Genomic DNA, 57671 nt, shown 5'->3' with positions numbered 1-57671 from the left:
GACTGCTTCGGACGGCACCGCCCTGTTCGATCTGGCGGGTGCGTCGGGGCATGCGGCGGTGCTGCCCGTACGGCTCGATCTGGCCGCCCTGCGGCAGACCGCCGACCGGCTGCCGCCGGTGTTCCGCTCCCTGGTGCCGGCTCCCCGGCGGCGGGCGGCCCGCGCCGACACCGCGGCGGCTGCCTCGCTCGTCGACGAGCTGCTGCCGTTGTCGCCCGAGGACCGGCTGGCCGCCCTGCGCTCTCTCGTGCAGGCGCAGGCCGCGACCGTGCTCGGCCATGACACGCCGGACGACGTGGGGGTGGACCAGCCGTTCCGTGAGCTCGGCTTCGACTCGCTCACCGCCGTCGAACTGCGCAACCATCTGGGCGCGGTGACCGGCCTGCGGCTGTCCGCGACCCTGGTCTTCGACCATCCGACCGCCGAAGCCGTGGCACGCCACCTGCGGGATGGGCTGCTCGGGGACGAACGGCCGCGGCAGGCCACCAGCCGGCCGGTGCGGCGGACGGCGGCTGCCGACGATCCGGTCGTCATCGTCGGCATGGCCTGCCGGTACCCCGGCGGGGTCCGGACCCCGGACGATCTGTGGAACATGGTGGTCTCCGGCGGCGACGGCATCACGCCGTTCCCCACCGACCGCGGCTGGGACCTGGAGCGGCTGTACGACGCGGACCCGGACGCCGGTGGGGCGAGCTATGTGTGGGAAGGCGGCTTCCTGCACGACGCGGCCGAGTTCGACGCGGCGTTCTTCGGCATCTCGCCGCGTGAGGCGATGGTCATGGACCCGCAGCAGCGGCTGCTGCTGGAGACGTCCTGGGAGGCGGTCGAGTCCGCCGGTGTCGACCCGGCCGAGCTGCGGGGACAGAGCACCGGCGTGTTCGCCGGCGTCATGTACCACGACTACCTTGCGCGGTTGCCGACCGTCCCCGAGGGCGCCGAAGGGTTCCTCGGCACCGGTTCGGCGGGCAGCGTGGTCACCGGTCGGGTCGCCTACCTCCTCGGTCTGCAAGGGCCGGCGGTGACCGTGGACACCGCGTGCTCCTCCTCGCTGGTGGCGATGCACCTGGCCGCGCAGGCGCTGCGGGAGGGCGAGTGCGACACGGCGCTGGCCGGCGGCGTGACCGTGATGGCCACCCCGGGCACCTTCGTCGACTTCAGCCGCCAGCGCGGGCTGGCCCCCGACGGCCGGTGCAAGTCCTTCGCGTCCGCGGCCGACGGCACCGGGTGGGCGGAGGGCGTGGGCATGCTGCTGCTTGAGCGGCTGTCCGACGCGCGCCGCAACGGGCACCGGGTGCTCGCCGTGCTGCGCGGCTCGGCCGTCAACCAGGACGGTGCCTCCAACGGGCTCACCGCGCCCAACGGGCCTTCCCAGGAACGCGTCATCCGCCAGGCGCTGACCCGCGCGGGGCTGCGGCCGGCGGAGGTGGACGCCGTCGAGGGGCACGGCACCGGCACCGTGCTCGGTGACCCGATCGAGGCGCAGGCGCTCCTTGAGACCTACGGCCAGGACCGGCCCGCTGACCGGCCGCTGTGGCTCGGCTCGATCAAGTCGAACATCGGCCACGCCCAGGCCGCGGCCGGTGTCGGCGGCGTCATCAAGATGGTGCAGGCGATGCGGCACGGTGTGCTGCCGCCGACGCTGCACGTGGACGAGCCGACCGAGCAGGTCGACTGGTCGGCCGGGCACATCGAACTGCTCACCGAGGCGGTGCCGTGGCCGGTGGCCGGCCGGCCACGGCGCGCGGGCGTCTCCTCCTTCGGCATCAGCGGCACGAACGCGCACGTCATCCTGGAGGCCCCGGCATCCGGCCCGGCGGACACCCCGGAGCCCGCGGCCAGGCCGGCGCCGCCGGTGCTGCCGCTGCTGGTGTCCGGGCGCACCCGGACCGCGGTCCGCGCCCAGGCCGCCGCCCTGCGCGAGCACCTGGTGCGGCATCCCGGACTCGCCCCGCTCGACGTCGGCTTCTCCCTCGCCACCACGCGTACCGTCTTCGACCACCGCGCGGTCGCGGCCGGCACCGACCGCGAGGAACTGCTGGCCGGCCTCGACGCGATCGCATCCGACAGCGCCGCGCCGGGCGTGGCGTACGGCCGGGCCGCACCGCGCCGCGTGGCGTACCTGTTCACCGGGCAGGGCAGCCAGCGGCTCGGCATGGGCAGGGAACTGTACGGGGCGTCACCGGTGTTCGCCGCGGCCCTGGATACCGTGTGCGCTCGCCTCGACGCGGAAGGGGCCGCTCCCGGCAGGCCGCTGCGCGAGGTGATGTTCGCCGACGAGCAGGCGCTGGCCCGGACGGGCTGGGCGCAGCCGGCGCTGTTCGCACTGGAGGTCGCCCTCTACCGGCTGCTGGAGTCCTACGGCGCCACACCCGACTGTCTGGTGGGGCACTCGGTCGGCGAGCTGGCCGCGGCGCACGTGGCCGGGGTATTGACACTGGACGACGCCTGCCGGCTGGTGGCGGCCCGCGGCCGGCTGATGCAGGCGCTTCCCCAGGGCGGCGCGATGCTCGCGCTGCGGGCCTCGGCGGCCGATGTCGCTCCGCTGCTGGGGCCCGGAGTGGACCTCGCCGCCGTCAACGGCCCCTCGTCGGTGGTGCTCTCGGGCGACGAGGAGGCCGTGCTCGCGGTGGCCGAACGGTTCCCCGGCCGTCCCGGCAAGCGGCTGCGGGTGAGCCACGCCTTCCACTCGGCGCGTATGGAGCCGATGCTGGACCGGCTGCGCGCCGTCGCCGAATCGGTGACGTACCACCCCGCGCGCATCCCCGTCGTGCCGACCTGCGGCCGGGAGCAGGACGCCGGCCGCTTCGGGGACCCCGGGTACTGGGTGCGGCAGGCCCGCGAGACCGTGCGCTTCCACGACGCGGTCACCCGGCTGCGCGACGAGGGCGTGCGGACCTTCGTCGAACTCGGCCCGGACCCCGTCCTGGTGGCCGCGGTCGACGAGTGCCTGGCGGAGGAGGACGCCGCACAGAACGGGCAACCGGGCGCGGAGGAAGGGATGTTCACCGGGGCGGTGCTGCGCCGCGGCCGGTCCGAGACCGGGACCCTCGCCGGGGTGCTCGGCCCGCTGCTGGCGCACGGCACCCGGGTCCCGGCGCGGGCGTGTTACGAGGGGACCGGCGCGCGCCGCGTCGAGCTGCCGACGTACGCCTTCCAGCGGCAGCGGTACTGGGCCGAGGCCGGCGCGGCTCCGGCCGACCTGGCAGCCGCCGGACTGACCGGCGCCGCACACCCGCTGCTGGGCGCCTGCGTACCGCTGTCCGGTGGGGGAGACCCGGAAGTCTCCTCGGGTGGCGGGGGCGGATTCGTGTGCACCGGCAGGCTCGGCGCCGGCGGCACATGGCTGGCCGACCATCGCGTCGGCGGCACCCCGGTGCTGCCGGGCACCGCGCTGGTCGAGCTGGCGGTGCACGCCGGTGACCACGTCGGCTGCGACCGGGTGGCCGAACTGGTCCTGTCCGCCCCGCTGCGCCTCGACGCTGGCGAGCGGCAGCTCCAGGTCGTCGTCGAGCCCTCCGAGGAGATCGCGGGAGCCGGCGGCCACACCGTGCGGATCTCCTCACGCCCTGCCGACGCGCCCGCCGGGGAGCCCTGGACCCTGCACGCCAGCGGCACGCTGGCCACAGGTGTGGAGGAGCCCGAGCCGTTCGCGTTCGGCGTCTGGCCCCCGCACGGCGCGCAGGAGGTGCCGCTCGACGGGCTCTACGAGGAGCGTCAGGAGGACGGTGCCGCAGGCGGGTCGGAAGAGGACGCGGCGGACGGCATCCACTACGGCCCGGCCTTCCGGGGCCTGCGCGCGCTGTGGCGGCGTGACGACGAGCTGTACGCCGAGGTGACGCTGCCCGAGCCGGTCAGTGCCGAGGCCGGGCGCTACGGCCTGCATCCGGCGCTCCTCGACGCCGCCTTGCACTCGCTGGCGTATCTGCTGCCCGACGCCGCCGGCCGCCTCGTGCCGTTCTCGTTCGGCGATGTCGCGCTGCACCGGCACGGTGCCACGACGCTGCGGGTCTCACTGGTCGCGACGGGGCCCGAGCAGGTGACGGTCAGCGCCGCCGACCCCGCGGGGCAGGCCGTCGCCACGGTCGGAGCGCTGGCCCTGCGTCCGCTCACCGCCGGCCACGCCCAGCCCGGCCGGCGGGGGGACGCGCTGTTCCGGGTGGACTGGACGCCGCTGCCCGCGCGTGAGCCGGGGCCCGAGTCCCGGCGCTGTGTGCTGGTCGGCCCGGACGCCCTCGGCATCGGCGACGTACTGACCGGGGCGGGGGTGTGGGTCGAGTCCTTCGCGGACCTCGACGCGCTGTCGGCCGCGGCGCGCGACGGAATGACCCTCCCGGAGCTGGTCCTGGTCCCCTTCGGCTCCCCGGCCGGGGCCGAACTCACGCGCTCGGTGCGGGACATCACCGGGGCAGCGCTGCGGACGGCGCAGGACTGGCTCGCGGAGGAGCGGTTCGCCGGCGCCCGGCTCGCTTTCGTCACGCGCGGCGCGCTCGGCGACGGCACGGCCCGTCCCGGCGACCTGGCCTGCGCACCCTTGTGGGGACTGATACGCACGGCCCAGTCGGAGAACCCGGGCCGCTTCCTGCTCGTCGACCTCGACGGGCAGGACGCCTCCGCACTGGCGCTGCCCGCCGCCTTCGACGCCGGGGAACCCCAACTCGCCGCCCGCGAAGGACAGCTGTACGCCGCCCGGCTCGGCCGGGTGCCGGGCCCGCCGCCCCGGGGGGAGGCCGCACCGCAGGCGCCCGGGACCAGCCCGCAGGACGTCCCAGGGGAGGTGCCCGGGGACGGGCCCGAGGGCTGGGACCCGGACGGCACCGTGCTCGTCACCGGTGCCACCGGCGCCCTCGGCGGACTGGTCGCCCGGCACCTGGCCGGCCGGTGGGGAGTGCGCCGGCTGCATCTACTCAGCCGCAGCGGACCGGACGCTCCCGGGGCAGAGGAACTGCGGGCGGAACTCGCCGGGCTCGGCGCCGAGGCCACGATCGTCGGCTGTGACGCCGCCGACCGGACGGCGCTGGCCGAGGCCCTGGCGGCCATCGGCCCGGAGCATCCGCTCACCGCCGTGGTCCATCTCGCCGGAGTCCTCGACGACGGTGTGCTCACCTCGCTCACCCCGGACCGCTTCGAGGCGGTGCTGCGTGCCAAGGCGGACGCCGCCTGGCACCTGCACGAACTCACCCGGGACCGGCAGCTCGCCGGCTTCGTGCTGTTCGGCTCCTCGGCCGCCACGTTCGGCACCCCGGGGCAGGCCAACTACGCCGCCGCCAACGCCTTCCTCGACGCGCTGGCCGAACAGCGGCGGGCCGACGGGCTGCCCGCCCGGTCGCTGGCGTGGGGAGCGTGGCAGCGCGGCATGGCCGGCCGCCTCGACGAGGCGGACCGCGGCCGGATGGCCCGCGGCGGCGTGCTCGCCCTCGACGACGCCGAAGGTCTCGGCCTGCTCGACGCCGCGCTGCGCACCGACGCCGCCTCGCTCGTGCCCGTCCGGCTCGACACCGCGGCGCTGGGCCCCGACCCCGCACCGCTGCTGCGCGGCCTGGCCCGGCCCGCCGCCCGGCGGGCCACGGCCGGCGCGGGCACCGACCGGGCGACGGCCCGACGGCTGCGGGCCCTGGACGAGCCGGCCCGCCGCGGGGCGCTGCTCGATCTGGTGCGCGGCACCACCGCCACCGTGCTCGGGCATCCCTCCGCCGAGGAGGTCGAGCCGGACCGGCTCTTCCTGGAACTCGGCCTCGACTCGCTGACCTCGGTCGAGCTGCGCAACGCCCTGGCCACCGCCACCGGTCTGGCACTGCCCGCCACCGTCGTCTTCGACCACGCCTCACCGGCCGAACTGGCCGAGCACCTGCACACCCGGCTCGGCACCGACCCGGCGGAAACGTCCGGTCCGTCCGGCCCGGCCGGTCCCACCGCAGGCCCGGTTCCCGCACCCGGCCCCGGGACCGACGAGACCATCGGCCGGCTGTTCCGCCGGGCCGGCACCGAGGGCCGGCTGTACGAGGGCTTCGAGCTGCTGCAGAGCGTCGCCCGGCTCCGCGACACCTTCGCCGACGCCTCCGAGGTGCACCCCGCGCCCACCGCCGTCCGGCTGGCCAAGGGCCCGCGGCCGGTGCGGCTGATCTGCCTCAGCTCCTACGTGGCGCTCGCCGGCGTGCACCAGTACGCGCGGTTCGCCTCGTCGTTCCGCGACGTGCGGGACGTGACCGCCCTGGCGGTCGCCGGGTTCGCGGCCGGAGAACCGCTGCCGGCCACGGAGGACGCTCTCGTCGGACTGCTGGCGCGTATGGTCCGCGAACAGGCCGGCGACGAGCCGTACGCGCTGCTGGGCATGTCCTCCGGCGGGGTCCTGGCGTATGCGACGGCCGCGCGTCTGGAGCAGGAGGGCGGCGGACCGGCGGGAGTCGTGCTGCTGGACACCTATGTGCCCGGTGACGAGTCGCTCGACCAGTTCGGGGACCAGTTGCTCGGCGGCATGTTCGAACGGGAGGCCGACTTCGCTCTCATGGATGCCGCCCGGCTGTCCGCGATGAGCTGGTACTTCAACCTGCTGGGCCGGTGGCGGCCCGGCAAGCTCGCCGCTCCCGTGCTCCTGGTGCGCTCCAGCCAACCGCTGAACGGGAAGGAGCTGGCGCCCGAGGAGTGGCAGACCGGCTGGACCGAGGCCGACCACACCGTGGACGTGCCCGGCAACCACTTCACCATGATGGAGGACCTCTCGGACAGCACGGCCCGCGTCGTCGACGCCTGGCTGGACGAACTGCGCTGACGTGCGCGCTGACTGACGCCCCCTGTGCACGGGTGGCACAGAGGCCGTGACCCTGCCGGGGGATGCAGGAGTCACGGCCTCTGCCGCTGCGGGGCGCGGTACGGGGGAACCACGTCGGCCCGCAGTCCGGGGAGTGGTCATTCGGGCCGCGGGTCCCAGCGGAACCGGCGGACGGCCACCACCGCGCCGAGCACGCCCCACACCAGCAGGACGCCGCAGTCCCGCCAGGCGAAGCCGGCGTCCGCGTCGGTGAAGGCCGCGAGCAGGGCGTCGTTGAACGGTTTCACCGGCAGCGCACCCGTGACGACGCTCAGCACGTCGGAGTGGATCGGCATGTAGGTACCGGAGATGAACACCATCGGGAACAGGATGAACTGCACGACGGACGGCGCGGCCTCCGCGTTGCGGATCAGCGAGCCCACCGCGACGCCCAGCGCGCAGAACGCCGCGGCGCCGAGCAGCACCGTCACGACGAGCACCGGCCACTGGGACGCGGACGGCAGCGGGACGCCGTAGGCGCGGCCGATCGCGGTGATGAGCACGGTGTCGACGGTGCTCACCAGGGCGCAGTGCGCCAGCAGGCCCGTGAAGTACATGGAGGCGGGCAGGGGAGTGGCCCGGACGCGTTTGAGGATCCCGTTCTGCCGCCGCGCCGCGAGTACGATCGCCAACTGGCTGTAGCAGGCGCCCAGGATGGACAGCGCCGTGATGGTGGCGATGTAGTACTGCAACGCCGACCGCCCGTAGAAGAACGAGCTCTTCCCGACGTCGCCGAACAGCAGGCCGAACGCCCCGATCACCACGATCGGCAGGATGAAGGTGAAGAACGCGCTCTGCGGATTGCGCCAGAACGTCAGCTGCTCGTAGCGGATCTGATGCCACAGCATGGCGAGGCCGCGGCCGGGGCCCGGACGGGCCGCGGTGTGCGGGACGGCGGTGCTCACGGTGTGCTCCCTTCGGAGGTCTTCCCCGGGGCGCCTTTGCGGGCTCTTCCCCGCTTCTTGTGCGGGGTGTCCGCCGGCACCCCCCGGCCGGAGCCGGTCAGCCGCAGATAGATGTCCTCCAGGGTCGGCCGGTCCACCGTCAGCTGGGCGAGTTCCGTGTCCCGGGCCAGCGCCCAGCCGGTGAGCTGGTGCAGCGTCCCGGTCGGCTCCGCGGACTCCACGGTGACCAGCCCGTCCTCGCTGGGCAGGGCCGCCACCGGAAGGTCCTCGGGGGAGCAGCCGGGCGGCAGCGCGAAACGGATCCGGGCCCGCTCGGTGTTGCGGCCCCCGAGGGTGGCCGGGGTGCCCTCGTCCACGATCCGCCCGTCGGCGATGACCGCCACCCGGTCGGCCAGCTCCTGGGCCTCTTCCATGTAGTGCGTGGTCAGCAGGATGGTGGTCCCGGCGTCCCGCAGGGCTCGCACGAGCTGCCAGGCGCTCCGGCGCGCGTTGGGGTCGAACCCGGTCGTCGGCTCGTCGAGGAACAGCAGCGCCGGGTCACCGATCATCCCCAGGGCGAGGTCCAGGCGGCGCTTCTGCCCGCCGGAGAGCGAGCGGACCTTCTTCTTCTCCATCCCGGCGAGGCCGACCAGCTCGATCACCTCGTCGATGTCGCGCGGAGCCGGGTAGTAGCCCGCGTTGCGGGCGACCGTCTCGCGCACCGTGAGATAGGGCTCGACGGCGATGTCCTGGAGCACCAGTCCGATCCGCTCGCGCAGGGTCCGCGCGGTGGCCCGCTCGCCCGGGTCGAGGCCGAGCACATCGACCCGCCCGGAGTCCGCGTCCCGGGTGCGGAACCCTTCGAGGATCTCCATGGTGGTGGTCTTGCCGGCGCCGTTGGGGCCGAGCAGCGCGAAGATCTCGCCGTGCCGCACGGTGAAGCTCACCCCGCGCACCGCCTGCACCGGCCCGTAGCTCTTCTTCAGGTCCTCCACCACGACCGCGTCCGCGGTGCGGGTCTGCTCCGCGTCGCGGGCCGCGGCCGTCGGTGTCACCGGCGCACGCATGTGGCCTCCAGCGTCAGGTCGAGCACACGCCCCGCCATGGCGCGGGCCGCCGTGATCCCGAAGTCCGTACGGTCGATCCTGGCCGTGGCCCGGACGGTGAACGTCTCCTCGGCCACCTCCGAGTGCACGACCGACAGGCTCACGGGCCGCTCGACGCCGCACGCGGTGAGCGTGCCGGAGACGGTCGTGGTGTCCACCCGCTCCGAGACGAACGTGAACAGGGGACGGCGGTCGGTGTCGAGGAACTTCGCCGACCGCACCGCGGCGTCCCGCTGTTCGTTCCCGCTGCTGATGCTCCCGGCGTCTACTTCCACCCGCACACTCGACTCGGACAGGGGCTCGGCCACCTCGACCGTGCCCGCCCGGATCCCGAACGTGCCGTGCACCGGCAGGAGATTGAAGAAGTGCCGCGAGGTGAACGCGATCGACGAGCGGGACGTGTCGATCGTGTAGTGCCCGAGCCGGGGGATCGCCGTGGCGTTGCTGCCCGTCGTATTCATGCCACCCAGTGCACCGCACCGGCACCGCCCCGCGGCAGGGCCGCCGGTCGTTTCCGGATACGACGAACGGCGGGTCGTCGCGGGCGGCATACGACTTTCGTAGGGTCCGCACGGAACGGAGGTAGGTTCTTCCCGCACCGGCCGCCCGGCAGCCGCCCCCCGGCTTACCCGTGAAACGCCCGTCACCCGCCCGGAACCGTGGGCCGCCGCCCCGGAATGCCTCGCTCGGCGAAGAACGGCCAAGCACCCCGCCGTTGATCCGGAGCGGGCCGAACGGCAGTGCGTGTGCCCTACAGTGAGGGCATGACAGAGGGGGGTCCCTGGCACCGCCGGCACTGGGTCGCCGTGGATGTGGCGATCGCGGTCGCCTTCGTGCTGCTCGACACCGTGACGACGCTGGCCGGCACCACGTGGTGGCCGCGGGACCCGGGCACCGGGGCCTGGGTCCTGCTGGGTGCGCAGATACTCGCCGGCGGCACGCTGGCCGTCCGCCGCGTCGCGCCGCTCACCGTCGTCGGGGTGCTCGCCGCGTTCACCCTCACGGTGACCTTGCTCGTCTCACCTGCGGGGATGCTGGAGCCGGCGCACCCCGACGGCCTCTGGGCCCCCTACTCCACCCTGCCGGCCGCCTACGGCCCGCTGTTCTACCTGCAAAACCGCCGGATCGCCTTCGCCGTGCTCGCCGCCTTCACCGTCGTCGTCATGCGGCCGTGGGACTCCTCGTTCACCACCATGACGATCGGGCTGCTGCGCACCGCGGTCGGTCCGCTGCTCGCGCTGTACCTCGATGCCCGGAAACGGATGGTGCAGGCCCTGGTCGAACGGGCCGAACGTGCCGAGCGGGAGCAGCACCTGCTGGCCGAACAGGCGCGCGCCGAGGAGCGGGTGCGGCTGGCCGGCGAGATGCACGACGTCGTCACGCACCGGGTGAGTCTGATGGTGCTCCAGGCCGGAGCGCTGCGGGTGACCGCCGAGGACGAGAACACCCGGCAGGCCGCCGAGGAGCTGCGGGCCGCGGGCTGCCAGGCCCTCGACGAACTCCGGGACCTCGTCAGCATCCTGCGCACCCCATCCGACGGCGACCGCACCCCGTCGGTGGGCGGGTTCGACGATCTGGTCGCCGAATCGGCCGCGGTGGGCATACCCACCGAACTGGTCCAGGAAGGCGACCCGGCGCACGCCTCGCCCGTCGTCGGACGCGTCGCCTACCGGGTACTGCGTGAGGCGCTGACCAATGTGCGCAAGCATGCGCCGGGCGCCAGGGTGACCGTGCGGGTCGAATACGACGAGGCGCGGCTGCGGCTCACCGTGCACAACACGCCACCGACCGGCAGGCCGAGCAGCACCCTCGCCGGCTCCGGCTCGGGACTGGGCATCGCCCATCTGCGACAGCGCATCGACCTGGTGCACGGCAAGCTCCGCGCGGGCCCCAGCCCCGACGGCGGATTCAGCGTCGAGGCGACCCTGCCCGCGCACGTACCGACTGCGGAAACGACGGTGTGAGCATGCCCAGAGTGCTGGTGGTCGACGACGAGCCCATGGTGCGGGTGTTCCTGCGCACCATTCTCGGCTCGGCCGAGGACATCGAGGTCGTCGCCGACGAGGACGACGGCGCCGCCGGTCTCGCCGCCGTCGGACGCGACCGGCCGGACGTGGTGCTGATGGACCTGCGCATGCCGGGCATGGACGGGCTCACCGCGATCGAACGCATCAACGAGCTGCCGGAACCGCCGCACATCGTGGTGCTGACCACCTTCGACGCCGACCCGTACGTGCTGCGCGCCCTGCGGGCCGGCGCCACCGGCTTCCTGGTCAAGTCCACGCCGCCGGAGGAACTGATCGGGCTGGTGCGCTCGGCCGCGCAGGGCCACACCGTGCTGTCGCCCACCGTCGCCCGCCGGCTCATCGCCGCGTCGACGGACAGCCTCTCGGCCCGGGACCGCGCACGCGAGCTGATCGGCTCGCTGACCGAACGGGAGCTCCAGGTGCTGGCCGGTCTGGGTGAGGGACTGTCGAACGCGCAGATCGCGGCGCGGCTGTACCTCTCCGAGGCCACCATCAAGGGCTATGTGTCGCGCACCCTGGAGAAACTGGGCTGCGTCAACCGCACCCAGGCCGGGCTGCTCGCGCACGACGCCGGCATCGTCGACTCGTAACCGGGCGGCCCTCGCGCCTCTGGCAAAGTCCCTCGACTTCCTCCCCTAGCGTGACCGGCGTCATGGGAGGTGACACATGGCTCTGGCGTCCATATTCGGTACGAACCTCTTCCACTACGAGCCCAGCGGGGTCATCGAGTTCTACGACCGCTATCCGGCGGTGCGCGAGTCGTTCGCGCAGGCATCGGCGTGGACCGGCCTCGACGTGGAGACCCTGGTGCGGCAGAACGGGGACCACGACGACGAGGTGCGGCGGCGCGTGGTGTCCGTGGGGCTGGCCGCCGCCCAGCTCGGCATCCAGGACGTGCTCGCCGGGAAGGGGCTGCGCCCGCACATGACCGGCGGAATGAGCCTGGGCGGCATGGTCGCCTCGTGCGTCGCGGGGGCGTGCGAACGCCGGGAGCTGATGGATGTGCTGGTGCGCGGTGAACACCAGCCGCTGCACGCGACGACCGGGGAAGAGACGGGACAGGAGGAGCCCGGGCGGGCGGAGCCGGGCCGGGAGGAAGCCATCGCCTCCGCCTACCTGGGGCCGGACGACGACCCGGCCGGGCTGTACGCCGACCGTGACGGCATCTACCTGAGCTGCGACTTCGGCTGGGACGCGGACCGCAAGGTGCGGATCGTCATGCTCAGCGGCTACCGGGACGAGCTGGAGAAGCTCAGCGCCGAGACCGGCGGCATGGTCAACGTCACCGAGGGCGCCGACGTGGCGGTGCACAGCCCGCTGCGGGCCCGGGCCCGCGAGGCGACCCGCGAGCACGTCTCGGCCGTGTCGTTCACCGACCCGGAGCTGACGCTCTGCTCGTCCCTGGAACAGAAGACGCTGAAGCGTGCCGACGAGGTGCGCGCGATGTTCGTCGACAACGTCGTCGCGCCCATCAGCCTGGTGCATCTGACCCGCCAGCTGCACCGGCACGGCGCCGGACTGGGACTGGTCGTGGGCCCTTCGCCCATCCTGAACGCGCTGCGCTACCCGTTCCCCGTCGTCTTCGTCGACAGCCCGGACGCGGTGCCGCGGGCAGCGGCGGCGGTGTTCGAGCACGGGGTGCGGCTGCGCCGGTGACACGGCGGCCGGCGCCCTGCCACGGCGGACGGGGAGGCGGCGAGGAGGGGGCGGCGGGGGAGGGGCCCCGGCCGCCGCCCGGACTCAGTACAGGCCCTCGGGCCTCTCCGAGCTGACCTGGAGCGGCTGTACGTTGGCCACACCGTCGCAGGGCCACTCCTCCGAGGTCCGGAAGCGGATCGCCTGGTCGCGTTCGAGGATGTGGGGCAGGAACAGGTCCTCGTGCAGCACGGTCAGCCGCACCTGGCCCACCTCGCCGTAGTCCACGACGCGCCCGGGATCGGTCTTGTCGACCACGGTCATGGTCAGCTGCGGGTAGTTGGGCACGTAGGGGAGCGTGGCGCCCCCGTCGGGCGAGGGGAGGCCGTTGGCGCAGCCGAGGGTGTTGCCGTAGATGGTCCCGATCACCCCGCCGGGCATGGCCTCGGCGAACCTGCGGTAGGCGTCGGGGGTGAGCTGGGTGCCGCCGAGGTAGACCCCGGACAGACGCGCCACCAGATCGGGACGGCGGTTGATGAGGGCCTGCACCGTGGCGGGGGTGCTGTGCAGGTAGTCGACGGAGCAGGTCTCGAGGATGTCGGTGATCTGCTCGACGACGTGGTCGACGTACTCCTCCATCTCCAGCAGCCGGCCACCGCGGATGAGGTGCTTGATCCACCGTGCGTCGAGGTCGATGGTGTACACGGTGGACCCGGCCAGGTGGGCCAGGAAATCGGCCTCCTCGCCGACGATGTGCGGCCCGGTGGGGCCTGCGTGGAGCCAGGTGGCGCCGGGCCGGAACCCGGCCGCCAGCAAGCCGTGGAACCGCCAGGCGGTCCGGGCGGCCGTCATCTTCCCGGTGTAGAAGACACGGCCCGGTTTGCCCGTGGTGCCGCCGGTCTCCCGGACCCGGCCGCCGAGCGGACGCGGCACGGCGGTCGGGACGAGATCGGCCGGGTCGAAATCCCGCAGGACGGCGAGATCGAAGTGGCCGAATGCGGCCAGGTCGTCGTAGCCGGTGAGTGAGAGCGGGTCGAAGTCCAGCTCGTTACGGCGCTTGAGCCAGTAGGGGGACCCCGTTTCCGGATCGAATTGCCGCCGCAGCACGTGCCGTGTCCACTCGTCGAGGTCCCAGGCCAGCCAACCGTCGGTCAGCGATCTGGATTCCTCCGCGCTCATCGTCACCATGGCGGCAGTATCCGCAAGGACCGAATAGGGAATCCCCTAGTGTGCCCGGTCGCGGGGCCGGGACCAGGGGCGACGAGTCTAGCGTGAGGCACGCGAGGACCCTTTTGGCGGGAACGCGGGTACCGGCTCCGGCACTTCGCCTCTCGCTTCTCCTCCCGCCCCGTCATTCCTTCCCGCCGAGAATTTGGAGTCTGCTGCTCTATGGCCAGGATCGCAGTCATCGCTCACAGCCATGCCGGGTCGAACATGTCGTTGGCCGGTGCGGTCGCGGAAGGCGCCGCGAAGGAGGGGAACGATCACGACGTCCGTCTGCTGCGGGTCGCCGACATCCGCGGCGACGAGGCACTGGCCCGGGCGCCGCACACCGGAGCCCTGTTCACCGAGCGCGTCGCCCCGCACCCCGTCGCCACCCTCGACGATCTGGTCTGGGCCGACGCGATCATCCTGGGCAGCGGCACCCGGTTCGGCGGGATGGCGGCGTCGATGCGCCACTTCCTGGAGGGCGCCTCCGGGCTGTGGATGAACGGGGTGCTCCAGGGGAAGGTGGGTGCCGCGTTCTCCACGGCGTCGAGCCCGCACGGCGGTATGGAGCAGACCGTTCACGACCTGCTGACCGCGATGATGCACTTCGGCATGCTGATCGTCTCCCCCGGCTACGCCGACCCGGTGCAGTTCCGCGCCTCCAGCCCGTACGGGCCGGTCGCTCAGGCAGGCGGCCCCGAGGGGCTGATGCCGACCGACGGCGATCTGGAAGCGGCTCGCTTCACGGGCGCGCTGGTGGCCCGTACCGCCGCCCGCCTGTCGCCCGCCGAACCCGCCGCCTGAGCCGGCCCCGCTCCGGGCGAGGGCGTTCGGCGCGGCACCACACATCTTCGAAGGAGCGAAATGGAACTGTCGGAACTGCCCGTCGAGACGCAGCTCGAAATCATGCTGGCGGACCACTACCGGTTCCAGTATCTCGTCGCCGCGTGCCGGGCCGGTCTCTTCGTCGCGCTGGAGAACGAACCCGGTCTCTCCGTCAAGGACGTCGCGCAGCGGCTGGGCCTGGAGGAGCAGCCGGCCCGCATCCTCCTCCTGGGATGCACCGTGCTGGGTCTGCTGCGCAAGGAAGGCGGGAGCTATTACAACACCCCCCTGACGAAGGGGGTCAGCGGCGACTACGAGGGGACGATGACGTCGATCATCACCCGTGAGAGCCGCAATATGTACCGCGCGCTGACCTGGCTCCCCGAATCGGTGCAGGAGAACACCAACGTCGGCTTGCAGCGTGTCATGGCGGGGAATTCCGACAACCTCTACGAGCGGCTCACCGAAAACGCCGAGCTGGAGGCCGAATTCCACACGATGATGGCCTTCCACAGCCGGAAGTTCGGCGCGGCCATTAAGGAGAACCTCGACCTTTCCGGATATCGGCACCTGCTGGACGTCGGCGGCGGCACCGCCGCCAACGCGGAGAACCTCGCCGACCGCTGGCCCCATCTGCGTATGACGATCGCCGACCTGCCCTCGGTCGCGGACAAGGCCAGAAAGCGGGTCGGGGAGCTGGACCTGGCGGACAGGGTGGACGTCGCCGGCATCGACGCCTTCAGCGACGAGTTCCCGTCCGGCTGCGACGCGGTGCTCTTCGCGCACTTCCTGGAGATCTGGTCGCCCGAACGCATCCAGCAGCTCCTGGCCAAGGCGTACCGGGCGCTGCCGCCGGGCGGGGGTCTGTTCATCATCGCGCCCTACCAGCACGACGACGAGACGGGGCCCGTGCAGGCGGCGTATCTGTCCGCGTACTTCCTCGCCTTCGCCTCCGGCGAGGGGATGGTGTACACGGGCAGGGAGTTCGAGCAGTGGCTCGGCACAGCGGGCTTCGAGCTCACCTCGCGGACGGTCCTGGGCATGGAAGAGGCCATCATGCTCTGCGCACGCAAACCGTCGTAGTCCGCCGGCCCCTCCCGTGCCCGTGCCCCCCGCCACCGCGGCGGGGGGCACGGGCACGGGAGGGGCCAGGACGGCGTGCGCGGCCCGCCGTGCCCTCTACGAGGGCGCTCCCACGGCCTTCAGCAGGCCGCCCAGGAGCTCGGTCATCTCGGTGCGGTCGCGTGCCGCGCCGTAGACCTGGAAGTCGGGACGGACCAGCGCGGCCGGTGCCGGCACCTTCTCCCTCAGCCAGGCGGTGTAGGTGCCGTCGATGTCGACGTCGGGCGTCAGATGGACGATCTCGCCGCCCAGGTCGCGCAGCCGGCCGGCCAGGCCCGGCTCCACCAGCGTCTCCGGGTCGTCCAGGGTGAGCAGGACGAAGTCGCCGCCGCACAGCTCACCGGCGTCTGTACGGGAGGAGCGGGCCTGGGGGACGACCCGGCTGTCCACCCCGGCGAACATGCCGTCGGCGGCCTCCTGGAACAGCCCGGCCTTCACCGCCTCCTCACCCGGGCGTGCGAACTCCTCGGCGGTGCGCGGCGGAGCGTCCTCGGGGCTCAGGGACAGCAGGGCGCTGTCCCGGTAGCCGGCGACGGCCGGGTCGATGGTGCCGATGAGCTCGCCCAGGGTCACCGACAGGTCGATGGCACGCTGGGCGTCGGGGCGGCGCTCGGCCTCGTAGGTGTCCAGCAACTCCTCGCCGGCCGAACCGGCCAGGACCAGATGCAGCTTCCACGCCAGGTTGGTCGCGTCCCGGATTCCCGTGCACATGCCCTGCCCGGCGTGCGGCGGCATGGTGTGGGCGGCGTCCCCCGCGAGGAAGACCCGTCCTGGGCCGTCCGAACGCCAGCGGTCGGCGTTGCGGCCCACACAGGTGTAGGCGACGTACCGTTGCAGCGTCGCCTTGTCCGGGGTGACCTGGAAATGGCCGAGGAGACGCCAGGCGCTCTCCACGGTGTTGAAGTCCTCGAAGGACTGCTCGGGAAGCCGCAGGAACTCGTAGCGGTTGTGGCCGGGTCCGGCCGACAGATCGACGCGGGGCTGGGCCGGATCGGCGATCTGCACGTTCCCCGAGGGGAGTTGTGCGGGGTCGTGCGGCATGACATCGCACGCCATCCAGTCGGCGGCGTAGTCGGAGACGGAGAACGGGACGTCCAGATGGCCGCGCACATGGCTGTTGGCCCCGTCGCAGCCGACCAGCCAGCGGGCGGTGAGGGTGTGCTCGCTGTCCGCCGTACGGACGGCGAGCTGGACCGAGTCGTCCTTCTCGGTCAGGCCGACCGCCTCGTGACCGCGCAGCACACGCAGATTGGACAGCTGCTCGCCGCGCTCGACGAGAGCCGCCTCCAGGCCCGGCTGGTAGATGGCGGTCGTCTCCGGCCAGCGGTGCCGGCTGTCCCGCTCCAGATCGAAGTGCATCAGCGTCTGCCCGTCGCCGTTGACGACGACGTAGTCCTCGGTCGCCTCGCCGACCGGGACGAGCGCGTCGGCGACGCCCACCGTGCCCAGGAGACGGCCGATGTGACGGTCGAAGGAGACCGCCCGGGGCAGGGCGTAGGGCTCGATGTGCTTCTCGACCACGGTCACCTGCCAGCCGCGCTGGGCGAGCATGATCGACAGCACTTGTCCCACAGGGCCGTAGCCGACTACGAGAACGTCCGGGTTCGCTGCGTCTTCTCTCACGCTGCCCGACCGTAGAGGAGCGCGGCCCGCGGCAGGTCCCGCCGCCGCACGGTCGAAGGCAAGAACCAGTATGGGCGCCCCGGGGCTTGACAGCCCCGGGCCCCCGTCCTCGTGGCCCGCACCGGAGGGACAGGCGACTCAGCGGCGGGCGTACCTGTCCGCCATGGTGCGAAAGACCTTCTTGGGCTCCCAGCGGATGTCGTCGAGCATCCTCACCACACCGTAGGAGGCGATGTCGCGTTCCCCCGGTTTGTCGTAGTTGGCGAAGGAGAACCACATGGCGGTGTCCACCCTCTCCTCCTCGAAGACCGTCAGCAGCTCTGTGAGGTAGCGGACCTGCTCCTCCTCGTCCGGCACAGCGCCCGGCGGCGGCATCCAGGCCATGCCCCCCAGGTCTCCGGCCCCCTGGTAGGCGCAGGTGCCGAACTCGGTGACGGCGACGGGCTTGCCGTGCCGGAAGAACTCGCGCAGCCGGGTGCGGAAGGTGTCGGTGTTGTGCGCGGCACGGTAGGCGTCGATGCCGACGAGGTCGAAGGGCGCCCAGTCGACCGACTCCCACGGGCCGGAGGCGTAGGTGACCCGCCCGCCGAACTGCGCGCGCACGGTGGCGGCGGCTTCGGCGAGGAATTCGTCGACGCGTCCGGACGCCTTCTCCAGGGCGGACCACCACGCTGCGTCGGAGGCCATCGCCTGCAGGCGGTGGCCGAAGGTGTCACCCGGGAGGAATCCGCGGCAGAACAGGCTGATCTCGCAGCCGGTCACGAACACCACCTCGGCACCGGACCGGCGTACGGCCTCGGCGCGCCGGGCGCAGTCCGAGAAGAACGGCAGCAGCCGCTCGGTGGGGAGGTCGACGGGGAAGGGCGCGAACCAGACTTCGAGGCCGGCGTCCGCGGCGAACCGGGCCGCCGTCTCCAGCCGTTCGGGCTCGCGCCCCGAGACGCGTACGACGTCGCAGTGCAGTTCTCCGGCGATCACCGCCATCTCGCGCCGGACCGCCTCCGGACGGAAGACCTTCCGGGTCAGCTGCCGACCGGGGAGGAAACCGGTGTCGTAGTTGATGCCGCGTGCGCGCACGTCACTGCCCCTTCGCGTGAACGAGTCCGAGCCCCGGCGGCCGTCCCCGTACCCGGCCGGGACCCGGGAGCCGGCGGCTGCCGCCCCCCGTACCCCGGGCCGGCCCGCTCAGGCCCGCTCAGGCCCGCCAGGGCGCGGCCCGGCGCTCCTGTGCCAGCCGCTCCAGCACGGGTACCACCTCGGACGGTGCGGGGAGGGCAGCCGCTTCGTCACGGAGCCGGGCCGCGTTCCGGAGGAAGGCCGGGTCCGACAGTATCCGCGAGGCCCGCTCGCGCACGGCATCCGGGGTGGCCTCCGCAGTGGTGAGCAGCAGCCCGGCGCCCTGCTGTTCGAGGCCGGCGCCCCGGTAGAGCTGGTCGGCGACGGGCGTGGTGACGGTCAGCTGCGGGACCCCGTGCGTCAGCGCGGTCCCGTAGCTGCCGAAGCCGCCGTGGTGGATCAGCAGCGAACAGCTCGGGAGCAGCGCGTGCAGCGGCACCGAGTCGACCACGCGGACGTTGTCCGGCAGTGCCCCCAGCTCCGCGACCTGCGCGGGCAGCAGTGCGGCGACCACCTCGGCGTCGAGTTCCGCCAGCGCGGCGAGGATGTCGCCCTTCGGGATGTAGTCGCCCCCGTACCGCTCGGTGTTGGAGGCGCCCAGGCTCAGGCAGATCCGGGGGCGTCCGGGTGGCGTCAGCAGCCAGTCAGGGGCCACGGCCGGGCCGTTGTAGGGGACGAACCGCACCGGGGTGCGCGGCGCCTCGGTCGCGATGCCGAGGCTCGCGGGCAGCGGGTCCAGGGTGAGCTGTCCGGTGGTGAGCTCTTCCGTGAAGGAGCCTCCGAACTGTGCGGCGGTACCGCCCAGCCACTCGGCGAGCGGATCGCGCCGCCGGCCGGCGGGCACCTCCTCGGACAGCTTCCGGAACAGCTGGCGTTTCATCGTCCACACGTCCGCGAAACAGGGCGACCTGGCGTGCGCAGCGCCGACGGCCCCCGCGGCGAGGGGCCCGGCGTAGGTGAGCGGGTCCCATACGACCAGGTCGGGCCGCCAGGCGCGGGCGAAGGCCACCAGTTCGCCGATCATCGGCTCGTTGTACATCGCGCTGCCGTACGTGGCCAGCTGGATCCGCTCCAGTTCGCCCTCGTAGGTCAGTTTCGCCGGGTCCAGCTCGTTCCAGTTGGCCGCCTCCCATTCCTCCTGCGACTCGCGGTGGGCGCTCATCCCGGCGGTGATGCCGTCGTTGGTGCCGGTCGGCACGGCCGTCATACCGGTCCGGGCGATGGCGTCGACGAGTTCCGCGCAGCTGGCGACGCGCACCTCGTGACCGGCGGCGCGCATCGCCCACGCCATCGGCGTCATGCAGAAGAGGTGGGACTTCTCGGGGATCGTGGTGAACAGCACGCGCACGGTGGACTCCTGGGGCAGGCAGCTGATCCGGTGCCCCTCCAGGGTCGTCGGGCGCCGGACCGGAAAGGGGCGCGCGGTCGAGCATCGGGGGAAACCCCCAGACTTTTGGTGCGTGGTACGGCCGGGGCTAGGCGTGGCTCCGCGGCGCGTGAACACTGGCCGCCGGCCCGTGAGGAGGGCCCGCCCGGGCGGGCCCTCGCCTTGTGGCCGGACGACGCAGGGGAGTGACCCGTGGACGGAGCTGAGACCGCACACCGGCCGGTCGCCGTGGTGCTCGGCGGCGGTGGCTTCATCGGCCGCAACATCTGTGCGGCACTGCGCGCCGCCGGCTGGGCGGTGACGGCCGTGGGCCGTCGCGCCGCACACCCGCCGGAGGGCTGCCGGGCCGTGCGCCTCGACTTCGCCCGCACCGGGACCCGTGACCTCGCCGCCGGACTCGCGGACCTGCGCCCCGGCCTGGTGGTGAACGCGGCGGGCGCGCTGTGGGACGTCACCGACGACGAGCTGACCGAGGGCAACGTGACTCTCGTCGAACGCCTCGTGGACGCCGTCGCCGCACAGCCGGGACCGGTGCGGCTGGTGCACCTCGGCTCGGCGTACGAGTACGGGGCACACCCCGGCAAGAGACTCGTGGAGTCACTGCCGGCCCGTCCGGCCGGCCGGTACGCGCGAACCAAGCTGGCCGGCACACAGCTCGTCACCCGGGCCGTCGCCGACGGGCGGGTGGACGCGACCGTGCTGCGGATCGCCGTCTCGGTCGGACCGTACGCGCCCCGGCACAGTCTGCTCGGCGGCATCGCCCGCCAACTCGCCGCGCACCCGGACACCTTGCGGCTGCCGCCGATCGACGGTGTGCGGGACGTCGTCGACGTCCGGGACGTGGCCGACGCCGTGCTGTGCGCGGCGCGCGCGGACGGGCCGCCGCCCGTGGTCAACATCGGGTCCGGCGTCGGCGTCCGCCTGACCGACGCGGTGGACGAGCTGATCCGGATCGCCGGCCCGGGCACCCGAGGCGTCCGGATCGTGCCCGCTGCACCGCCCGCCGTGCGCCGTGACACCGGAATCGGGTCCCAGCCCCTGGACATCGGCCTGGCGCACCGCGCTTTCGGCTGGTCCCCGGCCCGGACCGTCGTGGACGCGCTCCAAGCACTGTGGGACAGCGTCCGCACTGCTCCCGGCGGTGGCACGGCACCACTGACGACTTCCGCAGCGAACGAAGAGAGCATCCATGGCTGACCCGGACGTGCAGTCCATCATCGAGCTGACCCGCAAGCTCCACCGGGACCGGGAGGAGTCCGGGCAGGACTTCGTGCCCGGGGTCACACCGATCCTGCCGGCGGGCGCCGTCCTCGACGAGGACGACCGTGCCGCGCTGGTCGAGCAGGCCCTCCAGATGCGGATCGCCTCCGGGGCGACCGCACTGCGCTTCGAGCGGAAGTTCGCCAGGACCGTCGGGGTCCGCAAGGCGCATCTGACCAACTCCGGATCGTCCGCCAATCTGCTGGCGCTCGCCTCGCTCACCGTGCCTGAGCTGGAGGACCGCCGGCTGCGCCCCGGCGACGAGGTGATCACCGTCGCCGCGGGCTGGCCCACGACGGTCAACCCCATCGTCCAGTGCGGACTGGTGCCGGTCTTCGTCGACGTGGACCTCGCCACGTACAACACGACGGTGGAGCGGATCGAGGCCGCGATCGGGCCGCGCACCAAGGCCGTCATGATGGCCCACACGCTCGGCAATCCCTTCCCCGCCGCCGAGATCGCGCAACTGGCCCAGGACCGCGAGCTGTTCCTGATCGAGGACAACTGCGACGCCCTCATGTCCACCTACCAGGGCCGCAACACCGGAACATTCGGCGACTACTCGACGGTGAGCTTCTACCCGGCCCACCACCTCGCCATGGGCGAGGGAGGCTGCGTGCTGTCCAACACCGTGGAGCTGGCGCGGATCGCCGAGTCGATGCGGGACTGGGGACGCGACTGCTGGTGCGAGCCGGGCGAGGACAACAAGTGCCTCAAGCGCTTCACCTACCAGATGGGTGAACTGCCGCGCGGCTACGACCACAAGTACATCTTCTCCCACGTCGGCTACAATCTGAAGTCGACCGACATCCAGGCGGCACTCGGCCTCAGCCAGCTCGACAAGCTGCCCGGCTTCGTCGAGGCCCGCAAGCGCAACTGGCGGCGGCTGCGGGACGGGCTCGACGGCGTGCCCGGACTGCTGCTGCCGCAGGCCACCCCGGGCAGCGACCCGAGCTGGTTCGGCTTCGTCATCACCCTGACCGAGGACGCCCCCTTCAGCCGCGCCGAACTGGTGGACTTCCTCACCGCACGGCGCATCGGGACCCGGCTGCTGTTCGCCGGCAACCTGCTGCGGCACCCCGCGTACCGTGACGTGACCCACCGGGTCAGCGGCGGGCTGGCCAACAGCGACATCATCATGGAGCGCACGTTCTGGGTCGGCGTGTACCCGGGCATCACCGCCGAGATGGCCGACTACATGGTCTCCTCCGTCCGGGAGTTCGTCGGCAAGCACGGCAGGGGGCCCCGTGGCTGACCCCGAACCCCTCGGCCTGGGAGTCCTGGGCGCCGCCGACATCGCCTGGCGCCGCACCGTCCCCGCCGTGCTCCGCTGCCCGGCGCTGCGGCTGGTCGCGGTGGCCGGCCGCACCCCGGGCAAGGCCCTGAAGTTCGCCGACCGGTTCGGCTGCGAGGCCGTGCCCGACTACCGGCCGCTGCTGGAACGCGAGGATGTCCACGCTGTCTACATCGCGCTGCCGAACGCCCTGCACGCACCGTGGGCGGACGCGGCCCTGCGCGCCGGCAAGCACGTCCTGGTGGAGAAGTCCCTGACGGCCAGTGCCGCCGAGGCAGCGGACCTGGCCCGCATGGCGCGGGAGCGGGGCCTGGCGTTCGTGGAGAACTTCACCTTCCTGCACCACCCCCAGCACGAGCGGGTCCGCGAGCTGATCGACGGTGGCGCCATCGGCACGCCGCTGAGCTTCAGCGCGTCCTTCGGCATCCCACGGGGCGACGCGGGGCTCATCCGCTACAGCCGGGAACTGGGCGGCGGATCGCTGCGCGAGACCGGCTGCTACCCCGTGCGCGCCGCACAGCTCTTCCTCGGCCCGGACCTGCGGGCCGTCGGCGCCCGGCTCCGGTCGGGGCCCGGCGCCGACGTGGACACGGCTGGCTCGGTGCTGCTCGCCGACGGCGCGGGCCGCACGGCCCAGTGCGACTTCGGGATGGAGCACGCCTACCGCAACACCTACGCGGTCTGGGGCAGCGAGGGCCGTATCGAGGTGGACTGGGCCTTCACCCCGCCGCCGGAGACCCGGCCGCTGGTGCGGCTTCAGCTGGCCGACCGCCGCGAGGAGCGGGTGCTGCCCGCCGCCGACCAGTTCCTCGCCGCCGTCACGGCCTTCGCCGGCGCCTGTACCGACCCGGTGGCCCGGGAGTCCGCCGCCGCCGACTCCGTGCGGCAGGCCGCGCTGCTGGAGTCGGTCCTGCAACTGTCCGGCTTCCCCGCGGAACCCGCACGGCTCGGAACGGGGGATGCCCGTGCCCGCACCTAGCATCCGGCCCACGGGCGAACGGCCCGGCCGCCACGTGCTGTGGCTCGGTTTCCCCTCGTACGGGCACATCAAGGCGAGCCTCGGCATGGTCGAGGAACTGGTACGCCGCGGCCACCGCGTCACCTATGTGATCGCCGACCGGTTCGCCGCGCGGGTCGAGCCCACCGGCGCCCGTGTCGTGCCGTACGCCTCGCGGTTCCCGGAGTCCATCTCGGCCACCGAGACCGCCACCACGATGCTGCTCGCCTTCCTGGAGGAGAGCTTCGCACCCCTGGAGGCCGCACTCCGGGCCGCGGCGGAGGACCCGCCCGACCTTGTGGTGCACGACGCCCTCGCCTCCGACACGGCCGCCGCGCTGAGCCGGCGGCACCAAGTGGCGACCGTACGCACCTACGCCGGCTTCGGCAGCAACGAGCATGTGCCGCTGAACGGCACCGAGGCGAATCCCGCGCACCAGCCCGTCGACCCCCACGACCCCCGGCTGCGCGACCTGTCGGCGCGGGTGACCGCCCGCGTCCGGGCGGCCGGCGTCGCCGACCTGTTGGGCGGCCGGCTGGCGAGCGGCGACGACGCGGTGCTCAACATCTCCTTCGTCGTCCGGGACTTCCAGGTCGGCGGGGAGACGTTCGGCGACGACCACCTCTTCGCGGGCCCGTGCCTGCGCCCGGTGGACTTCGAGGGAGCGTGGTCGCCCCCGCCGGGCGCGCCGCCCGTGCTGCTGGTCTCGCTCGGCACCACGGTCAACCGCCGCCCGGACTTCTTCCGCTCCTGTGCCACGGCGTTCGCCGGCACGCCGTGGCACGTCGTGATGACACTCGGCGGCGGCGTCGATCCCCGCGACCTCGGACCGCTGCCGCCCAACGTCGAGACCCACCCCTGGCTGCCTCATCTGCCGGTGCTGCGCCACGCCACCGCGTTCGTGTGCCAGGGCGGCAGCGGAAGCCTGATGGAGGCGTTCCACCAGGGCGTACCGGCGGTCGTGGTGCCGCACCAGCAGGACCAGCTGGCCCTCGCCCGCCAGGTCGTCGACCTCGGCCTGGGCCGGTCGATCGGCCCGGAGGACCTCGACGGCCGTACCCTGCGCTCCGCGGTCGAAGCGGTCGCCGCGGACGGCGGCGTACGGAGCCGGGTCGCCGAACTGAGCCGGAGCATCCGCAACGCGCCCGGGGCCGTCACCGTCGCCGACCGCCTGGAGGCGGTGATGGCCGGCGAGCGGGCCGCGGCCCCCTGAGTGACGGCGGCGGCCCCTGCGCGACGGGGCCCCGCCCGGCTGACCGGCTCCGGTCAGACGCCGATGTGCCCGCCGCCGGGCAGCAGCCGCCCGGCGGGCTCCAGCGCCTCCGCGGGAACGGGCGGCACCGCTCCCGCCCGTGCCGCCCGCTCCAGCAGGGTGCGGACCGCCGCATGACCGTCCGGGCCCAGATCGTGGGTGTAGTCGTTGACGTACAGCCGGATGTGCTGCTCCTGGACGTCCCGGGCCATCTCCTGCGCGTGCGCCCGCACATAGTCCCGTGAGGCCTCCGGGTGGGCCCAGGCGTGCCGGACGGAGGCCCGGACCGCGTCGGCGACCCGCGCGATGCCGTCGGGGCCCAGGTCCCGCCGCGCGACGATCGCGCCCAGCGGGATGGGCAGCCCAATCCGTGCCTCCCACGCCTCGCCGAGGTCGGCGAGACGGTGCAGACCGTACTTGTGGAAGGTGAACCGGGCCTCGTGGATCACCAGGCCCGCGTCCACCTCGCCGTCCCGGATCGCGGGCATGATCCGGTGGAACGGCAGGACGACGGTGCGCACGTCGCTGTCCGGCAGCGTCTGCCGTGCCCACAGCCGGAAGAGCAGATACGCCGTGGAACGCTCGGTCGGGATCGCGACGACGCGCCCGTCCAGCGCCGCCGGTTCGCACGGGCCGCGTGTGAGCAGCAGCGGACCGCAGCTGTGGCCGAGCGCCCCGCCGCAGGGCAGCAGCGCGTAGCGGTCGAGGACGTAGGGCAGCGCCGCGTAGGAAATTTTCAGTACGTCCAGCTCGCCGCGCGCGGCGAGCGTGTTGGTGGCGTCGATGTCGGCGATGGTGACCTCGGGGGCGGGCGTCCCGGGCAGCAGCCCGGTCGCCCACGCGTGGAAGACGAAAGTGTCGTTGGGGCAGGGCGAGTAGGCGAGGGTCGGCGGGGGAGCCATGGACACTCCAGGATTCGATGGGGGGGCGGTCGGGCGGGGGAGAGCTGGTGGCGGAGCGTCGACGCGGTGCACGGACGCCGGGGAGCGGCGGTCTCCGCCCGGCCGACGAGCCCGCTGACGGCTAGCGCGTCAGGTCCCAGAGGCCCAGGAACTTGTTGGGCGAGCCCTCGGGGATGCGCTCCAGCGGCTCGCCGAGGTCGAAGGGGGCCCGGGACAGATCGAGCTTGGCGTGTCGCAGACTCGGCTCGGTCAGCCGGTCGAAGTTGGAGAACTCGCCGTTCTCCACCGCGGCAGAGCTGATGTAGCTGGTGGTCAGGAGCAGCCGGCAGGAGCGGCGGAACTGCTCCAGCGCGGGCAGCACCATGTGGTTGGGCAGGTGGATGAACACATCGCGGCAGATCACCAGATCGGCCGGGCGGATCCCGCCGGCCGTGATGTCGAGGACCTCCAGCCGGTAGCCCAGCCGGCGCAGTTCGGGCCAGGTGGCGCGCTCGTGGACGTCGTAACCCACGTAGTCCACCCCGCCGAGGTCCAGCGTGCGCATCCAGGCCAGGTCGCCGCACCCCGCGTCGTTGAGCGTCGTCACGCCGTGTTCCTCGAGGAGGGCGACGAGTCCCTTGCGGACGAGGTGGGTGTGCGGCTCGCTCGATCCCCAGCCGCACACCGTGTCCGGCGCCTGGTCGGGCCATCCACGGGAGAAGATCCTCAGACCGGGGTCGTGCTCGTGCTGTGACGGCCGCGCACCGGCGCGGTCTGTTGGGCGGCTCACGGCAGCTCGCTCTCCGTCGGGACCGGGTTGGCGGGCATAGCGGAGCACGGGCCGCGCGTGAGCGGCCACGAAGAGAGCCAGGAACCAGGTGTTCACCCGGACTGTGCGGCGCTCCGCGGGGAACGGCCTGGTGAATCCCCCAGTGTTCGGCCACCGCGCCGGGGGCCTGCCGCCGCCGCTGGCATGCTGCCGTGCATGTCGGCGTACCACATCGCGTTCTTGCCGTTCCCCGCGTTCGGACACATCAACACCACCCTGCCCGTCGTCGCGGAACTCGTGCGCCGCGGCCACCGGGTCACCTTCGCGACCAACTCCCGCTTCGCGTCCCTGGTCGCCGGGACCGGTGCCACCGTGCTGGAGTACGAATCCTGGCTGGCCTCGCGCGAACTGCCCGAGGAGATGGACGCGGACTACATGGCGCACGAGCCCGTCCGCTCGATCGACGAGGCCATCGCCACCGTGCCCGTCTACGAGGCGGGGTTCGGCGACGACGTACCGGACGTCCTGCTGTACGACGTCAGCACCTTCGCCGCGGGCCGGGTACTGGCACGCAAGTGGCGGCGGCCCGGCATCGAGCTGTTCGCGACCTTCGCCTCCAACGAGCACTACTCGCTCACCCGGCAGGTGGGCGAGCTGTACGCGGGCCAGATCGACCCCGAGCACCCCGCCCTCTACGACTTCTTCGTCAAACAGGGCCGGCTGCTCAAGGAGCACGGCCTGGAGGACGTGACGCTGGAGGAGTTCAACGCGCCCGCCGACGACGCGAACATCGTCTTCCTGCCGCGGCGTTTCCAGCCCGCGGAGGAGACCTTCGGGAACGGGTTCGCATTCGTCGGCGCGTGCATCGGCGAGCGGGGCGAACGGGCCCCCTGGGACCCGCCGGCGAACGGAAGTCCCCTCCTGCTGGTGGCGACGGGCAGCTTCAGCTTCGGGTACCAGCGGGAGTTCCTGCGCACATGCGTCGAGGCCGCCGCGGACACCGGCTGGCACGTGGTCGTCTCGGCGGGGCCGTTGGCCGACTCCGACGACTTCGCCGACGTGCCGGACAACGTCGAGCTGCACCGCTGGGTACCGCAGCTGGAGGTGCTGGAGAGGGCGGACGCGTTCGTCTCGCACGCGGGCATGAACAGCGTGATGGAGGCCATGTACTTCGGCACGCCCGTGGTCGCCGTGCCGCACACCCCCGAGCAGCGGCTCATCGCGGCCCGGCTCCAGGAACTCGGCCTCGGCGCGCACCTGCCCCGGGGCGAGGTCACCGGCGAGCGGCTGTACGAGGCGGTGAACCGGGTCTCCGGCGACGCCGACACGCGTGCCCGGGTCCGTTCGCTCGGCGAGGCCATGCGCGCCGCCGGGGGACCGGTGGCCGCCGCCGACTACGTCGAGACCATCGCCGCCCGCGGCATGGCCGGCCGCGACTCCTGAACCGCCGCCTCCCTCCATCCTTCACACACCTGCCGGCTCGACGGCGATCACATCGCCTACGCCACACTCGGTACGACCCGTCTGCACTCCTGGATGATCATCGGGGGAGACGAACGCGGGCCGGGCGACCCTGTAATCCGTAGATCGGATACGCGGGATCCCTTAGAGTGAGTGCTCGCCAGGATGTGTGAGGTGGCTCGGCCGACTGGGCGCAACCGCACGTGGCCGGGCCGGAAGACGGGGGGTACGGCGTGGATGCGTCGGGACGGGTCGCAGTGGTGGCGCAGAGCGGGGTGGTTCGTGCCGGACTCACCCGCTTGCTGGAAGACGCCTCCGAGGTCGAGCAGTACGCCGTCTTCGAGCCGGGCGAGTTCACGGCTCCGGCGCACGAGGACGCCGTCCAGGTGCTCATCCTCTCCTGTGACGTCCTGCTGCTGTGGTGCGCCGGCGGACTCGGGCTCGGCACGGAGGCTTGGGTACGCGAACTGGCCGGGGTCGCCCGCAGGAACGGCATCCGCGTCGCGCTGCTGGTTCCCGACTCCGAGATGCAGCAGGCCGTCTCCCGCGGGGGCGTGCCCTGCGACGGCATCCTGGACCAGAACGCGCTGACCGCGCACGGACTCGACGACGCGCTGCGCAGGCTCGCCCGCGGTGAACGGCTCCTGCCGGAACCAGCCGTACGGCCAGGCCCGCCGGCCGCGGCGCCGGATGCCGCGGCGATGCGCAAGACGACACCGATCGGACTGCTCACCGAGCGCGAGCAACGGGTGCTGGAGCTGCTCGCGGACGGGCTCAGCAACAAACAGATAGGGCTGGCCCTCGGCGTGTCCGAACACTCGGCCAAGCGCGTCGTGGCGCTCGTACTGTCCAAACTGAACTGCCCGAACCGCACCCAGGCCGTCGCCGTCGCCCTGCACAACGGGCTGGTGGGAGCGGGATCGGCGGCCCTGCACGGTTAGAGCCGCGGCCGGCCCGTGCCGTCCCGGGCCGCTACGCCCTCCCGGCGTCGTGGCCCAGCGCCGTCGGAAGACCGGAGCGGTCGGTGATGCCCAGAGCCCGGTAGCTGCGGGTCAGATGGAGTTCGACCGCCCGCAGGCTGACCGACAGCTCTTGGGCGATCGCCTTGTTCGACCAGCCCTCGGCGGCGAGCAGCGCGACCCGCAGTTGCGCCCGGCTCAGACGTGCCCGGTTCGCCCGGGGCAGCTCCTCGTACCGCGCGGCCACTTCCAGGACCCGCCCCGCCGGCAGCCCCGTGTCGGCCCGCGCCGCCGCCACGGCCTGATCCAGGGCACGCCGGCCCTCACCCGGCCGGCCGTCGTCGAACAGGGCGTCGGCCAGCTCCGCCAGCGCCTGCACCCGGCGCCCTCGGGCGACCGAGTCCGCGAGTACCCGGACCGCGGTGCGCAGATGCGCCAGCGCCTCCGGGCCGGTCAGCGCGAGCCCGGCCCGCAGATGCACCGAACCGACCGTGGACGCCGACCCCCAGGCCCGGGCCGCCGCCAGCTCCTCGGCCAGCAGACGGGCGGTGGCCTCCGGTGCCTGTGGTGTCCCGGCGCACGCCGTCGCCAGCGCCAGATGTGAACGCCAGGGAACCAGACCGGGGTTCGTACAGCCGAGTGCGAGGAGCATCCGGCCGCACTCACGCAGGTGCGCCGCGGCTGTGGTCCCTCCGGTCCGCAGCTCGGCCAGGCCCTGCGCGAACAGCACGAAGGCGCGGTCGACCCCGTACTCGTGCCGGTCCGGTACGGTGCCCGACACAGCGGCCTCGGCGAGGTCCGGCCGTCCGGACTCCAGGGCGATCAGCGCGTCCAGCGCGGTCAGCCGCGGCAGCTTCCGCGGATGCCAGTGATGCCGGGGCACCTCCCCGAGCGCCTCGTCGAGCCGGGAGCGCGCCTCGGCCACATCACCCGTACGCAGGGCGAGTTCGGCCCGGGTCAGCAGGGCGAGACCGACCGCGGGCCGCACCCCCTGCCGCCGGGCCTCGGCCTCGATCCGCTCCAGCCCGTGCCGGGCGAGCTCGACTCCGTCGGCGACGACGAGCACCCTGGCCGCGACCAGCGCGGGAGCGAACCGCCCGGCTCCGGCCCCCGCCAGCGCCGCGGCGGCCAGCCGCCGCGCGCGGTCGATCTCCTGCCCGGCGGAGCACAGCCGCCACGCCACGGCGGCGGCCCAAACCGCGTCACCCGGAGCAGGCTGTGCCGCCGCCCCCGGCGAACCCGCCCCCGCGGAGCCCGCGCCCGGGCCCGCCCCCGCGCTCGTTCGCGTGCCCGGAGCCGACGGTGCGAGGTCCTGTGTGCCGCTCCGCCGGCCCGCAGGCGGCGGGGTCTGTTCGCGGGCGGCCACCGCGGTGTCGGGCCCCGGCGCCGGGGGTGGGGTTTCCAGTGCGCCGGAACGCAAGGGGGCCTCCGCGGCCGGGCCGGTCTCCAGGGCCAGCGCCCGCAGGCCGTGCAGGGCGTGCCGCTGGGACTCGGGCGTCGTGCGGAGGGAGGCAGCCGTGGCGATGGCGGACGCCGTCTCGATGCCGCCGCCGCGCAGGGTGAGCACGTCGGCGGCGAACAGCCGGGCCGCTGAACCGTCCCGCAGGGCGGGTTCCGTCAGGACGCGGAGGAATCCCCGGTCGGCGGCGTGGGGGCGCAGCGACAGCTGTGCCCTGGCCAGCTCCAGCAGTACCTCCGTTTGCAGACCGCCCCGGGCCCCGCGGTCCTCCGCGCTTTCGAGCAGGGTGACGGCGCCCGCCTCGTCGCCGGAGCGGCGGGCCTCGACGCCCGCCGCGTACAGGGCCTCGGGCACCCAGGAATCGGTCAGCCCGGTTCGCACGACGAGCCGGCCGAGGACCGACTGCCGCATACGGTGCCGCCGTTCGAGCCGTACGGCGCTCTCGTGGAGTCCGGCGCGCCCTCCCTCGTCCATGAGACCGAGCACCCGGTCGGTCACGAGCGGGTCGTGGAGCCGGGGGTCGGTGACCGAGCCGAGCAGCCCGGTCCGGGCCGCGTCCGTGCGGGCCCGCTCGCGGGACGGCGCGGGGATGCCGGCCAGCTCGCAGACCTGGTGGAAGGGGAAGTCCCCGTCCGCCACGGCGGCGGCCCGCAGCAGTGCGACCGCCTGCTGCGGGGCCCCGGCCAGCGCGGAGCGCAGCCGGTGCCGGCCCACCTGGTGGGCGAGCGCCGCGAACTCCTCGGGCCCGGGCGCCGGCGCGGGCCGCCGGTGGAGCGTCCCGCAGAGTACCGCGGGGTTGCCGCCGGTCGCCGCGAGGGCGGCGGGGACGAGCGGTTCGGCCGCCTCCTCGCCGTACGTCTCGACGAGCAGGGCCCGCACGGCCCGTGGACTCAGCGGGCGCAGCCGGATCTCGCGGTGCGGCGGCGCGGCTTCGGTGAGGAGGGAGGGGTCGGCGCAGGCCACCACGTACAGCAGGGGCCGCCCGTCGGAGCGCCGCGTCAGTGACCGGGCCGGCTCCACCGGGCCGGCGCCGGGCTGCCGTGGCTCGTCGCGGAGGACGGCCACCGGTGCGGCGGGTTCCTGTGCCGCAGCCCGGGAGGGGGCCGCGCCGGTGTGGTCCGGGTCCGGGCGGGGTGCCTGATCCGGTGCGGTGACGACGTGCAGTCCGGCACGGCGGGCGAGCGCGGCCGTCTCGGCGAGCAGAGTGCTGCGCCCGGTGCCCGGTCTGCCGCGTACCACGACCGTCCTGGACTCGCCGTGGGCGACCTCGCGGACGGCCTGCGCCAGCAGGGCCAGTTCGTCCGCCCGCTCCAGGAGTACGCGCCCCCTTCCGGGCGCGGGCCGCGGGCTCACCGCCTGTCGCTGAGCGCTCGCGCGGTGGCGCCCGGTTCGGGGAGGGACGGCCATTCCGCGAGGCCCGCCCGTCCGTCGATGCCGAGCTTCCGGTACACGCTCGTCAGGTGGTACTCGACGGTGCGCACGCTCAGATAGAGGGTGTCGGCGATGGCCCGGTTCGTGGCGCCGTCGGCCGCGAGCCGCGCCACGGCCTGCTCCGCGCCGCTCAGCGCGGGCCGGCGGCCCCCGGCCGCGGCGAGCGCGGACCGGGCCTTCTCGGCCACCGCGGCCATTCCGGACCGTACCGCCGTCGCCCGCGCCGCTTGCAGACGGCTGCGCGCCGCCGCGTCGTCGCGCCGCTGCAACAGTTCCTGACCGAGGCGCAGTTCGGCCACGGCGTACGAGTAGCGGTGGGCAGTGCCCGCGAGGACGCGGACGCTCTCGGCGAGCAGTTCCACCCGGTCGGCGGGTCCTGCCGTCATGCCCAGGGCCAGCAGGCTGAGTCCGGAGCTGTCGGCCCGCGGCCACTGTTCGGCCAGGTGCCGGCCGAGTTCCGCACGCTCCCGGGCCGCTCGGGGCCGGCCCAGTTCCATGAGCAGGCCTGTGCTGTACAGCCACCACTTGGTGAACACCGGATTGCGGACGCCCGCGCTGTCGAGGCTGGCTCCGCACCGCTCCAGCAGGTCGAGGGCCTGTTCGACGCGTCCGTGGGCGCGTGCGACCAGGGCGCGGGCCATCAGGTACAGGTGGTGGTCCCATATGGTGTCGTCGAGTTTCCGGGCGCCCAGTCGGCGCAGGACGCCCTCGGCGCGGCCGGGCTCGCCGCGCGCCAGCAGGGCCAGGGTGAGGGTGACCGGTGCCAGCCGGGTCCGCTGCCCCCAGCCGTGCCGCTCGGCGAGCCGGGTGGCGGCCAGCGCCGTCCGGTACGCCTCGCACACCCGTCCCGTTTCGAGCAGCAGCAGGGCCTGGGTCGACCGGGCGTGGTACTCGGCCCATGTCTCCTGGCGGCGTTCGCTGTCCGCGACGATGCGGTCCAGGTGGGGGAGCGCGGTCTCGGTCTCGTCGGCCAGGCCCAGGACCTTGGCGGCGCTGACCCGCTCCCAGGCGGTGTGCGGCGGTTCCGCCCTGAGGACGTGGTGCGCGTCGGCGGTGGCGGCGTCGGGGTCGGTGCCGGCCAGTGCGGTGCGCAGCGCGTCGACGGCGCGTACGAGGCATTCCCGCGGGCCGTCCCCGGACAGGGGGGACGTGCCGGCCGGCTCCGGCCGGGCCCGGTGGGGCGGCGCCTGGTCGGGGGCGCCGTCGCGCAGCGCGCGTAGAACGCCGCCGAGCGCGGCGGGGGTCTCGGGTGTGCGGTGGGTCATGAGGGCGCTCAGCCAGAGCGGAACGGTGATCCTTGCGCGTACGTCCGGGTCGTCGGTGCGCGACAGCAGGCCGTCGAAGTGCGCGCGGGCGGCAGCCGGGTCGATGTCGAGGAGCGCGGTGGCGAGTTCGGTGCGGGTGGTGGCATCGTCCGGGTCCGCCTCGTGGAGCCGGTTCAGGTAGGAAACGGACGACGCCGGATGGTCCGGCCGCGCCTCGGTGGCCGCTTCCTTGAGGACGGCGGCCATCCAGGGCCGGTCCAGTGCGGACAGGCCCAGCAGCAGATCGGCCACTTGGCGGGCGGGCCGCGCCGCGTCGTTGAGGATCTCGGCCGCCTGCGTGCGCATGCGTTCGCGTTCGGCGGCCGGGAGTGCGTCCAGCAGTGAGCCGGGGGAGGGCGGGGCACCGTCTTCGGGGAGCAGTCCGAGATCGCGGCTTTCGTGCAGGGCCCGGCGGGTCACGCCGGTGGGCAGACCGGTGAGTGCGGCGACCAGCTCCTCGTCGGTGCTGTTGAGCAGCGCGGACGCCCGGGCGACGCGGAGCGGGTCGGGCTCGTGCGGGTGCGGGGCGCCGGGGACGGCTCCGTCCGCCGGGCCGGTGCCGTCGGGCGCGAGCGCCGTGGCATCGACGACGGTCCAGTCCTTGCGGGTCATGAGCTCGAGGAAGGGGGCCGTGGCGGTGGTCAGGGCGCCGGGCGCGACGTTCAGCACGATCGTGAGCGGCAACCCGGCTGTGCCGCGGGACAGATGGTCGATGCAGCGCAGCGTGCCCTGGTCGCACCACTGCGCGTCGCCGATCGCCAGCAGCACGGGGGATCGCGTCAGCAGCCCGGTGATGTGCTCCAGGGCCGCGTGCCGCGCTTTGTGCGGGGGCAACGGTTCGCCACCGGGCGTGTCGAGCAGCCGTCGCAGTACGGCGTGTTCGATGCCGGTGTCCTCGCGGTGGCAGACGACGGAGCGCACGTCGGCCTGCTGCCCGTGGCCGCACATGTCACCGACGCGGCGGGCGATCTTGTGAAGGGAGTCATGGCCGTTGCCGAGCACCAGCACGGTGCGCGTGGCGGCCTGATGCGCTGTCGACCTGGGGAGTAGATACATGTGCTCCAATGGCGTCGAGCTCATGATGAAGACAATATGATGATCCTGTGCGTCTGGTGAGGTTGCGACGGGTCATGAAATCGGCATGAGATCGACATGAAAGCGGCCTTCCCGTACCGAACCGCCGTCCAGGACGGGGGTTTCGCCTCGTTGCGCGGGGCGCTGGAGCGCACACGCCGCGGCTCCACGGCGCTGATGGCGGTCACGGGCCCGCCCGGCTCGGGCCGTTCCGCATTCCTCGACGCCGCCGCCGAACTGGCCGCACAGGAGGGCCTGGTCGTACGGCGGGCCCAGGCCAGCCGGCTGGAACAGGGCGTGGGCGCGGGGCTGGTCGAACAACTGCTCCGATCCGCCGCGGATGTCGCTGCGCTGCGTCCGGCCGGCCGGACGGACGCAGCCGCCCCCATGACGTTCCTGGTCGATGACGTGCAGTGGGCCGACGAGGTGTCGCTGGCCTGGCTGGCCCGGCTTCTCGCCGACCCGGAATCCGTCCCTGTGCTGCTGGTCGTCGCGGTGTGCGAGGGCGAGGCGGACACCGAGCTGCCGGCGGTGCAGGACCTGTTGACACGGGTGGACCACCTGGTGCGGATGGCACCGCTCGACGTGGCGGATGTGCGCGCCCTGCTCGCGGAACGGGGGATCGTCCTCTCCGAGGAGTCGGCCCGGTCCTGGACGGAGGCGACGGCCGGCAACCCCGCCTGGCTCGCTTCCCTGTCCGGCCGGCTGGAGGCCGGCGAGCGGCTCACCCGTGCCGGGCTGCTCGCCACCGCCCGCTCCCGCCCCGTCCCCTGGCCGCTCAAGGCCCGGGTCGCCGCCGCCCTCAGCGGCCATCCCGAGCCGGTCAGGCGGCTGGCCCACTGCGCGGCGGTCCTCGACGGCTCCGCCGACGGACGCACCCTCGCCCGCCTCGCCCATCTCCAGCCGAACGAGGCGGCCGACGCGGCGAGGGCACTGCTGCGGCTCGGCTGGGCAGCCGACCGCCGCGCCCCTCCCGTGCTGTGGGACTGCGTACGGGAGATCGCCGAGGACAGCCTCTCCCTGGCCGACTGGACGGAGCTGCACCGCCGGGCCGCGACGCTGCTCGGCGCGGCGGGCGCCCCGGCCGAACGGATCGTCCCGCACCTGCTGGAGACCGGCCCGGGGGAGTGGCCCGAGGCGGCGTGGCTGCTGCGCCGGGCGGCCGACGACGCGCGCTGCCGCGGTGACGTGGAACTGGCGACCCGCTGCCTGCGCCGGGCACTGCGCGAGTTCTCGCCCGACAGCCCGCAGCGCGGCGAATTCCTGCTCGCACTGGCCGACGTTGAGCAGGACCTCGACACCTCCGCCACGCTGCGGCACGTGGCCCAGGCCGTACCGCTCCTGGACCCGGGCCACGCACGTGCGGCGGCCGTGTCGCGGGTGCCGCTGACCTTGTTCGTCGCCGCGCCGCGGGCGGTCGCCGAGGCGCTCTCCTCAGCCCGGACATCGGATGCGGAGCCGCCGGACGATGCCGAGGCGGCCGAATCCCGGCTGCGGTTGGAGGCCCGCGTCCGGCTGTCCGGCCTCGCGTCGCCCAACGCCGCCGGGGACGCGGTCCGGCGGCTGCGCGAGCTGGCACCCGGGCCGGGACCCGGCACCCCGGCACAGCGGGAACTGGTCTCGGTCCTGGTGTTCGCCGGGACACTGGGCCGAGAGCTGCCCGCAGCCGAGGCCGCCACCCTGGTGCGCTGGATGCTGGACCACGAACCGGCCTCCACCGCCTCCGGGTACGCCGCCTCCGCGCTGATGATCGCCTCCGGTGTCGCGGCCGAGGCCGAAGCGCCCGTACGCAGCTGGCTGGACGCGGCCGTCGACGCGGCGACCCGGCGCGGCGACGAGCGGCAGCGGACCCGGCTGCTGGGCTGGCGCGCGCTTGCCGCGCTGTCCTCGGGGCGGCTCGCGGACGCCTGGATGGACGCGCTGGAAGCCTGCGCCGCCGGCCCCGGCACGCTGGGGGACAGCGACTGGCTGGCCGTCTGGGGCCTGGTGTCCGTGGCGGTCGCGACCGGTGACGCCGGGTGGGCCGGCCGGCTGCACGGACTGCTGGACGAGAGCCCGGTGAGCGGGCTGCCGGCCCGCAGCTTCGCCGGCAAGGTGCTGGGCCACCTGCTCAACCCGCACCCGGAACCGTCCGAGGCAGCCGCGGAACTGGTGGAGACGGCGCGCCGCGCCGAGGCCGCGGGCTGGTGCAGCCAGGCGCTGTCCCCCGTGGACCTGTGGTGCGTTCCGCTCCTGCTTCGCGGCGGCGACCGGAAACCCGCGCTCGGGCTCCTGGCCCACGCCTGCGACCGGGCGCGCGCCTTCGGCTCGCCCAACGAGCTGGGCCGGGTGCTGCGGGTCTGGGGAACCGTCGTGCACGGCCGCTATGCGCTGTCGCTGTTCGCCGAGTCCGTCGCGGTGCTCAGAGAGGGCACCGACGTCCTCGAACTCGGCCGTGCGCTGCGGGGGTACGGTACGCGGCTGCGCGCCGCCGGACGCCCCGGCTCCGCCGAACTGCTGGCCGAGGCCGACCGGATAGCGGACGAGGCGGGGGCGCCGCTGTTGCGCTGCTGGACGGCGTCGCTCGGCGCGGAGCTGCGTGGAGTGGTGCCGCCGGGCGGCGGCGGGCTCAGCGACACCGAACGCTGGGTCGCGGCGCTGGTGGCTCTCGGCCACACCAACCAGGACACCGCCCGGTCCCTGGGCGTCACCCGCCGGGCCGTGGAGAAGACGCTGACCAGGCTGTACCGGCGGCTGGACGTGGCCGGCCGGGCCGAACTGGCCCCGGTCGTCCGCCGCATGGCGGGGGAGGCCGCTTTCCGCTCCGGCGTGCTGTCCCTCAATTTCTGAGGGTGCCCGGACCCGGCCGCTCGCAGCGGCCGGCAGGCGGGGGTCCCCGCGGTAGGTGATCTCCCGAGCCGGGCGGCGGGTTGCGCGGCTCCGGCCGGTTCAGGGGCTTCCCCCGTTCGGAGCGGGCGATGTCCGCTGCGGTTTTCGCTTCGGTGCCCGGTCGGTGCACCGACCGGGCTACCTGCCGGTAGCCAGGCCGAGCAAGCCGGACAAAAGTGCAGTTCTCGCCTGTTTCGTTTCGTGCTCGCCGGCCTCTCGAACACGGGAGCGTGTCCGGCAGATGTGATCCCGGGGTCCCGGACTACCGCACCGCGTCCCGTCCGAACCACCGGTGCCGCGACCACAGTGTTCTGCCTTACCCCCGTCCCGCATTGTCCGCCGACGTTTGTCCTGCTTAGGCTGCGGCCTGCCAGTCGAACACAAACAGGGGGAAGGTGTGGCATGGCAAATGCACTGCAAGCGGGGGACAGCAGAGAGAGCGAACTCCGAAGAATTTCCGGAACAGTTCCGCTCATTCTGCGGCAGGAAAATCGCGCCGACAACGAATTGTGCGACCTGCCATCCCCCCTGTATTCCTCGGAGATCCGGAGCGACGAGTACGGCGATGTGGTGCTGTCGCTGATCGAACGTTCCGGAATCGGGCTCGCAATACTCGATCCCAGCCTGCGCATCCGGTCCGTCAACAGCGCCTTCAGCGCCCAGTGCGGTCGCGACCACGACGACATCTGCGACCGCAGTTTCGCGGAGTTCCTGCACCCGAGCGTGCGGCAGCACGTGCTGCGCCAGTTCCTCCGCCTCGTCCAGGGCCACCAGGCGCAGGTGGTCAGCCGCTCCATCGCCATCTGGTTCCACGACACGGCGGTCGCCGGCAAGGTCACCGCCTATCCGGTCGAGGACGCCGACGGCAAACCGCGCATGATACTCGTGCAGTTCACGCCGGAGGAGACGGCCGACGACCGGCAGGCGCTCGTCGGCTCGTGGTGGAAGCTGACGCCGCTCAAGGCGAAGGTGCTGGAGGGCGTCGCGGCGGGCGATCCGACCGTGCGCCTGGCCGCCAGGCTGTTCCTCAGCCGGCAGGGCATCGAGTACCACGTGAGCATCCTGCTGCGGCTCTTCAAGGTGCCCAACCGCACGGCGCTCGCGGCGAAGGCGTACTCGATGGGAATGTTCAGTATCGGCTGCTGGCCGCCGAAAGTGCTGCCCGACTACATCCGCCCGGAGCGCGAAACGTCGGCCCGCTCACGCGGCGAGGCCCGGGCGGAATCCGGGTGACCGCGGGCCTCTCCCCGCCCCGGCAACGAATATCGTGGTGTTAACGGCAGGTGAGCTGCGTCCTTGACCCCAGAGGCGTGATTGCCCAGTATTTTCGGACCGACCACTGACTCGGTCGTTCGGGCTCGGACTCCATGGGGGAAAAATGGAGATTCTGGTAATCGAGGACAACGATCGTGTGTCCGCGGCCCTGCGGGCCGCATTGTCCCAGCAGGGACTGACCGCGGTGTGTGCGGGCACCGGCAGGGCCGCGCTCGAACTGCTGGAGCAGACCCGCCCGGACGCCGTGCTGCTGGATCTCGGCCTGCCCGACTACGACGGCTTCGCGCTGTGCAGTGAGATCCGGGCCTCCAGTTCGGTCCCGATCCTGGTGACCAGCACCCGCGCGGACCACGCCGCGTGTGTGCGGGGACTGGACCTGGGCGCGGACGACTTCCTCGTCAAGCCCTACAACCTGGCCGAGGTGCTGGCCCGGGTCCGGGCCGTGGTCCGCCGCTGGCGGGCCGCCGAACCCGAGCTGGCCGCTCTGCCCGACGGGGGCCTCGTCCTCGCCGGTCCGCTCCGCATCGACCTGGACGAACGGGTCGTGCTGGTCAACGGTGCCCCGATCGACCTGTCGGACGAGGAATTCGGTGTCCTCGCCGCACTGGCCCACCGCCCGGGCGAGGTGCTGCGCGCCGACCAGCTCGTCGACCAGGTCCTGCGCGTGCAGCGGAGCACGCTGAAGGCGTCGTTGCACGGCTGCGTCGCCTCCCTGGCGGAGCGGCTCGGTGTGTCGGACCACGTGGAGGTCGAAGCCGTGGACAGGGCGGGCTACCGGCTGTCGGTCAGCGGGGCAGCCGCTTAGGGCCCGTCCGGTCCGGGCCGGGGAACGCGACGGTGCGGCACCGCGGCGTTCCCCGGCACCGCCGGCGAACGCTTCCCGGACCTGCCGACCGGCCCCTAGCAATTCCTTTAGGGGCGCCGAACGCCCGGACCGGACCGGCATCCCGCCGGCCTACGCTGCCCGCGGACAAGAAGCGAAACGGCAGCGGACGGATGAGAGACGCGGTGGAGATGACCGAGTCCGGGGCCCGGCGTACTCCGCCGGCAGGCGAGCCGCCGTCCGGGTCCGGCGAAAAGCTGTCCGAGGAGACCGTCGCACAACTCTCCTCGTCCCCGCCCCTGGTGTTCGCGGGGGAGTGCGACCTGCTCACCGCGCAGCTCGCGCGCGCCGCCCGCGGTGAGGCGCTGGTCCTGCACTGCGCGGACCGCGCGCGGGCCTTCGGCGGACAGAGCGCGGACGTCATCCGGGACCGGCTGCGCACCCAGTTGCAGATGGCCGCGGTGCTGACGTACGCCGCCGCCGGACCCGTCGTCAAACTCAGCGCCGTCGGCCTGCCCCCTGCGGGCCCGCACCAGCCGGGCGCGGTCGGCCGGTACGAGGCCGCCGCCGCCCGGCTCAACCTGGTGCGGGCCCTCGGCGCGGGCGGCTACGCGAATCTCGCACAGGTGCACGAATGGAACCGGGAGCGCGTGACCCGCTCGCCCACCCTCCGGCACCACACCCCGCTCGTCGACCGGATCGGCCGGGCCCTCGCCTTCATGCGGGCCTGCGGCCTGGACCCGGCGCGGCTCGGTGCCGTCGAACTCTTCGCCTCCCACGAGGGCCGCGATCTCCGCTACGACTCCGCCCTCACCCGCGTCGACTCGCGGACCGGGCACCGGTACAACACCTCGGGCCACTTCGTGTGGACCGGCGCGCACACCCGGGACCGCGAGGAACAGGCCGGCTACCTCGCCACGATCCGCAACCCCGTAGGCGTCGCGCTGGGCCCCGGCAGCGACGCGGACGAGGCCATGCGCCTCCTCGGCCGGCTCGACCCGGACCGGGAGCCGGGCCGGATGACCTTCCAGGTGCGTATGGGGGCCGCGGCGCTGCGCGACCGGCTCCCGGCGCTCGTCGAGAAGGTCACGGCGGAGGACCACCGCGTGGTCTGGCTCTGCGATCCCACCCCCGACGGCCCGCGCCCCCTGGACGACGTCGTCGCCGAGGTCACCGCCTTCCACGACGTCCACCGCGCGCTGGGCACCCATCCCGGCGGCCTCACGGCCGAACTGGACGGGGACGGCACCGCCGCGCTCGAACTCGCCTTCGCCGTCGCGGAGCTGCGCCGGCGGCCCTGCCGGTCCTAAGGATCCGCCCAGAATCCGCGACCGCCGCCGCTTCCTGCCGCCGCCTCCTGGCAGGCTGAACGCGCCTGACCGGGGACGCCGGGAGGGAGACCCCGAACCAGGCGTCGTGCCGGCCCCACCCCCTCAAACGCCGACGGGACGGATGACAGTGACGCCCACAGGACGCAACACACTCGTCGTCGGGGCGAGTTCGTCGATCGGGCCGCCCGTGGTCGACGCCTTCGTGCAGCGGGGCGACCACGTGCTCACGACGGTACGCTCGGGCGCGGCCCCCGAATCGGCGCCCGGCCGTCCGATCGAGCTGGACCTCCTCGATCCCGCTTCGCTGGACGCGGCGGCGTCGGCCTGCCGGGAACGCGTCGGGCAGCTGGACGTGGTGGTGTTCCTCGCGGGCATCCTCCCCGGCTCCTCACTGAGCGCCTACTCCGACGAGCAGATCACCGGCGTGCTGACCGTGAACGTCGGCGCGCAGGCCGCGCTGCTCCGCCGGCTGCTGCCGCTGCTCCGCCCCGGTGCCCAGGTGGTGATGACGGCCTCGGTGTCGGGCGAACGGGGCAGCTACGACCCGGTCTACGCCGCTTCCAAAGCCGCGGTGATCGGCCTCGTGAAGTCCCTCGCCTCCTGGCTGGCACCCGACGTGCGGGTCAACGCGGTCTCCCCGGGGCTGATCGAGGGCAGCACCATGTACCGCGACATGCTGCCGGAGCGCCGGGCGGCCCACCGGGACAGGACGCCGACGGGCCGGCTGGTGACCCCCGAGGAGATCGCCGGAGTCGTCGTCGGCATCTGCGAGCCGGCATGGGCCGGCCTCAACGGGCAGATCATCGGCGTCAACGGGGGCGCCCATGTCTGAACGGCATGCGGTGGCCGTCATAGGCTGCGGCGTATTCGGCGCTGTCGCCGCGCTCCGGCTGGCGGAGCGGGGATACCGGGTAACGGTCTTCGAGCGGAACCCGGAACCGCTGTCCGGGGCTTCCTTCAACAACCAGAACCGTCTCCACCTGGGATTCCACTATCCGCGTGACCCCGCGACGGCGGAGCAGTGCATACGCGGCTACCAGAAGTTCCGGGACGAATTCGCCGAGTGCGTGACGGCGGATTTCCCCAACGGGTATTTCATCGCCGAGGAAGGCTCGGCGGTGACCGCGCGGGAGTACCTCGACTTCTGCGACGGCGTGGGGCTGCGGTACCGGCTCGTCGAACCGTCCCGGTACAGTCCGCCGGTCACCGGCGTCACCCTGGGGCTCCGCACGCAGGAAGCCGTCATCGACTGCCGGCACCTCCGCGACGTGCTGGGAAGAAGACTGGCGGGCTGCGGCGCCACCATGCGGTTCGGCACCGAGGTCCGCGCCGTCGAGGCCCGGGGGGACACCTACACGGTGGAGACCCACGAGGGGGCCGCCGGCTCCTTCGACTCGGTGGTGAACTGCTCTTTCGCCGACATCAACCGCCTCAGCCGGCAGCTCGGACACGAGGCACCCGACCGGCAGTACGAGTACACGGCTGTGTACGTCGTCGACTGGGACCACCCGCCGGTGGGCGTCACGGTCATGGACGGGCCCTTCACCACGCTGCTCCCGTTCGGCCGCTCCGGGCGTTTCCTGCTGTACCACGTCGAGCACAGTGTGCTGGACCGGGTCACCCAGCAGGTCGCCCCGGCCCGGTGGCGCGAGCCGGCGGCCGGGGGACTGCTGGACCGGGCCGCTGTGGAGCGCGGATTCCGGCGGGTGCTCCGGGACGCGACACGGTTCGTGCCCGCACTGCGCACGGCGCGGCTGCGTGATGTGCTGCACGGCCCCCGAGTCGTCCTCGCGAACAGGAACGACACCGACGCCCGTCCGTCGATGGTCGGCTCCCCGGGCCCTGGCTACCTCACCGTGTTCTCCGGGAAGCTCGACCACTCCGTCTGGGCGGCCGACGAGGTCGTCCGCCAGGTGGACACCCGGGCGATGTCCCGAGCCCAGCCCGTCGGCCAGGCCTAGGCGTTCACTTAGAACCCCCGTGCGGCGGGCCGCGCGGCACCCCCCGAGCCGACATGCTGGTCGATACCCGCGACCGGGGACGCCGGCACGAAGGTCCGGGTGTCGAACAGGGGCCACCGCCAGCGCAGCGGGCCGCGTGGGAACCAGGTGTACGCGTTGCCTTCCGCCCCTCTCCCATCCACATCGAATGAGTGGTTCGTCAATGACACGCCGCGCCCACATCGCAATGATCGGTACACCGGACCCCGGCCACATCATCCCCACGCTCGACGTCGTCCACGAGCTGGTGGCGCGCGGGCACCGGGTGACGTCCGCCAACGAGTCCGCCGTGTCCCACCTGGTCACCGTCACCGGCGCCGAGTTCGTGCCCTGTACCCGTCACCTGCCGGAGACCGTCGGTGAGTGGTCGCAGGACCCGGTCGCCGCGCTGGACGTCATCCTCGAGGGCAACATCCAGGCCCTTCCGCAGCTGCGGGCCGTGTACGACGAGGACCCCGCCGACCTCTACCTGTACGACGCCGGCTCCTACGTGGGCCGGGCGCTGGCCGAGGCGCAGGGGAAGCCGTGCGTCCACCTCTCGCCCGCCATCGTGGGGGAGCAGTACGTGCAGGGGGCCGCGGCCGGGTCCGTGCGGCTGCCCGGGGCCGACGAGTACCACGCCCGGTTCGCCAAGTGGCTCGCCGGGAGCGGGGCCACCACCACGGACGTGGACGAGTTCGCCGGCCGGCCGCCGCGCACGGTGGGGCTGATCACGAAGGTGCTGCAACCGGGCCTGGACCGGTTCGACCCGGACGAGGTGACGATCGTCGGCCCCTGCCTCAGGGGACGCGAGGGACAGGGCAGCTGGACGCGCCCGGACGGCGCCGAGAAGGTGCTGCTCATCTCGTTCGGCTCCTCGTTCACCCAGCAGCCGGAGTTCTACCGCCAGTGCGTCGCCGCCTTCGGCGACCTGCCGGGGTGGCATGTGGTGCTCAGCATCGGGACGTACGTCGACCCCGCCGAACTCGGCGCTGTCCCCGCGAACATCGAGGTGCACCCGTGGGTGCCGCAGATGGCGGTCCTTGAGCAGGCCGACGCCTTCGTCACCCACGCGGGGACAGGGGGCTGCGCCGAGGCCCTTTACCACGCCGTGCCCATGGTCGCCGTGCCGCAAGGAGCCGACCACTTCAACAACGCGGAGCGACTGGCCGGCCTGGGCGTGGCCCGCCGTATCGGGATGGCGGACGTCACCGCCGAGACGCTGCGCGAGGCGGTGGCCGGGATCGTCGCGGACCCCGAGGTTCCCGGCCGGCTGGAGCGGCTGCGCGCCGAGGTGCGGGCCGAGGCCGGTGCCAGACAGGCCGCCGACATCATCGAGGAGATGCTGTGAGTCAAGTCATCGAGCCCCGGGGGGAAGCGGGGAGGCCGGCGGCACGCTCCGTCGTCACCGGCGGCGCCGGCTTCGTCGGCTCCCATCTGTGTCGTGCGCTCGTCGCATCGGGGAACAGCGTCGTGTGCATCGACAGCCTGAGCACCGGGCGCCGGGAGAACGTCGCGGATCTGCTGCACGATCCCCGCTTCACCCTGGTCGAGGCGGACATCGTCGAGCCGCTCCGGGTCGGCGGGCCGGTCGACTTCGTCTTCCACCTGGCGTGCCCCGCCTCGCCCGTCGACTATTTCCGCATGCCGGTGGCGACACTCCGCGCCGGCGGCCACGGCACGTACCACGCCCTGTGCCTGGCGCGGGAGAAGAACGCCAGGTTCGTCCTGACCTCGACATCGGAGGTCTACGGAAACCCGCTCCAGCACCCCCAGGACGAGGACTACTGGGGGAACGTCAACCCGGTGGGGCCGCGGGCCTGTTACGACGAGTCGAAGCGGTTCTCCGAGGCGATGACCGTCTCCTTCCGGAAGCAGTACCAGGTCGACACCGGGATCGCGCGCCTCTTCAACTCCTACGGGCCCGCCATGCGTGAGGACGACGGGCGGGTCGTCCCCACCTTCGTCAAACAGGCCCTCAGCGGAGCCCCTCTGACGGTCATGGGCGACGGCTCCCAGACCAGATCCCTGTGCTACGTCGACGACACGGTGCGGGGAATCCTCGCGCTCGCCCACAGCGCGGAGAGCGGCCCCGTCAACATCGGCAACCCGCACGAGATCACCGTACGGGAGCTGGCCGAGCACATTCGCGAGCTGACCGGCAGCGCCTCGGCCCTCTCCTACACCGAGGCGCACCCGGACGACCCGCAGCGCCGCCGGCCCGACATCTCCAAGGCGGGGCGGCTGCTGGGCTGGGAGCCCCGTGTCTCCCTCCTCGACGGGCTGAAGAAGACCATCGCGGCGTTCTCCGCCGCGGACGGCCCGGCCGCCGGACACGTCCCCTTCGCTCCGGGGTGAGGGTCCTCACGGACGGCAGACCGCCGGGTGCCCGGCGCACATCCGGGCACCCGGCGGCAGGACGCGCCGGCCGAGGGGCGTACCGGCTCGCGGGGCGGGTCAGCTCATTTGGGGTGGGGGCTCGTGACGGCCAGCACCGTCATCGCACGGTAGGTGTGGCCCCGGCGCATGGACAGCAGGGCGAAGCAGCCGGCGAGGGCGACCGTGTCCAGCTGCTCCCAGTCGCCGGTGACCTCGACCGTGACCTCCTTGCCGTGCTTCGGAACGGTGAAGTCCAGGCGGCCCCGGTCGCTTTCGAGGGAGGCGTTCCGCGGGCGGGGGTGCGGGGAGGCGCTCCATCGCGCCTGCTTGCCGGATCCGGGGACGAAGGAGTCGTCCTGGCCGAGACGCAGTACCGGTCGGCTGCCGTCGCCGACCGTCACCGAGGTGCGATGCGGTCCGTGCGCCGCGATCGGCAGTTTCCGGCCGCCCGAGGTGATCGTGCCGGTGCGCATGGCCCGCCCGAACTCCAGGGTGGCCGTGGGGTCGAGGGAGGCGATGGGGGCGGATGCGTCGAGGGCGTATCCCCCGCCCTGCTTGCGCAGGGTCAGCGTGACCGTCATGGTCCTATTCCTTCCGCGCGGTGCGGGCGACCCCGGCGGGGGCCGCCGGGCACTCACGCTACGAGGCCCCGATGGCGCGCGGGCCCGGCGGCCGAAGCTGTAGGGAATCTACTACAGGTGCCTCCTCCAGCATGGAGCTGCGACAGCCCGGCTGGTGAGCTTACGAAACGAGCAGACCGATCTCATGCCGGAACAATCCGAGGAGATGGCACGGTTGGACGCAGGACTCAGACGCGAGATCGAGCAGAAGGTCGCTTCCGGCGAACGGCTCAGCGGTGCGGACGGTGTCGCGCTGTACGCCTGCGACGACCTGGCCTGGCTCGGAGGTCTCGCACACGAGGTGCGGACGCGGAAGAACGGCGACGTCACCCACTTCAACATCAACCGGCACCTCAACATGACCAATGTGTGCACCGCTTCGTGCGCCTACTGCTCGTTCCAGCGCAAGCCGGGCGAGAAGGCCGCGTACACGATGCGCATCGAGGAAGCCGTCAAGCTGGCCAAGGAGATGGAGGCCGAGCAGCTCACCGAGCTGCACCTGGTCAACGGGCTGCATCCGACGCTGCCGTGGCGCTACTACCCGCGTTCCATCCGGGCGCTGAAGGAGGCGCTGCCGTCGAACGTCGCCATCAAGGCCTTCACCGCCACGGAGATCCACTGGTTCGAGCAGATCTCCGGGCTGAGCGCTAGCGAGATCCTCGACGAACTCATCGACGCCGGGCTGGAGTCGCTCACCGGCGGCGGCGCGGAGATCTTCGACTGGGAGGTCCGCAAGGAGATCGTCGACCACAAGACGCACTGGGAGGACTGGTCGCGCATCCACCGACTGGCCCACTCCAAAGGCATCAAGACGCCCTGCACCATGCTCTACGGGCACATCGAGGAGCCGCGGCACCGCGTGGACCACGTGCTGCGGCTGCGCGAGCTCCAGGACGAGACGGGCGGCTTCCAGGTCTTCATCCCGCTGCGCTACCAGCACGACTTCCACGACTCGGTCGACGGAGTGGTGCGCAACCGCCTGATGGCCAGGACCAAGATGGCGACGCCGACCGAGTCCCTCAAGACGTTCGCCGTCTCGCGGCTGCTGTTCGACAACGTGCCGCACGTAAAGGTGTTCTGGGTGATGCACGGCCTGGACACCGCCGCTCTGGCGCTGAACCACGGCGCGGACGACCTGGACGGCTCGGTGGTCGAATACAAGATCACGCACGATGCCGACGGCTACGGCACGCCGGACAAGATGTCCCGGGAGAGCCTGCTCGACCTCATCCGCGACGCCGGCTTCCGGCCCGTGGAGCGCAACACCCGCTACGAGATCATCCGCGAGTACGAGGGCCCGGATCCCGCGCGCCGGGACGCCCCCCAGCCCATGCAGGTGTGAATGATGCCCGCATTCCCGACAAGGATCGGTAGGTGTGCGCGATGACCGCGCAGGACGAGTCCCTGGACGTCTGGATCGACCAGGAGCTGTGCACGGGTGACGGCATCTGCTCCCAGTACGCGCCCGACGTCTTCGAGCTGGACATCGACGGCCTGGCCTACGTCAAAGGGGCGGACGGCGAACTGCGGCAGGAAGAGGGAGCCGCCGTGCCCGTGCCGGCCGACGCCGTGCGCGACGTCGTCGACTCCGTGAAGGACTGCCCGGGCGACTGCATCCACGTACGCCGGGTCTCCGACGGCGTCGAGGTGTACGGACCGGAAGCGGTCGACACCCCGTGACGGCGCCCATCGACCAACTGCCGGTGGACGGCGCCGGGCCCATCGTGGGCACCCGGCCGCGGGTCGGCCACATCGACTTCCTCAACTGTCTCCCGTTGTTCTGGGGACTGGCCCGTACGGGCAGCCTGCTCGATCTCGACCTGCGCCGGGACACCCCGGAGCGGCTGAGCGACGCCCTGGTCGCCGGCGAACTCGACATCGGCCCGATCAGCGTGACCGAGTACCTGCGGAACGCCGACGAACTGGTGCTGCTGCCCGACATCGCGGTGGGCGCGGACGGGCCCGTGATGTCCTGCCTGCTGCTGTCCACGCTGCCACTGGAGCGGCTCGACGGTGTCCCGCTCGCCTGCACCACGACCAGCCGCACGTCCGTGCGTCTCGCCGAGCTGCTGCTCAGCGACCTGGTGGGGGTGCGGCCCGAGTACCGCTCCAGCTCGGCGGACCCGGCGACGATGCTGTCCGGCGCACCGGCGGCAGTGGTGATCGGTGACGCGGCGCTGCGCGCCTCGCTCCTGGGCGCGGGCACCGCCGGATACGAGGTGTACGACCTGGGCGAGATGTGGCGGAAGTGGACCGGACTCCCGTTCGTCTTCGCGGTGTTCGCGGCCCGGCGGGACTTCCTGGCCGGCAACGCGGACCTGGTGCGCGAGGTGCACTCCCGGTTCCTCGCCTCCCGCGAGGTGTTCCTCGACGAGATCGACGACGTGTGCCGCAGGGCGGCGCGCTGGGCGGAGTTCGACGCCCCCACACTGAAGCGGTACTACCTGTCCGCACTCGACTTCAGCCTGGGCGAACGCCACCTCGCGGGGCTGCGCGAGTTCGCCCGCCGGGTCGGCGGCGCCGAAGCCGGCTTCCCTCCCGACGTGACCATCCGCCTGCTGGACACCGACCCGCCGGACGCCCGCCGGATGGCCGGGCCGGGCGCGGTCAGCGGCCGTGGGCCGGCAGGCGTCGTCCGGTCCTGACGCCGCCACCGGAGTGCGGCAGGGCAACCCCGCGGAGGGGAAGGGCGTCCGGGTTTGCTCTCACGTACGAGCCGACGGGCGCCCTTCGCCATGGCCGCGGCCGGCACGGACACCGCCCCCCATCATCCAGCACGAGCCGACACAGAAAGGTGGCCGACGTGGCCAACCCGACCAGCGAACTCACCGCTGCGCTGGAGCGCGCCGGCGACGGAGGCCGTCTCACCCCCGAAGAGGCCGTCGAGCTGTACCGCGACGCACCGCTGCACGCGCTCGGCCGGGCCGCGGACGCCGTCCGCAGACGGCGCTACGCCGACCGGCAGCATCTGGCGACGTACATCATCGAGCGGAACATCAACTACACCAACGTGTGCGTGACGGCGTGCAAGTTCTGCGCCTTCTACGCCCCGCCCAAGGACACCGAGCGGGGCTGGAGCCGTGATCTGGACGACATCCTGCGCCGCTGCGCGGAGACCGTGGAGCTGGGCGGCACCCAGATCATGTTCCAGGGCGGCCACCACCCGGACTACGGCGTCGAGTACTACGAGGGCATGTTCGGCGCGATCAAGGAGCAGTTCCCGCAACTGGTGATCCACTCGCTCGGCGCCTCGGAGATCGAGCACATGGCGAAGGTCTCCCAGGTGTCGGTGGAGGAGGCGATCGCCCGCATCCGGGACGCCGGCCTGGACTCGCTCGCCGGCGCCGGCGCCGAACTGCTGCCGGCCCGGGCGCGCAACGCCATCGCCCCGCTGAAGGAGTCCGGCGAGCGCTGGCTGGAGATCATGGGAATCGCCCACGGCATGGGCGTGGAGTCCACCGCCACCATGCTGATGGGCACCGGCGAGACCAACGCGGAGCGCATCGAGCACCTGCGGATGATCCGGGACGTGCAGGACCGCACCGGCGGCTTCCGCGCCTTCATCCCGTACACCTACCAGCCCGAGAACAACAAGCTGAAGGGCCGGACGCAGGCGACGCCGATGGAGTACCTGCGGATGATCGCCGTCGCCCGGCTCTTCCTCGACAACGTCGAACACATCCAGGGCTCCTGGCTGACCACCGGCAAGGACATGGGCCAGCTCTCGCTGCACTACGGCGCCGACGACCTGGGCTCGGTCATGCTGGAGGAGAACGTCGTCTCCTCGGCCGGCGCCAAGCACCGCTCGAACCTGCCGGAGCTGCTGGAGCTGATCCGCGGCAGCGACCGGGTGCCGGCCCAGCGCAACACCACCTACGAGATCCTGCGGGTGCACGACGACCCGGCACAGGACGCCGTCGAGGAGCGGGTCGTCTCGCACCTGTCCTCGACGGCGGACACCGGCGAGGGCGCGCACCGCCGCCGGCTGAAGGTCCTGCCGGTCAGCTGAGGGGATGCGGTCGAGATGAAGGTCTTTGTCACCGGAGGCGCGGGCTTCATCGGCTCGCAGTACGTGCGCGAGCTGCTCGCCGGCACCTACGCCCGTTCCGCCGGACCGGAGTGGGCCGACGCCGAGGTCACGGTGTTCGATCTGCTCACCTACGCCGGCAACGTGGCGAACCTGCCGCTGGGGCACGAGCGCCTGACGTTCGTCGAGGGCGACATCCGGGACGCCGACGCGCTCGCCGAGGTGCTGCCGGGGCACGACGTGGTGGTGCACTTCGCCGCCGAGTCGCACGTCGACCGCTCACTGGTGGGCGCAGTGCCGTTCGCCTCGACGAACGTCCTGGGCACCCAGCAGCTGCTGGACGGCTGTGTGCGGCACGGCGTGCAGCGCGTACTGCACGTCTCCACGGACGAGGTGTACGGCTCCATCGAGTCGGGCGCCTGGGACGAGGACGAGCCCCTGCTGCCCAACTCCCCCTACTCCGCGTCCAAGGCGGGCAGCGACCTGGTCGCCCGTGCCGTCTGGCGCACCCACGGGCTGGACGTGCGGATCACCCGCTGCTCCAACAACTACGGCCCGTACCAGAACACCGAGAAGCTCATACCGCTGTTCATCACCAACCTGCTGCGGGGCAGGCCCGTGCCGCTGTACGGCGACGGCAGCAACGTCCGCGAGTGGCTGCATGTGGCCGACCACTGCGCGGCACTCCAGCTGGTGCTCACCGAGGGCGCCCCGGGCGAGATCTACAACATCGGCAGCGGCGTCGAGGCGACCAACGCCGCCATCGCCGGGCGCCTGGTCGAGCTGTGCGACGCCGACCCGGCACTGGTCCGGCAGGTCGCCGACCGCAAGGGCCACGACCAGCGGTACGCGCTGGACATCGGCAAGATCACCAAGCTCGGTTTCAGCCCGGCGATCGACTTCGCCGCCGGGCTGGAGAGCACCGTCGCGTGGTACCGCGACCATCCCCGGTGGTGGTCGGACACCGACTGACAGCCGCAGCCACGCACCCACGGCGAGGGGCCGCCGGATCACCCGATCCGGCGGCCCCTCGCCGTGCGACGTGCCGTCCCCGTCAGTCGTCGCCCCAGGTGACCGGCAGCTCGTGTACGCCGTAGTGGAGCATGTCGGAGCGCAGCGGGACGCTGTCGGCGTCCACGGCGAGGCGCAGGCCGGGGAAGCGGTCGAACAGCGCGGGCAGCGCGATGCGCAGCACCGCGCGCGCCAGGTGCTGGCCGATGCACTGGTGCTCGCCGTGCCCGAAGGCCACGTGGCCCTGCGTGGCCGCGGTGATGTCGAGCCGGTCGGGGGCCTCGAAGTGCGCGGGATCCCGGTTCGCCGCGGGCAGCAGCGCCACGACGGTGTCGCCGGCCTTGATGCGCACACCGTTCAGCTCGACGTCCTCCAGCGCGGCGCGGCTCGCCCCCAGGTGCGAGATGGTGAGGTAGCGCAGCAACTCCTCGACCGCGTTGCCGGCCAGTTCGGGGCGGGCCCGCAGGACGGCGAGCTGGTCGGGGTGGCACAGCAGCGCGAACGTGCCGAGAGCCAGCATGTTCGCCGTGGTGTCGAAGCCACCGCCGAGCAGCGCCCAGGCGATGTTCACCAGCTCCTCGTCGGTGAGGTCCTGCGCACCGGCCAGCTCGCTCAGCAGGTCCGAGCCGGGCGCGGCACGCTTCGCCGCGATCAGCTCCTGGAGGGTCTCGGCGATGACCGTGCAGGCGGTGATCAGCTCCTCGACCGGATACGACATCCGGGACAGCACCGCGAGGTGCTCGCGCAGCGGTTCGCGCACGTCCTCGGGCACCCCGAGCATCTCGCACAACACCTGGACGGGCAGCGGCTCGGCGAAGACGCTCACCAGATCCGCGGGCCGTCCGGCCTGCTCCAGCGCGTCGAGGTGCCGCTCCGTCAGCCGGGTGATCATCGGTTCCAGACCGGCTGTCGCGCGCATGGTGAACGACCGGGTCAGATACCGCCGGTAGCGCGAGTGGCCGGGCTGGTCCATCTTGATGAAGGCGCCCGGTGCGGCCGGCTGGGGACGGTACTCGCTCATCGGGAACGGCGGCGGGATCGGCAGGCCGATCAGCTCGTTGCGATGGCTGAACCGCCGGTCGCTCAGCACAGCGCGTACATCGGCCAGCCGGCTGACCAGCCACCCGTCGCCATCACCCGGCGCGAGGGTCAGCCTCAGCGGCGCGACCGGGCACGTCTCGCGCAGCCGGGCGTACTCGGCCGGCGGGTCGAAGGGACACGTCCGCGCCGTGGACAGGGTGGTCATGGTGCCTCCAAGGACGCGGTGCGCATCCGCTGCTCGATCGCGTCGGCGGCCCGCACCGCTCCGCCCGCCGCGCGGATGTGACGTCGCATCTGCCCTGCGCGCTCGCGCATCCCGGCGTCGCCCGCGACCTTCTCCACGGCCGCCCGCAGCATCTCCACACCGGTGTCCTCGCGCTGCACCACCAGGGCCAGGCCCAGTTCCGTCAGCCGCTTGGCGTTGATGTGCTGTTCCGGGTGGTGCGGCACCGCGACCATGGGCACCCCGGCCCGCAGCGACTCCAGCACGCTTCCCATGCCGGACTGGCAGAGGAAGACCGAGGCGTGCCGCAGGACATCGGCGAGCGGCACCCAGGGATGCGCCTCCACATGGGGCGGCAACGGGCCCAGCTCGCCGGGGGAGATGCGACCGCCGAGCGCGAACACCGTGTGCCACGGCAGCTCGGCGAAAGCCTCGACGCAGCGCCGGAAGAAGCCGGGCTGGTTGTTCACGGTGGTGCCGAGCGACACGAGCAGGACCGGCCTGCCGTCCGCCGGCGGCTGCCACTGCGTGCCGTCACCCTCCCCCGCCGTCGGCCCGACGAACAGGTGCCGTTCGTCGAAGGTCTCGGCGGCGAACTGGAACTCCTTCGGCACGAACGCGACCGTGAACTCCTCGTGCCCGAAGAACAGCTCGGCCTGGCGCTCCGCCGGCAGCCCCGTACCGGCCGCGATCCGCCGCAGCCGGTCACCGAACTCGACGATCGCCGGGTGCTCCCTGTCGATCCGGCCGGCGAACTCCTGATGGTGCTCGCCGAGGCTGTAGTGCTCGTTGGAGATGAACGTCGGCGACAGCTGCACGGTCGGCCGGCCCAGGCGGAGGGCCAGCAGGCGCCCGGTCAGCCAGAGCGTGGTGTCGTACGCGATCACGTCCGGCGCCCCGTCCGCGAAGCCCCGCTCGACCGCCGGGAGCACGGACATGCTCGACGTGAGGTTCTTCAGCGGAGCCCGCGCGCATTCGTCCGCGTCGACGACGTCCGGCGGCGGGTCGGAGGAGAGCGGCGGGTCGTAGCGGAGGGCCCGCGCCCCGGTCGCACGCACCCGGTCGAGGAACTCCTCGGTGGCGAAGCAGGTCACCCGGTGGCCGCGCGCGACGAGTTCGGTGACCACCGGAAGCACCGGCAGCATGTGCCCGTACGCCGGATAGGGCAGGAACGCGAGGTGCCCGGGCCGGCCCGCCGCCGCAGGGTGCCCGCCGGTCATGAGGCCGCGCACCGGGCCTCGACGGTGTCGGCGGCGAGGGCGGGCCCGCGCCGCGCCGCGATGCTCGCGGACAGCTCCCGCACCCGCCCGCGGGCCTCTTCGTCGGCCGCGAGGCCCAGCACCGCGGCACGCAGCCCCTCCGCCGTCAGCTCGTTGGGCGCGATGGCCCGGCCCAGCCCCAGCTCGGTCAGCCGCCCGGCCACCACGTCCTGCTCGCCGGTGCGGGGCACGACGACCGGCGGCACACCGAAGGAGAGCGACTCCATGGTGCTGCCCATGCCCGCGTGCGAGACGAAGGACGACGCATGGCGGAGGACCGCCGGCTGCGGCACCCAGGGGTGGGTCTCGACGTTCGGCGGAAGCGGTCCGAGGTCGTCCGGGGTGACCAGGCCGCCAAGCGACATGACGATGTGCCAGGGCAGATCGCCGAGCGCGGCGAGCGCGTCGCGGTAGAAGGCCGCCTGGTTCTCGTAGCCGAAGCTGCCGAGCGCGACGAGCGCCACCGGGCGGTCGTCGTCGGGCCGCTGCCAGCCGCCCTGGTGCGCCCGGTCGCCGATGCACGGCCCGACGAAGACGGTCCGCTCGTCGAACGTCTCGACGCCCGGCTGGAACTCCGGCGCCACGAAGCACAGCGTCCGTTCCTCGGCGGCGCCCGTGAACTCCTCGTTGGACCAGTCGCCCAGTCCGTGCGCGTCCAGCGTGCCGCGCAGCAGCTCGCGGTGCTTGACCAGCGCCGGGTGCTCGGGGTCGGGCGGTGTCATGCTCGCGGCGAACTCCGCGTACGGGTTGCACTTCTCGCTGACGGCGATCGTCGTCGCGCACAGCACCGAGGGCAGCCGCCATTTGCGGGCCAGCAGCCGGCCGGTCGCATAGCCGAACGCGTCGTAGACCATGACGTCCGGACGGTCGCCGTCGAGCTGCGCCGCCACCTTGTCAAGCGGTGCCAGCGCCTCCGTCAGATGGGTCACCGACGCCTCGGCGATGTCGTCGGCGGTGACCTTCTGCGGGATGGCCACGGTGTTCCACGCCTTCGGCACGACGGACTCGTAGGTGAGCACGTCCGCGCCGGTCGCCGCGACCGCTTCGGCGAACTGTCCGGCGACCACATACGTCACCCGGTGGCCGCGGCGCACCAGTTCGGCGGTCACCGGCAGCGTCGGGTTCACATGGCCGTGTGCCGGATAGTTGAAGAACGCGATGTGCAGCCCGCTCATCCCAGTCCCGCCTTCCGCGTCGCTCCGGCTCCGGCCATCCGGTCCGGCGCGGCGGACTGCGCCTGCCGCGCGATCTTCATCACGTACTCGCCGTAACCCGACTTGGCCATGCTCGCGCCGCGCCGGTGGCAGACCTCCGCATCGACGAGCCCGCGGCGCAGCGCGATCTCCTCGATGCAGGCGATCCGCACCCCCTGGCGGCGCTCCAGCACCTGCACGTACTGGCTCGCGTCGAGCAGCGAGTCGTGGGTGCCGGTGTCCAGCCAGGCGAAGCCGTGGCCGAGGTCGATCACCTTCGCCTTGCCCTCCTTCTGGTAGGGCCGGATGACGTCGGTGATCTCCAGTTCGCCGCGCGCCGACGGCGTGAGGTTCTTGGCGATGTCCAGCGCGCGGTTGTCGAAGAAGTACAGCCCCGTGATCGCGCGGTTGGTACGCGGCTTGGCCGGTTTCTCCTCGATGCTGACCAGCAGCCCCTCCTCGTCCACCTCGCCCACGCCGTAGCGCTCCGGGTCGGAGACGGGGTAGCCGAACAGCACGCAGCCGTCCAGGTCGCGCCGGCTCTCCTGGAGGAATTCGGCCATGTGGGGGCCGTAGAAGATGTTGTCGCCGAGGATCAGCGCGATGGAGTCGTCGCCGGCGAAGTCCGCGCCGATGATGAACGCCTCGGGCAGGCCGCCCGGCTCGGGCTGGACGGCGTAACTCAGGTCGAGGCCGAGTTCCGAGCCGTCACCGAGCAGACGCTGGAACAGCGGCTGGTCCTCGGCCGTCGAGATGATCAGGATGTCCCGGATGTCCGCGAGCATGAGCACGGACAGCGGGTAGTAGATCATGGGCTTGTTGTAGACGGGCAGAAGCTGCTTGGAGACGGCGAGGGTCACGGGGTGCAGGCGGGTGCCCGCGCCTCCCGCGAGGATGATGCCCTTCATGAGTGAGTCACTTCCGTAGCTGGCGCGTTGGGAGAGCTTGGCCGTTCGGATCGACGCAGCAGGGACTCGAAGACGTCGGCGCCGCGCACGGCACCGCCCGCCGCGTGCACCTGACGGCGCATCGCGGTCACGGCCGTCGAGATGCGGGGGCTGGAGGTGACCTCGTCGACCGCGGCGCGGAGCAGCTCCGCGCCGCCCGCCCCCCGCGGCACGACCCGGCCCAGGTCGAGCTCGGCCGCCCGCCGGGCGATGACCCGCTGGTCGACGTGGTACGGCACGAGCACCATCGGGACCCCGTAGGAGAGGGACTCCATGACGCTGCCCATGCCGGCGTGGGTGAGGAACGCCGCGGCGTGCCGCAGCACCTCGGGGTGCCGCAGCCACTGGTGGACCTCGACGTTTCCCGGCAGCGGGCCGAGCTCGTCCACGGTGACGCGGCGGCCGAGGGTCACCACGACGTGCCAGGGGGTGCCGGCGAGCGCCCCGATGCACAAGCGCAGGAACGCCGCCTGGTCGGGGGTGTAGGAGCTGCCGAGGGACAGCAGCAGCACCCGGGAGCCGGCCGGCGGCTGCCAGCCGCCGGTGTCCGGGACGTCGTCCAGGCGCGGACCGACGAACGCGAACCGTTCGTCGAAGGTCTCCGGGGCGATCTGGAACGCCTTCGGCAGGAAGACGACGTTGTCCCCGCGCTCCGGCCCCGCGCCCTCGGGCGGAACGTCGTCGAGCCCGTACTCGGCGAGCAGCCGCGCCTTGCGTGCGACGAACTCCGCGATCGACGGATGCTCCGGGTCGATCCGCTCCCGCGGCCCGGTGTCCTCCTCGGCCTGCGCCCGGGACATCGAGAATCCCGGGCCGGACGCCATCGTCGGACACAGCTGCAGCACCGGAACGCCCCAGGCGCGGCCGAGCAGCCGGGCGCCCTCGGAGGCCGCCAGGTCGTGGGCGAGCAGGTCGGGACGGTCGGCCCCGAGCCGGGCCACCGCCGCGGGCAAGGGAGCGATCGCCTCCTCGAAGAAGGTCAGGACGGTCTCCAGCACCGGCCCCGTCAGGCCGTCGGCCCACGGGAAGCCGGACTCGTACACGACCGGCTCCACCCCCGCTTCCCCGACCATGTCCGCGAACGGCTCGGCGACCAGACAGCTCACCCGGTGGCCGCGCCGCACCAGTTCGGTCAGCGTGGGAAGCGCGGGCGCGATGTGCGCGTACGCGGGAAAGGTGAAGACAGCTATGTGCCGCTGCCGGCCGTGCCCCTGCCGATGCGGTGATCCGGCCCTCGCCGCTCGTCCATTCACGGCGCGAGTATGTACCGGCCCGCACGGCACCTTCGAGCGGCCGGCGGCAAGACTAGGACTCCCGCTAGATGAACGGGCGGGAAGCTGCCGAAGACCACGCGGGAGCAGGGACCGTGCCCTCCTCGCGGCCGGCACGGACAGCGGGCTCACGCGTCCCGGCCGGGAAGACTAGGGCTTCCGCTAGCCGCCGGCGGCCAAGCTGAAGGCATATCCGCATCAGCCGGCCCGGCCCGTCACGCCGGCCTCGACAGGGAGACACGGTCACCGATGAACGCCAGCGAGAGCCCACCGCGCCGCCGTCGCAGCCGACGCACGAAATCCATGGTCGTCGCGGTCGTGCTGGCGGTCACGGGCAGCTTGGTCTACGCGACGACGTCCCAGGGCCACCCGTCCGGAACGGAGGGCACCGTGCCGCTCGGCACGGTCGTACCGCAGCCCGTGAAGGTCTCGACCGACGAGGGCGTCGCCTTCGACCTGGAAGCGGACGACGCGATCTACGCGTCCCAGGGCTCCGCCTCCGCCAAGGCGGCAGCGGAGTTCCTGGCCGGCCTGCTGCGCAAGCCCACGGGATACGCCCTGCCGGTACGCAGCCTGTCGGCGGGGGACGACCCGGAGGGCATCGTGCTCTCCCTCGGCGGGAAGAACGCGGTGACCAAGAAGGAGGGCTACCAGCTCGACATCGACTCGGGGTCGGTCCGCATCAGGGCCGACGACCGCGGCGGCCTCTTCAACGGCGTCGCGACACTGCGCCAGTTGCTGCCGGTGAAGGTCGAACGGCAGCAGAAGATGGCCGGCCCCTGGCGCGTCCAGGGCGGCCGGATATCCGACGCGCCGCGCTACGGCTACCGCGGCGCGATGCTCGACGTGGGCCGGCACTTCATGCCGGTGAAGAACGTCAAGAAGTACATCGACACCATCGCCCGCTACAAGGTGAATAACCTGCATCTGCACCTCACCGACGACCAGGGCTGGCGCATCGCCGTCAAGTCCTGGCCGAAACTCACCGAGATCGGCGGCAAGACCGGCGTCGGCGGCATGCTCGGCGGCTACTTCACCCAGGCCGACTACAAGGACATCGTGCAGTACGCGGCGGCGCGCGGCATCACCGTCATCCCGGAGATCGACGGCCCCAACCACGCACACGCCGCGCTGGCCTCCTACGCCGAGCTGAACTGCGACGGCAAGGCGCTGGAGCCCTACACCGGCTTCGCGCAGAGCCCCGACGGCAACCTGTGCGTGGACAAGGACATCACCTACAAGTTCCTCGACGACGTGATCGGTGAACTCGCGGACCTCACGCCCGGCCCGTACATCGCCATCGGCGGCGACGAGACGCAGAACAGGTCCAAGGCCGAGATGGACACCTACTTCGGCAAGGTCAACAAGATCGTCAAGAAGCACGGCAAGAAGCCGTACAGCTGGATGGAGTCCGCCGGCTCGATGCCCAAGAAGGGCTCGCTGAGCGGGCGGTTTCTAGCGGTCGTTGCAACACGTGGTTGTGTTGATCAGGCCGCGAGCAGTTTATGCAGGCGCTCGGCTGGGGTTTCCCAGCCGAGCGTTTT

Annotated in this window: 43 protein-coding genes (1 of these 43 running past the window's edge); 26 read left to right on the top strand and 17 right to left on the bottom strand. The window is 72.7% G+C overall.

Features of this window, described 5'->3' with window-relative positions; genetic code table 11:
- Positions 1 to 6766, top strand: the 3' portion of a protein-coding gene (locus IO40_RS0130095) for a type I polyketide synthase (protein WP_267881832.1). It extends 2897 nt beyond the left edge of the window; only the last 6766 of its 9663 coding nucleotides appear in the window; the start codon falls outside the window, past its left edge; its stop codon occupies positions 6764 to 6766.
- 137 nt (positions 6767 to 6903) lie between these two features.
- Here IO40_RS0130095 and IO40_RS0130090 read toward each other — a convergent pair whose 3' ends face one another.
- From IO40_RS0130090 to IO40_RS0130080, 3 genes are read right to left on the bottom strand one after another with little or no spacing between them, the layout of a single operon-like run.
- Positions 6904 to 7653 (bottom strand): ABC transporter permease, encoded by a 750-nt coding sequence (locus IO40_RS0130090; RefSeq protein WP_051719325.1) that lies wholly within the window; start codon positions 7651 to 7653, stop codon positions 6904 to 6906.
- Positions 7654 to 7706: 53 nt separating this feature from the next.
- A complete protein-coding gene (locus IO40_RS0130085) occupies positions 7707 to 8756 on the bottom strand; it encodes an ABC transporter ATP-binding protein (RefSeq protein WP_031176516.1) in 1050 nt (349 codons plus the stop codon).
- Positions 8741 to 9256, bottom strand: coding sequence for a YceI family protein (locus tag IO40_RS0130080; RefSeq protein ID WP_031176515.1), 516 nt, complete (start codon positions 9254 to 9256; stop codon positions 8741 to 8743). Before IO40_RS0130080 ends, IO40_RS0130085 begins: the two co-directional genes overlap by 16 nt.
- Before the next feature lie 303 nt (positions 9257 to 9559).
- Between IO40_RS0130080 and IO40_RS0130075 the strand changes: the two genes are divergently transcribed.
- The 3 genes from IO40_RS0130075 to IO40_RS0130065 all read left to right on the top strand — a co-directional run bounded on the left by IO40_RS0130075 (position 9560) and on the right by IO40_RS0130065 (position 12478).
- Positions 9560 to 10759: a sensor histidine kinase gene (locus tag IO40_RS0130075; RefSeq protein ID WP_031176514.1), complete on the top strand. Its 1200-nt coding sequence runs from the start codon at positions 9560 to 9562 to the stop codon at positions 10757 to 10759.
- Positions 10760 to 10761: 2 nt separating this feature from the next.
- Entirely contained in the window at positions 10762 to 11412 is a 651-nt protein-coding gene (locus tag IO40_RS0130070; RefSeq protein ID WP_031176513.1) for a response regulator, read from the top strand.
- Positions 11413 to 11488: 76 nt separating this feature from the next.
- Complete coding sequence (locus IO40_RS0130065; RefSeq protein WP_031176512.1) at positions 11489 to 12478, top strand: hypothetical protein; 990 nt, start codon at positions 11489 to 11491, stop codon at positions 12476 to 12478.
- An 84-nt stretch (positions 12479 to 12562) separates the two neighbouring features.
- On the opposite strand, the gene IO40_RS0130060 is transcribed toward IO40_RS0130065, so the two are convergent.
- Complete coding sequence (locus IO40_RS0130060; protein WP_031176511.1) at positions 12563 to 13645, bottom strand: AMP-binding protein; 1083 nt, start codon at positions 13643 to 13645, stop codon at positions 12563 to 12565.
- A gap of 201 nt (positions 13646 to 13846) precedes the next feature.
- On the opposite strand from IO40_RS0130060, the gene wrbA reads away from it, so the two are divergent.
- Together wrbA and IO40_RS0130050 are read left to right on the top strand one after the other, a co-directional pair.
- The gene (wrbA, locus tag IO40_RS0130055) at positions 13847 to 14470 is read left to right on the top strand and encodes an NAD(P)H:quinone oxidoreductase (RefSeq protein ID WP_031176510.1); all 624 of its coding nucleotides are present in this window, start codon (positions 13847 to 13849) and stop codon (positions 14468 to 14470) included.
- A gap of 60 nt (positions 14471 to 14530) precedes the next feature.
- The gene (locus IO40_RS0130050; protein WP_031176509.1) at positions 14531 to 15574 is read left to right on the top strand and encodes a methyltransferase; all 1044 of its coding nucleotides are present in this window, start codon (positions 14531 to 14533) and stop codon (positions 15572 to 15574) included.
- 96 nt (positions 15575 to 15670) lie between these two features.
- Here the strand turns inward: IO40_RS0130050 and IO40_RS0130045 are convergent, their stop codons facing one another.
- The 3 genes from IO40_RS0130045 to IO40_RS0130035 all read right to left on the bottom strand — a co-directional run bounded on the left by IO40_RS0130045 (position 15671) and on the right by IO40_RS0130035 (position 19700).
- Positions 15671 to 17236 (bottom strand): bifunctional 3-(3-hydroxy-phenyl)propionate/3-hydroxycinnamic acid hydroxylase, encoded by a 1566-nt coding sequence (locus IO40_RS0130045; protein ID WP_031176508.1) that lies wholly within the window; start codon positions 17234 to 17236, stop codon positions 15671 to 15673.
- Positions 17237 to 17374: 138 nt separating this feature from the next.
- Positions 17375 to 18313, bottom strand: coding sequence for a hypothetical protein (locus IO40_RS0130040; RefSeq protein WP_016467307.1), 939 nt, complete (start codon positions 18311 to 18313; stop codon positions 17375 to 17377).
- A gap of 118 nt (positions 18314 to 18431) precedes the next feature.
- Positions 18432 to 19700, bottom strand: a complete 1269-nt coding sequence (locus IO40_RS0130035; protein WP_016467306.1) for an activator-dependent family glycosyltransferase — start codon at positions 19698 to 19700, stop codon at positions 18432 to 18434.
- 231 nt (positions 19701 to 19931) lie between these two features.
- Between IO40_RS0130035 and IO40_RS0130030 the strand changes: the two genes are divergently transcribed.
- The 4 genes from IO40_RS0130030 to IO40_RS0130015 are packed head-to-tail and all read left to right on the top strand — an operon-like array spanning position 19932 to position 24503.
- On the top strand, positions 19932 to 20936 hold the full coding sequence (locus tag IO40_RS0130030) for an NAD-dependent epimerase/dehydratase family protein (protein ID WP_016467305.1): 1005 nt from the start codon (positions 19932 to 19934) through the stop codon (positions 20934 to 20936).
- Positions 20929 to 22254: a lipopolysaccharide biosynthesis protein RfbH gene (gene rfbH, locus IO40_RS0130025; RefSeq protein ID WP_031176507.1), complete on the top strand. Its 1326-nt coding sequence runs from the start codon at positions 20929 to 20931 to the stop codon at positions 22252 to 22254. Before IO40_RS0130030 ends, rfbH begins: the two co-directional genes overlap by 8 nt.
- On the top strand, positions 22247 to 23272 hold the full coding sequence (locus tag IO40_RS0130020) for a Gfo/Idh/MocA family protein (RefSeq protein ID WP_031176506.1): 1026 nt from the start codon (positions 22247 to 22249) through the stop codon (positions 23270 to 23272). The genes rfbH and IO40_RS0130020 overlap by 8 nt, the downstream gene beginning before the upstream one ends.
- Complete coding sequence (locus IO40_RS0130015) at positions 23253 to 24503, top strand: macrolide family glycosyltransferase (RefSeq protein WP_041968822.1); 1251 nt, start codon at positions 23253 to 23255, stop codon at positions 24501 to 24503. The genes IO40_RS0130020 and IO40_RS0130015 overlap by 20 nt, the downstream gene beginning before the upstream one ends.
- A gap of 53 nt (positions 24504 to 24556) precedes the next feature.
- On the opposite strand, the gene IO40_RS0130010 is transcribed toward IO40_RS0130015, so the two are convergent.
- Entirely contained in the window at positions 24557 to 25444 is an 888-nt protein-coding gene (locus tag IO40_RS0130010) for a 1,4-dihydroxy-6-naphtoate synthase (RefSeq protein WP_033230075.1), read from the bottom strand.
- 121 nt (positions 25445 to 25565) lie between these two features.
- Positions 25566 to 26213 (bottom strand): class I SAM-dependent methyltransferase, encoded by a 648-nt coding sequence (locus IO40_RS0130005; protein ID WP_016467300.1) that lies wholly within the window; start codon positions 26211 to 26213, stop codon positions 25566 to 25568.
- 195 nt (positions 26214 to 26408) lie between these two features.
- Here IO40_RS0130005 and IO40_RS0130000 point away from each other — a divergent pair, with 195 nt between their 5' ends.
- Positions 26409 to 27635: a macrolide family glycosyltransferase gene (locus tag IO40_RS0130000; protein ID WP_033230072.1), complete on the top strand. Its 1227-nt coding sequence runs from the start codon at positions 26409 to 26411 to the stop codon at positions 27633 to 27635.
- A gap of 317 nt (positions 27636 to 27952) precedes the next feature.
- Complete coding sequence (locus IO40_RS39210; RefSeq protein WP_234029733.1) at positions 27953 to 28594, top strand: helix-turn-helix transcriptional regulator; 642 nt, start codon at positions 27953 to 27955, stop codon at positions 28592 to 28594.
- Positions 28595 to 28625: 31 nt separating this feature from the next.
- Here the strand turns inward: IO40_RS39210 and IO40_RS0129990 are convergent, their stop codons facing one another.
- The gene (locus IO40_RS0129990) at positions 28626 to 31424 is read right to left on the bottom strand and encodes a LuxR C-terminal-related transcriptional regulator (protein ID WP_016467297.1); all 2799 of its coding nucleotides are present in this window, start codon (positions 31422 to 31424) and stop codon (positions 28626 to 28628) included.
- Positions 31421 to 33886 (bottom strand): LuxR family transcriptional regulator, encoded by a 2466-nt coding sequence (locus IO40_RS0129985; RefSeq protein ID WP_016467296.1) that lies wholly within the window; start codon positions 33884 to 33886, stop codon positions 31421 to 31423. The genes IO40_RS0129990 and IO40_RS0129985 overlap by 4 nt, the downstream gene beginning before the upstream one ends.
- Before the next feature lie 72 nt (positions 33887 to 33958).
- Here IO40_RS0129985 and IO40_RS0129980 point away from each other — a divergent pair, with 72 nt between their 5' ends.
- The 8 genes from IO40_RS0129980 (at position 33959) to IO40_RS0129940 (ending at position 44514) form a co-directional block, all read left to right on the top strand.
- Positions 33959 to 36709: an AAA family ATPase gene (locus IO40_RS0129980; protein WP_031176503.1), complete on the top strand. Its 2751-nt coding sequence runs from the start codon at positions 33959 to 33961 to the stop codon at positions 36707 to 36709.
- Between the two features lie 441 nt (positions 36710 to 37150).
- Positions 37151 to 37981 carry a helix-turn-helix transcriptional regulator gene (locus IO40_RS0129975; RefSeq protein WP_031030040.1) on the top strand — a complete coding sequence of 277 codons (831 nt, stop codon included), beginning with the start codon at positions 37151 to 37153 and terminating at the stop codon, positions 37979 to 37981.
- A 145-nt stretch (positions 37982 to 38126) separates the two neighbouring features.
- The gene (locus IO40_RS0129970; protein WP_031176502.1) at positions 38127 to 38828 is read left to right on the top strand and encodes a response regulator; all 702 of its coding nucleotides are present in this window, start codon (positions 38127 to 38129) and stop codon (positions 38826 to 38828) included.
- A gap of 209 nt (positions 38829 to 39037) precedes the next feature.
- The gene (locus IO40_RS0129965; RefSeq protein WP_078565682.1) at positions 39038 to 40156 is read left to right on the top strand and encodes a 3-deoxy-7-phosphoheptulonate synthase; all 1119 of its coding nucleotides are present in this window, start codon (positions 39038 to 39040) and stop codon (positions 40154 to 40156) included.
- A gap of 148 nt (positions 40157 to 40304) precedes the next feature.
- Positions 40305 to 41009, top strand: coding sequence for an SDR family NAD(P)-dependent oxidoreductase (locus IO40_RS0129960; RefSeq protein ID WP_051173437.1), 705 nt, complete (start codon positions 40305 to 40307; stop codon positions 41007 to 41009).
- Positions 41002 to 42138, top strand: coding sequence for an FAD-dependent oxidoreductase (locus tag IO40_RS0129955; RefSeq protein ID WP_078659816.1), 1137 nt, complete (start codon positions 41002 to 41004; stop codon positions 42136 to 42138). Before IO40_RS0129960 ends, IO40_RS0129955 begins: the two co-directional genes overlap by 8 nt.
- 202 nt (positions 42139 to 42340) lie before the next feature.
- Complete coding sequence (locus IO40_RS0129945) at positions 42341 to 43507, top strand: macrolide family glycosyltransferase (protein ID WP_016467289.1); 1167 nt, start codon at positions 42341 to 42343, stop codon at positions 43505 to 43507.
- Positions 43504 to 44514, top strand: a complete 1011-nt coding sequence (locus tag IO40_RS0129940; protein WP_016467288.1) for a UDP-glucuronic acid decarboxylase family protein — start codon at positions 43504 to 43506, stop codon at positions 44512 to 44514. Before IO40_RS0129945 ends, IO40_RS0129940 begins: the two co-directional genes overlap by 4 nt.
- 104 nt (positions 44515 to 44618) lie before the next feature.
- Here the strand turns inward: IO40_RS0129940 and IO40_RS0129935 are convergent, their stop codons facing one another.
- The gene (locus tag IO40_RS0129935) at positions 44619 to 45116 is read right to left on the bottom strand and encodes a hypothetical protein (protein ID WP_016467287.1); all 498 of its coding nucleotides are present in this window, start codon (positions 45114 to 45116) and stop codon (positions 44619 to 44621) included.
- A 214-nt stretch (positions 45117 to 45330) separates the two neighbouring features.
- On the opposite strand from IO40_RS0129935, the gene mqnE reads away from it, so the two are divergent.
- The 5 genes from mqnE (at position 45331) to rfbB (ending at position 50154) form a co-directional block, all read left to right on the top strand.
- The gene (gene mqnE / locus IO40_RS0129930; protein WP_030409033.1) at positions 45331 to 46497 is read left to right on the top strand and encodes an aminofutalosine synthase MqnE; all 1167 of its coding nucleotides are present in this window, start codon (positions 45331 to 45333) and stop codon (positions 46495 to 46497) included.
- A gap of 41 nt (positions 46498 to 46538) precedes the next feature.
- Complete coding sequence (locus tag IO40_RS0129925; protein WP_016467285.1) at positions 46539 to 46835, top strand: ferredoxin; 297 nt, start codon at positions 46539 to 46541, stop codon at positions 46833 to 46835.
- Positions 46832 to 47800, top strand: a complete 969-nt coding sequence (locus IO40_RS0129920) for a menaquinone biosynthetic enzyme MqnA/MqnD family protein (protein ID WP_016467284.1) — start codon at positions 46832 to 46834, stop codon at positions 47798 to 47800. Before IO40_RS0129925 ends, IO40_RS0129920 begins: the two co-directional genes overlap by 4 nt.
- A gap of 158 nt (positions 47801 to 47958) precedes the next feature.
- Entirely contained in the window at positions 47959 to 49164 is a 1206-nt protein-coding gene (mqnC, locus tag IO40_RS0129915) for a cyclic dehypoxanthinyl futalosine synthase (protein ID WP_016467283.1), read from the top strand.
- A 15-nt stretch (positions 49165 to 49179) separates the two neighbouring features.
- Positions 49180 to 50154: a dTDP-glucose 4,6-dehydratase gene (gene rfbB / locus IO40_RS0129910; protein WP_016467282.1), complete on the top strand. Its 975-nt coding sequence runs from the start codon at positions 49180 to 49182 to the stop codon at positions 50152 to 50154.
- A gap of 82 nt (positions 50155 to 50236) precedes the next feature.
- Here the strand turns inward: rfbB and IO40_RS0129905 are convergent, their stop codons facing one another.
- The 5 genes from IO40_RS0129905 to IO40_RS0129885 are packed head-to-tail and all read right to left on the bottom strand — an operon-like array spanning position 50237 to position 56109.
- A complete protein-coding gene (locus IO40_RS0129905) occupies positions 50237 to 51439 on the bottom strand; it encodes a cytochrome P450 (RefSeq protein WP_016467281.1) in 1203 nt (400 codons plus the stop codon).
- Entirely contained in the window at positions 51436 to 52677 is a 1242-nt protein-coding gene (locus tag IO40_RS0129900; RefSeq protein WP_031176498.1) for a macrolide family glycosyltransferase, read from the bottom strand. The genes IO40_RS0129905 and IO40_RS0129900 overlap by 4 nt, the downstream gene beginning before the upstream one ends.
- The gene (locus tag IO40_RS0129895; protein WP_031176497.1) at positions 52674 to 53891 is read right to left on the bottom strand and encodes a macrolide family glycosyltransferase; all 1218 of its coding nucleotides are present in this window, start codon (positions 53889 to 53891) and stop codon (positions 52674 to 52676) included. Before IO40_RS0129895 ends, IO40_RS0129900 begins: the two co-directional genes overlap by 4 nt.
- Positions 53888 to 54817 carry a glucose-1-phosphate thymidylyltransferase RfbA gene (gene rfbA / locus IO40_RS0129890; protein ID WP_031030068.1) on the bottom strand — a complete coding sequence of 310 codons (930 nt, stop codon included), beginning with the start codon at positions 54815 to 54817 and terminating at the stop codon, positions 53888 to 53890. Before rfbA ends, IO40_RS0129895 begins: the two co-directional genes overlap by 4 nt.
- Positions 54814 to 56109, bottom strand: coding sequence for a macrolide family glycosyltransferase (locus tag IO40_RS0129885; RefSeq protein WP_031176496.1), 1296 nt, complete (start codon positions 56107 to 56109; stop codon positions 54814 to 54816). The genes rfbA and IO40_RS0129885 overlap by 4 nt, the downstream gene beginning before the upstream one ends.
- A 267-nt stretch (positions 56110 to 56376) precedes the next feature.
- Here IO40_RS0129885 and IO40_RS34295 point away from each other — a divergent pair.
- Positions 56377 to 57671 (top strand): beta-N-acetylhexosaminidase (locus IO40_RS34295; protein WP_244190326.1); only part of this gene is annotated, 1295 nt, incomplete at its 3' end.

Origin of the sequence: Streptomyces albus subsp. albus (genome assembly GCF_000725885.1) — a bacterium.
In the GTDB taxonomy this organism is placed as follows: domain Bacteria; phylum Actinomycetota; class Actinomycetes; order Streptomycetales; family Streptomycetaceae; genus Streptomyces; species Streptomyces albus.
Note: the sequence above shows the minus strand (reverse complement) of the source record. Positions and strands in the feature narration are given on the sequence as shown.

Excerpts from the sequence above, each read along its gene's own strand:
- IO40_RS0129975 (WP_031030040.1), top strand. The coding sequence starts at position 37,151 with ATGGCAAATGCACTGCAAGCGGGGGACAGCAGAGAGAGCGAACTCCGA.
- IO40_RS0130060 (WP_031176511.1), bottom strand. The coding sequence starts at position 13,645 with ATGGTGACGATGAGCGCGGAGGAATCCAGATCGCTGACCGACGGTTGG.
- IO40_RS0129925 (WP_016467285.1), top strand. The coding sequence starts at position 46,539 with ATGACCGCGCAGGACGAGTCCCTGGACGTCTGGATCGACCAGGAGCTG.
- IO40_RS0130015 (WP_041968822.1), top strand. The coding sequence starts at position 23,253 with ATGCCCGTGCCCGCACCTAGCATCCGGCCCACGGGCGAACGGCCCGGC.
- IO40_RS0129955 (WP_078659816.1), top strand. The coding sequence starts at position 41,002 with ATGTCTGAACGGCATGCGGTGGCCGTCATAGGCTGCGGCGTATTCGGC.
- IO40_RS0129905 (WP_016467281.1), bottom strand. The coding sequence starts at position 51,439 with ATGACCACCCTGTCCACGGCGCGGACGTGTCCCTTCGACCCGCCGGCC.
- IO40_RS0129900 (WP_031176498.1), bottom strand. The coding sequence starts at position 52,677 with ATGACCGGCGGGCACCCTGCGGCGGCGGGCCGGCCCGGGCACCTCGCG.
- IO40_RS0129965 (WP_078565682.1), top strand. The coding sequence starts at position 39,038 with ATGACCGAGTCCGGGGCCCGGCGTACTCCGCCGGCAGGCGAGCCGCCG.
- IO40_RS0129895 (WP_031176497.1), bottom strand. The coding sequence starts at position 53,891 with ATGAGCGGGCTGCACATCGCGTTCTTCAACTATCCGGCACACGGCCAT.
- rfbB (WP_016467282.1), top strand. The coding sequence starts at position 49,180 with ATGAAGGTCTTTGTCACCGGAGGCGCGGGCTTCATCGGCTCGCAGTAC.
- IO40_RS0130010 (WP_033230075.1), bottom strand. The coding sequence starts at position 25,444 with ATGGCTCCCCCGCCGACCCTCGCCTACTCGCCCTGCCCCAACGACACT.
- IO40_RS0130090 (WP_051719325.1), bottom strand. The coding sequence starts at position 7,653 with ATGCTGTGGCATCAGATCCGCTACGAGCAGCTGACGTTCTGGCGCAAT.
- IO40_RS0130075 (WP_031176514.1), top strand. The coding sequence starts at position 9,560 with ATGACAGAGGGGGGTCCCTGGCACCGCCGGCACTGGGTCGCCGTGGAT.
- IO40_RS0129945 (WP_016467289.1), top strand. The coding sequence starts at position 42,341 with ATGACACGCCGCGCCCACATCGCAATGATCGGTACACCGGACCCCGGC.
- IO40_RS0130085 (WP_031176516.1), bottom strand. The coding sequence starts at position 8,756 with ATGCGTGCGCCGGTGACACCGACGGCCGCGGCCCGCGACGCGGAGCAG.
- IO40_RS0130065 (WP_031176512.1), top strand. The coding sequence starts at position 11,489 with ATGGCTCTGGCGTCCATATTCGGTACGAACCTCTTCCACTACGAGCCC.
- IO40_RS0129935 (WP_016467287.1), bottom strand. The coding sequence starts at position 45,116 with ATGACGGTCACGCTGACCCTGCGCAAGCAGGGCGGGGGATACGCCCTC.
- IO40_RS0130080 (WP_031176515.1), bottom strand. The coding sequence starts at position 9,256 with ATGAATACGACGGGCAGCAACGCCACGGCGATCCCCCGGCTCGGGCAC.
- rfbH (WP_031176507.1), top strand. The coding sequence starts at position 20,929 with ATGGCTGACCCGGACGTGCAGTCCATCATCGAGCTGACCCGCAAGCTC.
- IO40_RS0129980 (WP_031176503.1), top strand. The coding sequence starts at position 33,959 with ATGAAAGCGGCCTTCCCGTACCGAACCGCCGTCCAGGACGGGGGTTTC.
- IO40_RS0129985 (WP_016467296.1), bottom strand. The coding sequence starts at position 33,886 with ATGAGCTCGACGCCATTGGAGCACATGTATCTACTCCCCAGGTCGACA.
- IO40_RS0130000 (WP_033230072.1), top strand. The coding sequence starts at position 26,409 with ATGTCGGCGTACCACATCGCGTTCTTGCCGTTCCCCGCGTTCGGACAC.
- IO40_RS0130070 (WP_031176513.1), top strand. The coding sequence starts at position 10,762 with ATGCCCAGAGTGCTGGTGGTCGACGACGAGCCCATGGTGCGGGTGTTC.
- rfbA (WP_031030068.1), bottom strand. The coding sequence starts at position 54,817 with ATGAAGGGCATCATCCTCGCGGGAGGCGCGGGCACCCGCCTGCACCCC.
- wrbA (WP_031176510.1), top strand. The coding sequence starts at position 13,847 with ATGGCCAGGATCGCAGTCATCGCTCACAGCCATGCCGGGTCGAACATG.
- IO40_RS0130050 (WP_031176509.1), top strand. The coding sequence starts at position 14,531 with ATGGAACTGTCGGAACTGCCCGTCGAGACGCAGCTCGAAATCATGCTG.
- IO40_RS0129970 (WP_031176502.1), top strand. The coding sequence starts at position 38,127 with ATGGAGATTCTGGTAATCGAGGACAACGATCGTGTGTCCGCGGCCCTG.